General features: G+C 74.3%; 44 protein-coding genes, 1 tRNA gene and 1 pseudogene (1 of these 46 cut by a window edge). 26 read left to right on the forward strand and 20 right to left on the reverse strand.

Annotated elements, in window-relative coordinates; genetic code table 11:
- Nucleotides 1–432: 432 nt before the first annotated feature.
- A complete protein-coding gene (locus tag FH609_RS05560) occupies nt 433–1683 on the reverse strand; it encodes a M48 family metallopeptidase (protein WP_139666055.1) in 1251 nt (416 codons plus the stop codon).
- A gap of 137 nt (nt 1684–1820) precedes the next feature.
- On the opposite strand from FH609_RS05560, the gene FH609_RS30930 reads away from it, so the two are divergent.
- From FH609_RS30930 to FH609_RS05585, 6 genes are all read left to right on the forward strand, one after another.
- Nucleotides 1821–1994 carry a hypothetical protein gene (locus tag FH609_RS30930; protein ID WP_158621489.1) on the forward strand — a complete coding sequence of 58 codons (174 nt, stop codon included), beginning with the start codon at nt 1821–1823 and terminating at the stop codon, nt 1992–1994.
- Between the two features lie 10 nt (nt 1995–2004).
- Nucleotides 2005–2628, forward strand: coding sequence for a nicotinate-nucleotide adenylyltransferase (gene nadD, locus FH609_RS05565; protein ID WP_139666056.1), 624 nt, complete (start codon nt 2005–2007; stop codon nt 2626–2628).
- 21 nt (nt 2629–2649) lie between these two features.
- A complete protein-coding gene (locus FH609_RS05570) occupies nt 2650–4593 on the forward strand; it encodes an LCP family protein (RefSeq protein ID WP_226961423.1) in 1944 nt (647 codons plus the stop codon).
- Nucleotides 4594–4685: 92 nt separating this feature from the next.
- Nucleotides 4686–5147, forward strand: coding sequence for a ribosome silencing factor (rsfS, locus tag FH609_RS05575; RefSeq protein WP_139666058.1), 462 nt, complete (start codon nt 4686–4688; stop codon nt 5145–5147).
- Nucleotides 5148–5167: 20 nt separating this feature from the next.
- Entirely contained in the window at nt 5168–5788 is a 621-nt protein-coding gene (locus FH609_RS05580) for a histidine phosphatase family protein (protein ID WP_193317792.1), read from the forward strand.
- 214 nt (nt 5789–6002) lie between these two features.
- Complete coding sequence (locus tag FH609_RS05585; protein ID WP_139666060.1) at nt 6003–7118, forward strand: MerR family transcriptional regulator; 1116 nt, start codon at nt 6003–6005, stop codon at nt 7116–7118.
- A 7-nt stretch (nt 7119–7125) separates the two neighbouring features.
- Here FH609_RS05585 and FH609_RS05590 read toward each other — a convergent pair whose 3' ends face one another.
- Nucleotides 7126–8004 carry a helix-turn-helix transcriptional regulator gene (locus tag FH609_RS05590; RefSeq protein WP_139666061.1) on the reverse strand — a complete coding sequence of 293 codons (879 nt, stop codon included), beginning with the start codon at nt 8002–8004 and terminating at the stop codon, nt 7126–7128.
- Nucleotides 8005–8114: 110 nt separating this feature from the next.
- On the opposite strand from FH609_RS05590, the gene FH609_RS05595 reads away from it, so the two are divergent.
- From FH609_RS05595 to FH609_RS05610, 4 genes are all read left to right on the forward strand, one after another.
- Entirely contained in the window at nt 8115–9578 is a 1464-nt protein-coding gene (locus FH609_RS05595) for an MFS transporter (RefSeq protein ID WP_139666062.1), read from the forward strand.
- Between the two features lie 266 nt (nt 9579–9844).
- Nucleotides 9845–10078, forward strand: coding sequence for a hypothetical protein (locus tag FH609_RS05600; RefSeq protein ID WP_049575784.1), 234 nt, complete (start codon nt 9845–9847; stop codon nt 10076–10078).
- A 124-nt stretch (nt 10079–10202) separates the two neighbouring features.
- Nucleotides 10203–10275: transfer RNA gene (locus FH609_RS05605), tRNA-Ala, on the forward strand.
- A gap of 176 nt (nt 10276–10451) precedes the next feature.
- On the forward strand, nt 10452–11216 hold the full coding sequence (locus tag FH609_RS05610) for a MerR family transcriptional regulator (RefSeq protein ID WP_139666063.1): 765 nt from the start codon (nt 10452–10454) through the stop codon (nt 11214–11216).
- 250 nt (nt 11217–11466) lie between these two features.
- Here FH609_RS05610 and FH609_RS05620 read toward each other — a convergent pair whose 3' ends face one another.
- Nucleotides 11467–12393: an aldo/keto reductase gene (locus FH609_RS05620; protein WP_139666064.1), complete on the reverse strand. Its 927-nt coding sequence runs from the start codon at nt 12391–12393 to the stop codon at nt 11467–11469.
- The gene (locus FH609_RS05625) at nt 12390–13283 is read right to left on the reverse strand and encodes a MurR/RpiR family transcriptional regulator (RefSeq protein ID WP_139666065.1); all 894 of its coding nucleotides are present in this window, start codon (nt 13281–13283) and stop codon (nt 12390–12392) included. Before FH609_RS05625 ends, FH609_RS05620 begins: the two co-directional genes overlap by 4 nt.
- A gap of 162 nt (nt 13284–13445) precedes the next feature.
- On the opposite strand from FH609_RS05625, the gene FH609_RS05630 reads away from it, so the two are divergent.
- Nucleotides 13446–13778, forward strand: coding sequence for a hypothetical protein (locus FH609_RS05630; protein WP_139666066.1), 333 nt, complete (start codon nt 13446–13448; stop codon nt 13776–13778).
- A 76-nt stretch (nt 13779–13854) separates the two neighbouring features.
- Here the strand turns inward: FH609_RS05630 and FH609_RS05635 are convergent, their stop codons facing one another.
- Entirely contained in the window at nt 13855–14406 is a 552-nt protein-coding gene (locus tag FH609_RS05635; RefSeq protein WP_139666067.1) for a CGNR zinc finger domain-containing protein, read from the reverse strand.
- A gap of 252 nt (nt 14407–14658) precedes the next feature.
- Between FH609_RS05635 and FH609_RS05640 the strand changes: the two genes are divergently transcribed.
- Nucleotides 14659–15192, forward strand: coding sequence for a TIGR02611 family protein (locus tag FH609_RS05640; protein WP_139666262.1), 534 nt, complete (start codon nt 14659–14661; stop codon nt 15190–15192).
- A gap of 473 nt (nt 15193–15665) precedes the next feature.
- On the opposite strand, the gene FH609_RS05650 is transcribed toward FH609_RS05640, so the two are convergent.
- The 4 genes from FH609_RS05650 to FH609_RS05665 all read right to left on the reverse strand — a co-directional run bounded on the left by FH609_RS05650 (nt 15666) and on the right by FH609_RS05665 (nt 18752).
- On the reverse strand, nt 15666–16265 hold the full coding sequence (locus FH609_RS05650; RefSeq protein ID WP_139666068.1) for a dihydrofolate reductase family protein: 600 nt from the start codon (nt 16263–16265) through the stop codon (nt 15666–15668).
- On the reverse strand, nt 16262–17125 hold the full coding sequence (locus FH609_RS05655; RefSeq protein WP_139666069.1) for a metalloregulator ArsR/SmtB family transcription factor: 864 nt from the start codon (nt 17123–17125) through the stop codon (nt 16262–16264). Before FH609_RS05655 ends, FH609_RS05650 begins: the two co-directional genes overlap by 4 nt.
- Before the next feature lie 285 nt (nt 17126–17410).
- Nucleotides 17411–18073, reverse strand: coding sequence for a maleylpyruvate isomerase N-terminal domain-containing protein (locus FH609_RS05660; protein WP_139666263.1), 663 nt, complete (start codon nt 18071–18073; stop codon nt 17411–17413).
- A 106-nt stretch (nt 18074–18179) separates the two neighbouring features.
- Nucleotides 18180–18752 (reverse strand): TetR/AcrR family transcriptional regulator, encoded by a 573-nt coding sequence (locus FH609_RS05665; protein WP_226961424.1) that lies wholly within the window; start codon nt 18750–18752, stop codon nt 18180–18182.
- Between the two features lie 127 nt (nt 18753–18879).
- Between FH609_RS05665 and FH609_RS05670 the strand changes: the two genes are divergently transcribed.
- The 4 genes from FH609_RS05670 (at nt 18880) to FH609_RS05690 (ending at nt 22972) form a co-directional block, all read left to right on the forward strand.
- The gene (locus tag FH609_RS05670; protein WP_139666071.1) at nt 18880–19821 is read left to right on the forward strand and encodes a TIGR03620 family F420-dependent LLM class oxidoreductase; all 942 of its coding nucleotides are present in this window, start codon (nt 18880–18882) and stop codon (nt 19819–19821) included.
- A gap of 290 nt (nt 19822–20111) precedes the next feature.
- The gene (locus FH609_RS05680; RefSeq protein WP_139666072.1) at nt 20112–21017 is read left to right on the forward strand and encodes a lysozyme; all 906 of its coding nucleotides are present in this window, start codon (nt 20112–20114) and stop codon (nt 21015–21017) included.
- A gap of 118 nt (nt 21018–21135) precedes the next feature.
- Entirely contained in the window at nt 21136–21825 is a 690-nt protein-coding gene (locus FH609_RS05685) for a peptidoglycan recognition family protein (RefSeq protein ID WP_139666073.1), read from the forward strand.
- Nucleotides 21826–21877: 52 nt separating this feature from the next.
- Nucleotides 21878–22972, forward strand: a complete 1095-nt coding sequence (locus FH609_RS05690) for a P1 family peptidase (RefSeq protein ID WP_139666074.1) — start codon at nt 21878–21880, stop codon at nt 22970–22972.
- On the opposite strand, the gene FH609_RS05695 is transcribed toward FH609_RS05690, so the two are convergent.
- The 8 genes from FH609_RS05695 to FH609_RS05730 form a co-directional block, all read right to left on the reverse strand.
- A complete protein-coding gene (locus FH609_RS05695) occupies nt 22959–23834 on the reverse strand; it encodes a glycerophosphodiester phosphodiesterase (RefSeq protein WP_226961425.1) in 876 nt (291 codons plus the stop codon). The genes FH609_RS05690 and FH609_RS05695 overlap by 14 nt on opposite strands.
- A gap of 164 nt (nt 23835–23998) precedes the next feature.
- Complete coding sequence (locus FH609_RS05700; RefSeq protein ID WP_193317778.1) at nt 23999–24982, reverse strand: helix-turn-helix transcriptional regulator; 984 nt, start codon at nt 24980–24982, stop codon at nt 23999–24001.
- A 177-nt stretch (nt 24983–25159) separates the two neighbouring features.
- Nucleotides 25160–25996: a hypothetical protein gene (locus FH609_RS05705; protein ID WP_139666077.1), complete on the reverse strand. Its 837-nt coding sequence runs from the start codon at nt 25994–25996 to the stop codon at nt 25160–25162.
- 207 nt (nt 25997–26203) lie between these two features.
- Nucleotides 26204–27100 carry a 4'-phosphopantetheinyl transferase family protein gene (locus FH609_RS05710; protein ID WP_139666078.1) on the reverse strand — a complete coding sequence of 299 codons (897 nt, stop codon included), beginning with the start codon at nt 27098–27100 and terminating at the stop codon, nt 26204–26206.
- A complete protein-coding gene (locus tag FH609_RS05715; protein ID WP_139666079.1) occupies nt 27097–30309 on the reverse strand; it encodes a KR domain-containing protein in 3213 nt (1070 codons plus the stop codon). Before FH609_RS05715 ends, FH609_RS05710 begins: the two co-directional genes overlap by 4 nt.
- Entirely contained in the window at nt 30302–31708 is a 1407-nt protein-coding gene (locus tag FH609_RS05720; protein WP_139666080.1) for a cytochrome P450, read from the reverse strand. The genes FH609_RS05715 and FH609_RS05720 overlap by 8 nt, the downstream gene beginning before the upstream one ends.
- Complete coding sequence (locus FH609_RS05725; RefSeq protein WP_139666081.1) at nt 31705–37842, reverse strand: SDR family oxidoreductase; 6138 nt, start codon at nt 37840–37842, stop codon at nt 31705–31707. Before FH609_RS05725 ends, FH609_RS05720 begins: the two co-directional genes overlap by 4 nt.
- A gap of 43 nt (nt 37843–37885) precedes the next feature.
- Entirely contained in the window at nt 37886–39412 is a 1527-nt protein-coding gene (locus FH609_RS05730; protein WP_193317779.1) for an acyltransferase domain-containing protein, read from the reverse strand.
- Between the two features lie 603 nt (nt 39413–40015).
- Here FH609_RS05730 and FH609_RS05735 point away from each other — a divergent pair.
- From FH609_RS05735 to FH609_RS32370, 8 genes and pseudogenes are all read left to right on the forward strand, one after another.
- On the forward strand, nt 40016–41404 hold the full coding sequence (locus FH609_RS05735) for an NAD(P)/FAD-dependent oxidoreductase (protein ID WP_226961426.1): 1389 nt from the start codon (nt 40016–40018) through the stop codon (nt 41402–41404).
- A 98-nt stretch (nt 41405–41502) separates the two neighbouring features.
- Nucleotides 41503–42027, forward strand: a complete 525-nt coding sequence (locus FH609_RS05740; protein ID WP_139666083.1) for a nuclear transport factor 2 family protein — start codon at nt 41503–41505, stop codon at nt 42025–42027.
- A gap of 192 nt (nt 42028–42219) precedes the next feature.
- Nucleotides 42220–43170, forward strand: coding sequence for an SDR family NAD(P)-dependent oxidoreductase (locus FH609_RS05745; protein WP_139666084.1), 951 nt, complete (start codon nt 42220–42222; stop codon nt 43168–43170).
- A gap of 244 nt (nt 43171–43414) precedes the next feature.
- Nucleotides 43415–46261, forward strand: a complete 2847-nt coding sequence (gene leuS / locus FH609_RS05750) for a leucine--tRNA ligase (RefSeq protein ID WP_139666085.1) — start codon at nt 43415–43417, stop codon at nt 46259–46261.
- Nucleotides 46262–46843: 582 nt separating this feature from the next.
- Nucleotides 46844–47503 carry a hypothetical protein gene (locus FH609_RS05755; RefSeq protein ID WP_193317780.1) on the forward strand — a complete coding sequence of 220 codons (660 nt, stop codon included), beginning with the start codon at nt 46844–46846 and terminating at the stop codon, nt 47501–47503.
- Between the two features lie 648 nt (nt 47504–48151).
- Nucleotides 48152–48997, forward strand: a complete 846-nt coding sequence (locus FH609_RS05760) for a DegV family protein (RefSeq protein ID WP_139666086.1) — start codon at nt 48152–48154, stop codon at nt 48995–48997.
- A gap of 616 nt (nt 48998–49613) precedes the next feature.
- Nucleotides 49614–50570, forward strand: coding sequence for a ComEA family DNA-binding protein (locus FH609_RS05765; protein WP_226961427.1), 957 nt, complete (start codon nt 49614–49616; stop codon nt 50568–50570).
- 226 nt (nt 50571–50796) lie between these two features.
- Nucleotides 50797–53196, forward strand: a pseudogene (locus FH609_RS32370) (ComEC/Rec2 family competence protein); the annotation flags it as partial.
- A gap of 8 nt (nt 53197–53204) precedes the next feature.
- Here the strand turns inward: FH609_RS32370 and FH609_RS05775 are convergent.
- Nucleotides 53205–53663, reverse strand: a complete 459-nt coding sequence (locus FH609_RS05775) for a pyridoxamine 5'-phosphate oxidase family protein (protein ID WP_139666266.1) — start codon at nt 53661–53663, stop codon at nt 53205–53207.
- Nucleotides 53664–53745: 82 nt separating this feature from the next.
- Entirely contained in the window at nt 53746–53991 is a 246-nt protein-coding gene (locus FH609_RS31485; RefSeq protein ID WP_139666267.1) for a hypothetical protein, read from the reverse strand.
- A 196-nt stretch (nt 53992–54187) separates the two neighbouring features.
- Between FH609_RS31485 and holA the strand changes: the two genes are divergently transcribed.
- Complete coding sequence (holA, locus tag FH609_RS05785) at nt 54188–55168, forward strand: DNA polymerase III subunit delta (RefSeq protein WP_139666087.1); 981 nt, start codon at nt 54188–54190, stop codon at nt 55166–55168.
- Between the two features lie 829 nt (nt 55169–55997).
- On the opposite strand, the gene rpsT is transcribed toward holA, so the two are convergent.
- Nucleotides 55998–56264, reverse strand: coding sequence for a 30S ribosomal protein S20 (gene rpsT / locus FH609_RS05790; RefSeq protein ID WP_122183824.1), 267 nt, complete (start codon nt 56262–56264; stop codon nt 55998–56000).
- A gap of 396 nt (nt 56265–56660) precedes the next feature.
- Here rpsT and lepA point away from each other — a divergent pair, with 396 nt between their 5' ends.
- On the forward strand, nt 56661–57671 hold the 5' portion of the coding sequence (lepA, locus tag FH609_RS05795) for a translation elongation factor 4 (RefSeq protein WP_139666088.1). Its footprint extends 852 nt past the window's final position; the window shows 1011 of its 1863 coding nt (coding positions 1–1011); it begins with the start codon at nt 56661–56663; its stop codon lies beyond the right edge, outside the window.

Here is a 57671-nt window from a genome sequence, read left to right on the forward strand (position 1 = left end):
GAACACCCCACCCACCACAGCCCTCAACGACCAACCTGCACCGGCCCCGTGAGTCGCCCGACGATCGGTCACATCCGAGACGGGCGACATGCCGGGGCAGGCCGGCGAAGCCGGTGCGCGCTACGCACGCCCCCAGCCGCCGGCCGGCCCCCGAACTCGGCGCGGTCCCTGCGCCCGTGGGGCACGGTCGCCATTCTCGACCACCCCTGGCGGCAACGAACTCCACCTCCCGGAAGCCGCGCCCCCCTTCCCAGCCAGCCTCCTGCCGGTATTCGTTACGCCCGCACCCGGCCGATCGTGCGCCATCTAGGCCCGGCGTCGTGGCCCGCGCCAGAGCCCCAACCCCTCACAGCGCGTCTCGTCGAGGGACGGCGACCAGTCGGGCTGCCCCGCACCGGCCACCGGCCCGCAGACAAACCCCGCACCCATCCTCTAGCGGCCGCCGCTCCCGTTCCCGCCGCTCCCGTTCCCGCCGCTCCCGCCGCCGTTGCTCCCGCCGCCGGCTTCACCGTCGCCGGTGCCCGCGTCCTGGGGGCCGCCCGGCCTGCGGCCCGTCGCGAAGTCCCGCAGCCGGCCGCCGAGATCGCTGGCGCCGCCCGCGACATCGTTGACCAGCCGCATCAACGGGTCCTTGCTGGTGCGCACGGTCCGCGCGTAGTGGCCGGCCGACTCGCGCATCGACGCGCTGACCGAGGCGTTGCCATCCTCGTCCCGGCGCGGGTAGTGGCCGGTCATCAGCCGCTGGTAGTCCCTGGTCCGCGACCAGTCGTGCAGCTCGGCGGCGCGCACGGCGGCGAACGGGTGGGTGCGCGGCAGCACGTTGAGGATCTTCAGCACCGAGTCCCGCAGGTCGCCGCCCGCCTCGTACTCCCTGGCCTGCGCCAGGAACGCCTCGACGTTCATGTCGTGCAGGTGGTTGCCGCCGGCCAGCTTCATCAGGCCGCGCATCGACGCCTCGGGGTCCTGGCCGACCAGCAACCCGGCGCGGTCGGCGGAGAGTTCGGACTTGCGGAACCACTCGCGCAGCGCGGTGACGATCGCCATGATCGCCACGTTGCCCAGCGGAATCCAGGCCACCCGGACGGCCAGGTTGGTCAGGAAGAGCAGCAGCGTGCGGTAGACCGCGTGGCCGGAGAGCGCGTGGCCCACCTCGTGGCCTATGACGGCCCGCATCTCCCGCTCGTCGTCGAGGAGTTCGACCAGCCCGGTGGTCAGCACGATGATCGGCTGGTCGAGGCCGATGCACATCGCGTTGGGCTTGGGGTCCTGCGAGACATACAGCGGCGGGACGCGCTCCACGTCCAGGATGGCGCAGGCGTCCAGCAGCATCTCGTGGAGGTGCGCGAACTGCCGGTCGTCCACCCGCACCGAGTCGGAGAGGAACAGCAGCCGCAGGCTGCGCTCCGGAAGCATTCCGCTCAGCGCCTTGAACACCGTGTCAAAACCGGTCAGTTTGCGAAGCGCCACCAACGCCGAACGGTCGGCGGGGTGTTCGTAGGCCCGCGAGGAGATGCCGGGGAACCGGCGGCGCCCGTCGTCCGGCCGCTCCCGGAGCGCCTCGGTCGCCTCGACCCCCGACGCGTCCCGCTCCACCGCCTCGCCCTCGCCGTCCGGCCGGCGCGTCCCGTCCGCCCCGTCCGCCCCGTCCGTCCCGTCGGCGTTGTCAGCCGTGTTGTCCGACATGTCGACCCCCTCCGTCGTGATGCGGCCCTGAACCCCACCCTGAACCGCACGGACGGGTGGGGGCAAGAGGCTGCCGCCCCCGCCTCCGCTTACCATGACCCTACGTCCCAGCGTCCCGTTCCCGGATAGGCCGTCGCATGACCCAGTTCACCGCTCTGACCGCCGACAGCTCCGTCGTCGAGACCCTGCTGCCGCTCGCCTCCGAGGAGGGCGCGCACGACAGCCTGAACGCCTACGCCATCGGCGGAGGTGCCCTGGCCGGCCTGCTGTTGCTGCTCTGGATCACCACCCGGCTCAACCGCGACCGCTAGGGTTCGCTCCATGCGAGACCGGATAGCCGACGGCAAGCGGCGCCTGGGGGTGATGGGCGGCACCTTCGACCCCATCCACCACGGGCACCTCGTCGCGGCCAGCGAGGTGGCCGCGCGGTTCGACCTGGACGAGGTCGTCTTCGTCCCGACCGGGCAGCCGTGGCAGAAGGGGCACCGCTCGGTGTCGCCGCCCGAGGACCGCTACCTCATGACGGTCATCGCCACCGCGTCCAACCCGCAGTTCTCGGTCAGCAGGATCGACATCGACCGGGGCGGGAAGACGTACACCATCGACACGCTGCGCGAGTTGCGTGCCGAGTACGAGAACGCCGACCTCTTCTTCATCACCGGGGCCGACGCGCTCGCCCAGATCCTGGGCTGGCGCGACGCCGGCGAACTGTTCTCGCTCGCGCACTTCATCGGCGTGACCAGGCCCGGCCATGTGCTGGCCGACCCGGGCCTGCCGCAGGGCGGCGTCTCGCTGATCGAGGTGCCGGCCCTGGCCATCTCCTCAACGGACTGCCGGGCCCGGGTGGCCCGTGGCGATCCCGTCTGGTATCTGGTGCCGGACGGCGTGGTGCGCTACATCAACAAGCGCGCCCTCTACCGGGACCCGCCGCAACCCACCCGCTGAACGGACCGAAGGGCGGCACTGGTGAACGACCGACAGCAGCCGTACGGGCAGATCTACGGCTATGACGCGTACGGGCGCCCGCTCTACCAGCCCCCGCAGGACCCGAACGGCGCCCCGGCCGACCCCGTTGCCCCGCCCGCCCCGCCTGCCCCGCCCGCCCCCGAGCACCGGGACGGCTACGGCGGCTACGGCTACCCGGCGGAGGGGTACGGGAACGAGAACGCGGGCGGCGGATACGGCAACGTCGGATACCAGGACCAGAACCAGGGCCAGGGCTACCAGGGGCAGCCGTCGTACCCGGACCAGGGCTTTCCGCAGCAGGGCTACCAGGACCAGGGGTACGCCGGCGCCGACTACCGGGGGCAGGGCTACCCGGGGCAGGGCTATCCGGGACCGGAGACCTACGGCGGGCAGCAGCCGGCCGGCTACCAGGGCTGGGACCCGTACGGCACCGACACCGGCGGCCAGCCGCCCGTGCCCCCGACGCCGGGCCCCGCCGGCCGTCCGGTCCACCCCGACCCGTCCAGCCAGGGTTACGGCTACCCGCAGGACACCAGCCAGGACACCGGGCCCCAGCCGCCCGTCGTCGAGGACGCCGCCGGCTGGGACACCGGGCAGCAGGCCCCCGTCGCCGGCGCGCCGAGCGCCCCGCCGGCCGCCGCCGAGCCGCGCACGCCGACCGTTCCCGCGCAGCGCCGGCCCTCGCCCGATGAGGGCTACCAGACCGAGCAGTTCTCCTTCGTCGAGGAACAGGACGAGGAGTCCGAGGACGTCATCGACTGGCTGAAGTTCAGCGAGAGCCGGACCGAGCGCCGCGAGGAGGCGAAGCGACGCGGCCGCAACCGGCGTCGGCTGCTGGTCGTCACCCTCGTGCTGGCGCTGCTCGGCGGCGTGGGCTTCCTGTGGTCGACGGACCGGCTCCCGTTCCTGCCCGGCGGCGAGGACGACGCCGCCGCCGAGGCGGGTGCCGAGGCGCGGGACGTGATCGTGGTCCACCTGTGGCCGGTGGAGTCCGAGGAGACCACCACCGCGCTGCTGGTCGCCAACGAGTCCGCCGGCACCGGCACCACGCTGCTGCTGCCCAACGAGCTGTCCGTCACCCCGGACGGCGGCACCACCACGCTGGGACAGGCCGTCGCCGACGAGTCGGCCGGCTCGGTCCGGGAGGCGCTGGGCGCCCTGCTCGGCGCGGAGATCAAGGGCACCTGGCGGCTGAACACCCCCTCGTTGGCGAACCTGGTCGACCTGGTCAGCGGGATCACCGTCACCACCGACGTCGAGGTGCCAGGCGAGGGGGAGGACGAGGGGCCGCTCGTCGAGCTGGGCGAGAACGTGCCGCTCAACGGGCAGGCCGCCGTGGCGTACGCCACCCACCGGGCGGACGACGAGCCGCAGGCGGCGCAGCTGGCCCGCTTCGGCCAGGTGATGGAGGCGGTCCTGGACCGGCTGCCGGCCACCGAGTCCACGGCCGTCACCGCGATGGAGAACCTCCGTCAGATCCACGATCCGTCGCTCTCCGAGCAGGAGTTGGGCGCCAGCCTGGCCACCCTCGCCGGCTACGCGCAGTCCGACGAGTACACGACCACCCCGCTGCCCGTCGAGGAGGACGGCACGATCAGCGACGAGACCGCCGACGGCCTGGTCGACGAGGTGCTGGGCGGCTCCGTCAGCAACGCGTCGCCCGGCGGCGCGGTCCGCTTCGGGATCAGGGACGCCACCGGCACCGAGGGGCTGGGGGAGGCGGCCAGGATCACGCTGGTCAACGGCGGGATGACGGTGATCGACAACCGGGTCGTGGCCGAGCCGGCCGCCGAGTCCAGCGTGCTGTACTCGGTCCCCGACCACCGCGAGACCGCCCTCGACGCCGCCAGGACCCTGGGCCTGCCCGAGGAGGCGGTCACGGAGGGCGACGGCCCGGGCACCGCCGATGTGACCATCGTGCTGGGGCAGGACTATGGGCCGTGACTGTCAGTGCGGCATGAGACCCTGGGTTCGGTTCGGGTGGCGACGCTCGGGCCCGATGTGAACGAGCCGAATCCAAGGAGACTGCCGCAGCTGTGACCGCCACGGACCGCGCCACCGAGCTGGTCAGGGCCGCCGCCCAGGCCGCCGCCGACAAGCTGGCGCACGACATCATCGCCTATGACGTCAGCGACGTGCTGGCCATCACCGACGCCTTCCTGCTGGCGTCCGCGCCCAACGACCGGCAGGTCAGGGCCATCGTGGACGGCATCGAGGAGGGGCTGCGCGCGCTGGACGCCAAGCCGGTGCGCCGCGAGGGCGAGCGGGACGGCCGCTGGGTCCTCCTGGACTACGTGGACATCGTGGTGCATGTGCAGCACTCCGAGGAGCGGGTCTTCTACGCCCTGGAGCGGCTGTGGAAGGACTGCCCGGAGATCCCGCTGCCCGAGGACGCGGTGGCGACGCGCGGCCGGGCCGCCGAGGCCGGGGCCTCGGACGCGGACGCCGGGGAGCCCGAGGCGGGGGGAGCCGAGGCGGCGGGCGGTGAGTCCTTCTGAGCGCCCGGGGCGGCCGGCGGATCGTGCTGTGGCGGCACGGCCAGACGGCGTGGAACCTGGAGTCCCGCTTCCAGGGCACCACCGACATCGAGCTGACGGACGTCGGGGTCGCCCAGGCCAGGCGGGCGGCGAAGCTGCTGGCGCGGCTCGGTCCGGACGCGGTGCTCTCCTCCGACCTGAAGCGCACCACCGCCACCGCCGCCGAGCTGGCGGCCGTCACCGGACTGCCGGTCACGTATGACGCGGCGCTGCGGGAGTCGTTCGCCGGTGACTGGCAGGGGCTCACCCACGCGGAGATCGAGGCCAGGTTCGGCGACCAGTACGCGGCGTGGAAGCGCGGCGAGCCGGTGCGCCGGGGCGGCGGCGAGCTGGAGACGGAGGTCGCCGACCGGGCCGCCCCGGTCGTCGAGCGCGCGGTGGAGAAGCTCCCGCCCGACGGGCTGCTGGTCGTCGTCAGCCATGGCGGCACGATCCGCACCACCATCGGGCGGCTGCTGGGCCTGGCGCCCGGCAGCTGGGAGGCGCTCGGCAGCGTCTCCAACTGCTGCTGGTCCGTCCTCGGCCAGGGGGTGCGCGGCTGGCGGCTGTTGGAGCACAACGCGGGCTCCCTCCCGGAGCCCGTCATCGGCGACGACGTCTGAGGCGACGATGTCCGAGACGGCGACGTCCGAGACGGCGACGTCCGAGACGGCGACGTCCGAGACGGCGACGTCCGAGACGGCGACGTCCGAGACGACGTTCGCGTGCCCGCGACCGGACGTGCACGCCGCAGGACGGTTCACGTGGCCGGGCGCCGGCGCGCGTTGACGCCCCGCGCTTGACCCTCACGTCACGTGATGCCGCACCGTGGACGCCGTGAAGGAACACCTGACCGTGGGGCGCGTCGCCGAGTTGGCCGGCGTGAGCGTCCGCACCCTGCACCACTACGACGAGATCGGCCTCGCCCGCCCCTCCGCGCGGAGCGCGGCCGGGTACCGGGTCTACTCGGCCGCCGACGTGGAGCGCCTGCGGGAGGTGCTCGCCTACCGGCGGCTGGGCTTCGGCCTGCGCGAGATCGCCGACCTCGTCGACGACCCGGACACCGACGCCGTCGCCCACCTGCACCGGCTGCGCCGCCTGCTGCTGGAGCAGCGCGACCGCGCGGCCGCCACGGTGACGGCCATCGACGCCGAGCTGGCGGCACGGGCGAGGGGCATCCACACCACATCGGAGGAGCAACTGATGGTGTTCGGCGCGCGGTTGTACGAGTCCATCGGGTCCGCCTACCCGGCGACGCGGCGCACCGAGCCGCGCATCGCCGCCCAGGTCCTCGCGGCGCTGGGCGACGCGCGGACCGTGCTCAACGTCGGGGCCGGCACCGGCTCCTACGAGCCACGGGACCGCGACGTCATCGCCGTCGAGCCGTCGGCCGCGATGCGCGCCCAGCGCCCGCCGGACGCGGCGCCGTGCGTGGCGGCGAGCGCGGAGCGACTGCCGTTCGCCGACGGCTCGTTCGACCCCGCGATGGCGTTCAGCACCCTGCACCACTGGGACGACCCGGTGGCCGGGCTGCGCGAGATGCGGCGGGTGGCCCGGCGCGTGGTGGTGTTCACGCACGACACCAGCGAAGCCGGCTGGCGCCACCGGTTCTGGCTCAGCCGCGACTATCTGCCCGAGGTCGCCGGGCTCGTCGCCGGCCGGCCGCCGGTGGACGAGCTGGCCCGCGCGATCGGGGCGCGGATGGAGCCGGTGCTTGTCCCGTGGGACTGCGCTGACGGCTTCTTCGAGGCCTACTGGCGCCGGCCCGCGGCCTATCTGGAGGAGCCCGTCCGCCGCGCGGTGTCGGTGTGGAGCCGGGTCGGGCCCGAGGCCGAACGGCGGGCCGTCGACGCGCTCGACGCCGACCTCGCCTCGGGCCGGTGGGCCGAGCGCAACCGTGACCTCGTCGACCTGGAGGCGGCCGAACTCGGCCTGCGCCTGCTGATCGCCTGACGGCGCGTCAGGGCGTCGGCTCCCGGGTGTCGGGCGGCGCCGCCGGAATTCGGCCCTCGCCGGCCCGTCCGACCAGCAGGCGGGTCTCCTCGTCGTCCGGCAGATAGATCACCATCCGGGTGTCCGGCATCCCGTGGACGCTCAGCGACTCCGAGCGCATCCGCAGGGTGGCGCCCGAGAAGTGCCGGAAGTGCTTCACCCTCGGCCCGGGCGGCACCACGTCCCCGCTCGCCCACATCGCGGCGAACTCCGGGCTGACCGCCGCCAGTTCGCGAATGAACTCCTCCCAGAACGGCTCCCCAATGTGCGCCCCGTAGCCGGAGCGGAACGTCGCCACCATCGTCCGCAGCTCGTCCTCGCGCATCACCACCGGGCACAGCTCGGGCTGGACGGTGAACATCGTCGCCATCACGTTCCGCCCCGCCATGCGCGGCTCGCTGTCCACGCTGAACAGCTCCGCATAGCGGGCGTTGTGCCCCAGCACGTCGAAGCGCTGGTTGTAGACCACGGCGGGCAGCGGGTCCAGCGCGTCCAGGATCAGCTGCACGGAGCGGCCGACCACCTCGACGCCGGCCGCCGTTCCCACCTCGGGCTGGGGCGGCACCTCGGCCAGCCGGAACAGGTGTTCCCGCTCGGCCGCGTCCAGCCGCAGGGTCCGGGCGACCGCGCGCAGCACCTGCGGGCTGGCGTTGATCGGCCGGCCCTGCTCCAGCCACGTGTACCAGGTCACCCCGACCCCGGAGAGCTGCGCGACCTCCTCCCGGCGCAGGCCCGGCGTGCGCCGGCGCAGTCCTGGCGCCATGCCCACGTCCGCCGGGCTGATGCGGGCGCGCCTGGCCCGCAGGAAGGCCGCCAGTTCCGTTCTGCGCCGGGTCGTCGCCGTCATGGTCGCCACCCCTCCAGCCTCTCCCCGTCGGGCACCGGTTGCCAGGTGCTGCCGGTACCAGTATCGACGGGCTCTCGTTACCCGTAGCCGGGCGGGCGCAGGCTCGGGCCATGACCACCACAACCGTCCACGCCGATCGGGCCGCGCCGGCGCCGGGGGCGGGCGACGCCTCGGCCGGCCGGCCGGGCTGGCTGCTCGTCACCGTGCTCACCGGCCAGTTCATGGCCCTGCTCGACGTCTTCATCGTCAATGTCGCCGCCGCCACACTCCGGGAGGACCTCGGCACGTCCGACGCGCGGCTCCAGCTGATCGTCGCGGGCTACACCATCGCCTACGCCGTGCTGCTGGTGACCGGCGCCCGGCTCGGCGGCCGGTTCGGTCCCGGGCGCCTCTACCTGTCGGGGCTCGGGATCTTCACCGCCGCCTCGCTGGCCTGCGGACTGGCCGCGACGGACGGCCAGTTGCTCGCCTTCCGCGTCCTCCAGGGCGTGGGCGCGGCCGCGATGATGCCGCAGGTGCTGGCCCTGATCCAGCGCACCTTCACCGGCGCGGCCAAGGCCAGGGCGCTGACGCTCTTCGCCGCCGTGATCGCCACCGGCGCCGCCGCCGGGCAGATCCTCGGCGGGGTGCTGATCAACGCGGACCTCTTCGGCTGGGGTTGGCGGCCGGTGTTCCTGGTGAACGTGCCGATCGGGCTGCTGCTGTTGGGCGTCGGCCTGTGGGCGCTGCCGCTGGGCCGGTCGCGCGCGGCGGACCGCGCCCGGCCGCTGGACCTCGGCGGGCTGTTGCTGCTCGCGGTGGCGGTGCTGCTGTGCACCGTTCCGCTGGTGCTGGGCCAGGAACGCGGCTGGCCGGCCTGGTGCTGGCTGTGCATGGCGGGCAGCGGTCTCGTGGTGGCGGCCCTCGTCGGCTACGAGTCCCGGCTGGCCGCGCGCGGCGGGGCCCCGTTGATCGCGCCCCGGGTGCTGCGCGCCACCGGGACGCCGATGATCGCGATCTTCCTGGTGATGGCGCTCAACGGCGGGCTGCTCTTCTCGTTGGCGCTGCACCTCCAGGGGCCGGAGAGCCAGGGCGCGCTCGGCTACGGGGCGCTGCGCGCCGGGCTGACGTTCCTGCCGATGGCCATCGGCTTCGGCGCCACCTCGCTGGCCTGGCGCGCGCTGCCTGGCCGGCTGCTGCCTGCGCTGGTGCCGGCCGGGATGCTGCTGGTGGCCGGCGGGATGCTGAGCGTCGGGCTGCTGCTGAGGAACGGGGGCGACGGCGGGGCGGTGATCTTCGTCGGCTATGTGGTCACCGGGGTCGGGATGGCGCTGGCCTACGGGCCGCCGCTCGCCGAGGCGCTGGCCCGGGTCGCGCCGGCGGACGCGGCGGACGTCTCGGGGGTGACGGCGATGGTGACCCAGCTGGGCACCCTGGTCGGCGTCGCGGCCTTCGGCGCGCTCTACCTGGACCGGGCGGCGGCGCGGCTCTCCTCGGCCGACGGCGTGTGGACGCTGAGCCTCGCGCTGACCGCGACGGCCCTGGTCGGGGCGGTCGCCGGGCTGCGCGGCGCCCGGTCGGCGAGCGGCCGCTGACGGGGCGGCGAGCGGTCGTCGACGGGGCGGCGAGCGGTCGTCGACGGGGCGGCGACATCCCGGCCAACTCCGGGCGACGGCGGCGGTCTCCTGGTCTCGATCCCGTCTCCTCTTGGGGGAGGCGGGATCAAGCGGCTTATCGGAAAGCCCATGACATGGCAGAATCGTGGACACGCCGGGCAGCGGGCGCTCCGGCGAGTGACCCGGCGGCGACGGAGGGGTATGCCTCGTGTGCACGGCCCACAACCGAGGGTGGAGCTGACCGTATGGGTGCACACAGCAGGAAGTGCGACTGGTGCGGTGCCGGCACCCCCATCGTGCGCGATCTGCAACCGGTGAACGTCGCCTACCAGTACTGGTGCGTGGAGTGCGCCCGGGCGTTGATCATCAAGGGCGACCCGATCGAGGTCTACCGCGAGTTGGAGGGCGAGCCGATCTACGGCCGCCTCCTCGACGAACACTGCGCGCTCAAGCGGTTCTACTCCTTCGCGAGCGTCTGATCCGCCCGGCCCTGGCCCCCTGGTGGGTGGCCCTACGGATTTGGCAAAGCCCCGGGGTGAGTGTGTAAAGTAGGCACCGCCGCCAGGGAGATCCCCACCGGGGAGAAGCTGGCGGACCAGGCAAGGGGCTATAGCTCAGTTGGTAGAGCGCTTGCATGGCATGCAAGAGGTCAGGAGTTCAATTCTCCTTAGCTCCACAGCAACGCCGAGAGGCCGTCTCCCGCGAGGGAGGCGGCCTCTCGGCGTGGGGGCGTGGCTCGGTCGCGTGGCTGGGGCCTGTCCACCGGGGGTTCGTGCTTGCGCTTTCCGTTGCGGCAACTTCTACGGTCCTGTGGGTGGCCGGAGAGACCGGCCCGGCGAGGGAGGCACCGGCATGGCCTGGTCGATCGCGGAGGTGGCGCGGATGTCCGGGGTGACATCGCGGACGCTGCGGCACTACGACGAGATCGGCCTGCTGCCGCCCGCATGGATCGGAAGCAACGGGCACCGCTACTACGAGGAGACCGATCTGCTGCGGTTGCAGCAGATCCTGCTGATGCGGGAGCTGGACCTGGGGCTGCGCGAGATCCGGGCGGTCCTGGACAGCCAGCTCGACCAGGTGGCCGTGCTCCGTGAGCACCACCAACGGCTGCTCGCGGGACGGGACCGGCTGGAGACGTTGGCCCGTACGGTCGGCCGCACCATCGCCGAACTGGAAGAAGGTAGGGGCAACGGGAAGATGACCAGGATCAACAAGCCGGAGAACCTGTTCGAGGGGTTCCAGGCCCCCTCCGAGGCCGAGGCCGAGGTGCGCGAGCGGTGGCCGCAGGCATGGGAGCAGACCCGGCAGGCGGTCGACGCGATGACCCCCGAGGACACGGAGCGCTGGCAGCGTGAGGTCACGGCGCAGATGATCCGCATGGCGGAGTTCATGGTGGCCGGCAGGCCGGTTTCCGACCCCGCGGTACAGGCCGAGGTGGATGCCAACTACCGGCAGATCTGCCGGTTCTGGACCCCGAACGCGGCCGCGTACAAGGGGGTGGGCCAGACCTATGTCGACGACCCGCGGATGCGGGCCAACTTCGACAGGATCGCCGAGGGTCTCGCCGTCTACCAGCGCGATGCGATGACCGTGTACGCCGACGCCCGGCTGAGCTGACCGCACGCGCCTGAGGCCCGTGCGGAGCTCACCGGCCTCGACGTTCGCGCCGAAGTCCTCGGCGCCCGGCCGGAGTCGGATGCCCTGGTTGAGCGGCCCGGCGGGCCGGGCCTCGTCCCCCCGATCCGCGATCCACGCGTCGGTCGCTCACGCCCGAGCGGCTGGTCGCGGCCGGGGAGATCGCGCGCGCCCTCCGGTCCCGGCCGGACGGCGACTGAACGTCCCCCGGCCCCAGGGGTGCCGGGGACGGCTACGGGATGTGGTGGCCCGCCGCGCGGAACAGCTCGTACCACTCGGCGCGTTCGAGCGGGAGGTTCGATCCGGCGACGGCGTCGGCGACCCTGGTCGGCGTCGTGGTGCCGAGGACCACCTGCATGTTCGCCGGGTGGCGGGTGATCCAGGCGGTGGCGATCGCGGTCGGGGTGACGGCGTACCTGTCGGCGAGACGGTCGATGACCGCGTTCAGCTCCGGGTGTTCGGGCGAGCCGAGGAACACCCGGCCGTGGCCCTGGAACGAGCCCCAGGTCTGCACGGTGATCCCGTTGAGCCGGCAGTAGTCGAGGACGCCGCCGCCGTCGACCACGGTGGCCTGCTCGTGCCCCGCCATGTTGGCGGCGACGCCCTGGGCGACGATCGGGGCGTGGACGAGGGAGAGCCGCAGCTGGTTCGCGACCAGCGGCTGCCGGACCGCGGTGCGCAGCAGGTCGATCTGCCGGGGCGTGTGGTTGGAGACGCCGAAGGCCCGCACCTTGCCGCTCGACTCCAGGTGGTCGAAGGCGCGCGCGACCTCCTCCGGCTCGACGAGCGCGTCCGGCCGGTGCAGTAGGAGGACGTCGAGGTAGTCGGTGCGCAGCGCGCGCAGCGACCCCTCGACGGAGGACACCAGGTGCTCGTAGGAGAAGTCGTAGTGCGGGCCGCTCGGCACGATGCCCGCCTTGGTCTGGATCGTCACCTCCGCGCGCTCGCTCGGGGACAGCCGCAGCGCGTCGGCGAACCTGGCCTCGCAGTGGTGGGGCGCGCCGCCGTAGATGTCGGCGTGGTCGAAGAAGTCGACGCCGGCGTCGCGCGCCGCGCGCACCAGCGTCCGGATCTCGTCGTCGCTCTTCTCCCCGATCCGCATCAGGCCGAGGGCGACGTTCGGAACGGGCGTCCCGCCGCCGAGGTGGATCGACTTCATTCCGGTTCCCTTCGGGTTTGATCGTCGGTGAGGGTACGCCGGAGTTCGGTGAGGCGTCGATGGGCGTCCGCGCTTCGGGCGGGGTCGCCGGCGGCGACGACGACGGCGAGGAGTTCGGCGAGCTGGACGGCGGCGATCGTCCAGCGGGCGAGTTCGGAGGCGGTGCCGACGCAGCGCAGCGTGGCGGCGACCTCGTGCCGGTGGCGTTCGGCGAGTTGGGTGCCGGTGACCAGCACGACGGGGACGCCGGCGCGGCCGGCCCAGTCGATGACGTCGGTGAACTCGCGTGCCCGGCGCGCGGCGTGGAAGAGCACGATCGCGTCCTCGGGCCGGGCGGCGAGGAGTTCGTTGGCGAGGTCGAACCCGGTGGCGCGGGTCCATCGGGCCGGGTAGCCGGCGCGGGTGAGCTGGTCGGCGAGGTAGAGCGCGGCCGCCCCCGAGGTGCCGATCCCGACGGACCACACGGTCCGCGCGGACCGGATCACCGCCCGCGCCCGTTCGAGTTCGGGGCGGTCGATCAACTGCTCGTTGTCGTCGAGGAGTTCGCGCATCGCGCCGTGGAAGGCTTCGGTGACCGCCCGCGCGTCGTCGCCCAGTGCGGTCAGGTGCGCGTCCACCCGCTCGGCCCGCGAGGAACGGGAGCGGTGGGCGCGGGCGGCGACGCGCTTGAGTTCGGGAAGGCCCGTGAAGCCGAGGCTGCGCGCCGCCCGGATGACGCTCGCGTCGCTCGTGCCCGTCGCCTCTGCGATCTGGTTGGCGTTGAGGAACGGCAGTTCGTCGGGCGAGACGGTGACGAGGTACTCGGCGACCGTCCGCTCGGCGCGCGGGAGCTTCGCCCCGTGGGCGCGCAGGCGTTCGGCGAGCGGTTCGTTGGTGACGGTGTCGCTCATGTTCCTGCTCGCCTCCTTCCCGTCCTGCCCGGCCAGGGTATCCACCGGCCGAACGCGCTGCGGGGACGGTGGACAGGCCGGTGAGGTCGCCCTACGGTGAAGTGTCCGCAACAAAAACGACGTGGCTGCTTCGGTCTGCCGTCGACCCCTGAGGAGTGACGTATGCGTCGATCTCGTTTCCCGCTCGCCACGTTGGCCGCCGTGGCGCTCGCCGCCGGGCTGGCGTTCGGCGGTGCGGCGGCGGCCCACGCCGTGGAGTCCCCGGCCGCCGCGTCGAGCGCGGTGGCGCCCGTGGACGTGACCTTCTCGCTGCTCGTCCCGAACGCGCCCGTCACCTTCACCGTCGACGGGAACGTCGTCGGGACGGGCACGACGGACGCCACGGGCCAGGTCAGCTTCAGCTACCTGCCCGAGGGCCTCGCCCCCGGCTACTACCGGCTCGTCGCCACCACCAGCCACGGCATCTCGTCGAGCATCGGCTTCGGCGTGCGGTGAGCCGCGTCGCCGCGCGGCGGCAGCGCGACGCGGGGGGACTGCGCGGGAGCGCGTGGGACGCGTGGGAGTCGCGGGGTCAGGCCGTGGCGCGCGACTTCCGGCGTTCCCGGTACGCCTTCGCCTTGACGCGGCTGCCGCAGGTGGCCATCGAGCACCACTCGCGGCGGCGGCCACGGGAGTGGTCGAGGTAGACCTGGGTGCACTCGGGCCGTCCGCACTCGCGGAGCAGGCGCGCGCGTTCGCCGCCGACGATCTCGATCGCCTCGCGCGCGAGGTGCGAGAGCGCCTGGCGCGCGCTCCCGGCGCGCGACCAGCCCGCCGCCGTCAGGACGGGCCTCGGCGGCGGCTCGGCGGCCGTGGCGTTGACCGTCGCGATGGCGTCCGGTGGCAGCGCCCGCTCGTGCAGTCGCGCCCAGACGAGGGCGTAGATCGCCTCCCGCAGCTCGATCGCCGCCGCCAGGTCCCGTTCGTCGGGTGCGGCGCCGGCCGGCAGCAGGTCGGACTCGACGAACCAGGTGTCGAGGTCCGCCGGGGTGGTCAGCTTCTCCGTCGGCTCGTCGTTCCGGCGGGCGCGCAGGGTGCCGACGAAGTCGAGGGCCGGGGCGCCACACGGGAAGGCATGGATCACGTCACCACCCTGACAGGTAACCTGGCGGCGATCAACCTGGCGGCGATCAACCTGGCCGCCCGCTCGCCGGTGACGCCGCCCGGGAGGGCCCGGCTTCCGTCCGATGTGGCAACCTTCTGTGGCGGACGGGCGTCTGAGCGGGAGGGAGGGGGGCGTTGGTCTCCACCCGTGCGTCCGCCGTCACGGAGCGATGCCGTCGGGTGGACGGTGTCGCTGGTCGCTATCGAGGAGTTGCCCTACGCGATGACCCACATGGATACGCAGAGTCACGGTGAGGGGCCCCGGCCGGGTGGTGCCGTCCCGGGGGTGGCCGGGGGCGTCCCCGCCGGGGTTCCGGTCGACGCTCAGGGCGCGGTTCCGGCCGGGGCTCCGGCGGACGCACTGCCCGAACTGGAGAAGGTGGACGCGGGCGGGCGACCGTTGGGCTCCCGGGCGCCGGCGTTCGTCAGGAGTCGCCGCACCCTGCATGTCGGTTGGCAGGTCGGCGTGTTCGTCGTCGGCCTGGTGGTCGTGGTGACCGGCGTGATCCTGCTGCCGCTGCCGGGGCCCGGCTGGCTGGTGATATTCGCCGGGATGGCGATCTGGGGCACCGAGTTCGTCTGGGCTCAGCTGGTGCTGCGCTGGACCAGGCGGAAGGTCACCGAGGCGGCGCAGCGGGCCCTCGACCCACGGGTGCGCCGGCGCAACCTCGTGCTCACCACGATCGCCCTCGTCATCTGCGGCGTGCTGCTGTCGATCTACCTGTGGAAGTTCGGCATCGCGATGCCCTGGAGCATCGACGACTGACCCGCCGCGCCGGTGGGCCGCCCGGCCGAGGACGAGCACTCGGTCAGTTGGCCACACGAACTCAGGTCACGGCTCTACTCGGTGGCGGCGCGTCAGGAACATCCGGGCATGTCGTTGTCGCGTGAGTTCTCCCGTGGACATCGAGATCTGATGTACGGCCGTGTACGGCCGTCGAGGATCGGTGCGGTTGCTGCTGGCGCGTCGGTGTCGTTGTCGTCGCTGGTGGTGGATGGTGCGGGGCGTGAGGTCGAGCCGGTCAGCGGCTGTCTCCGGGGCCGTCTGCTGGGGGATGTGAGCCCGTTGACGTGTCGGAGTCACGCGCACGACCCGCTGCGCTGGTTCCGGGTGTTGTTGGACCGTGGATGTCGGCTGGGGACAGGCCACGGAGGCGGAGGCGGCCGCGAGGGTGGGCCGGTCTGGCGCACGCGCCGTGGGAGCCGCGTCCGCTGACCTCGATGCCTTGGGCGGCCGGCTCAGCGGACCCGGTCGTAGACCATGGCGATCTCGCCCAGCTCGCCGGTCTCCTGGTGGGTGAGCTTCCACTTCGAAGCCGGCAGGCCGTCGTCGAACAGCCGCTGCCCGTCCCCGGCGATCTCGGGGAAGATCATGAGGTACAGCCGGTCGAGCAGATCTGCCGCAAGGAGCGGCTTGATGACACTCGGGCAGCTGTTGACGAGGATGTCGCCCTCGCCGGTGGCCCTGAGTTCGGCAACGACGTCGGCCGCTGGGGCGTTCACCACGCGGGTGTGTTCCCACGGCGCTTCGGTCAGTGTGGTCGAGAAGACCACCTTTTCCGTGTCCACCAGCCACTTCGCGTATCCGCGGTCGCGCGGATCGGCGTTCTCGTCCTCGGCGACCGTCGGCCAGTAGCCCAGGAATCCCTCGGCGTTGATCCGGCCGAGCACCGCCGTCGTCGCGCCCTCCCAGATGCGGGTGAGTTGGCCCCGCGCGACCTCGGAGGTCACATACGGCGCGAACATGCTGAAGTCGCTGGGCCCGCCAGGACCGTGGTAACGCCCGTCGAGGGAGAGGCTCAGGTTCGCGGTCACCCTGCGTGCGGTCGGGTCAGTCATCGCGTGCTCCTTGTGTTGGTGCTGTCGGTGCTGTCGGTGTCGTGCGGGTCTGCGTCGAGGGTCGCTGCGAGCGTGTCGAGGCTCTGGCCGAAGCCGATCTCGATGCCTGCGATGAAGTCAGCGGAGTCGATGGTGCTGTCGGTGATCCGCCAGTGGACGTCGAGGTCCGTGCCGGTCCCGGTGGGCCGCAGATCCAGGGCGACGTGGGCGGTGAAGGCGAGGCCGCCGTCGGGAAGCTGCGGGGAGAGCCGGTAGGCGAGGTGCTCACCGGGGCGGACGTCGTCGATGACTCCCTCCGCGCGCCCGGCGACCAGGTCGGAGCCGTCGGCGTCCTCGACATCGCGGTACTCCTGGACGATCCGCCCGCCTTCTCGCGCCTCGAAGACGAGCTCGGATACGCGGAGGTCGTGGGGCGTCCACCATCGGGCGAGCAGGGAGGGCTCGGTCAGGTGGCGCCACACCAGCTCGGGGTGCCCCGTCAGCGACCGGCGGAAGCTGAACGAACGGCCGTCGGCCCACCCCGGCTCCTCCGCGGCGAGCCGCTCCGCGTGGAGGCTGGCCCCGTAGCGGTCGTAGGTCTCGCGCGGGCCCCCGGCCTGCTCCGCGGTGTCGGCGAGCCGGCCGAGCGCAGCCGCCAGGTCCCGCAGGGGGCCGGGCCGGAGCGCGTAGATGCGGCGCTGGCCGGTGCGCTGGGAGGTGACGACGCCCGTGCGCTCAAGGGTCTGCAGGTGCTTGGTCGTCTGCGGCTGGCGCGCCTCGGCGAGCTCGGCGAGGACACCGACCGGGCGGGGCCGCTCGGCGAGCAGGCTCACGAGCCGCCAGCGGGCCGGGTCGGCCAGTGCGGTGAGGAGTGCGTCCATGGCGACGAGTATTCCCCGCAGAGAATATTCGTGTCAAGGAATATATTGCTGTCTCGTCGGAGCGGCCCCAACCGGAAGGTCTCCCAGCCGTCACGGAACGGCACCACTGGGCCGCAGTGACCAGCGGGCCCCGACTCCGAGTCGCATCAACGAACGGCGTTTCAAGGGTGTTTACCTACGCGACCAGGAGATGAGCCTGCGCGACATCGCCAAACATCGGGCGCCCCCGGCAACCGAGTTGGTGCGGAGAAGGCCGAGGGGGAGCACTCCACCGAGGTGGAACGCTCAGCCGAGGACGAACGGGAGCCGGGCGGCGAGCGGTTCGCCGAGGGCGGCCCGTTCGCTCGCGGTCGGCGGGCGGCGGCCCGTGCCGACGGTCAGCGCTGCGGCGTCGGGGAGCGAGGCGGGGAACGTGGCGCCCGCGATCCGTTCCAGCGCGGCCCGCGCGGCGGCCAGGGCGTCGGCCGGGGGCGGGGCGGCGGCCGGCCGGTGGGCGGTCAGGTCGAGGTGGTGGAGGGTCCACTCCAGCACATAGGCGCCGAGGTAGTCGCCGACGGTCAGCACCATGTCCTGGGTGGCGACGCGGGCGGCCGGGTCGGCGAGCGCGGCGGCGCGGCCGGCGGCCGAGCCGACGTCGTCGAGGTGGAACCTGAGCAGGCCGGGGTCGCCGTAGGCGGCGGCCAGCCGGGGGATCAGGGCGTCGAGCGGGTCGTCGCCGGTGGGGGGTTCGACGAGTTTCCAGTAGCTGTCCGCGTCGGCGGTGGGCTCGCCGGCGGCCGGGGTGGCCAGGGTGATCAGGACGTCCTGGGCGTCGATCACCAGATGGCACACCAGGTCCCGCACCAGCCAGCCGGCGCAGCCCGAGGGCAGCGCGAAGTCCTCGTCCGGGGTCTCGGCCACGGCGGCGAGCAGCGCCGACCAGGAGCGGTCGAAGAGCGAGCGGTCCAGGGGCGCGCGGTCCAGGGGTGCGCGGTTCAGGGGTGCGCGGGGGTGATCGTCCACCGGTGCACGGTAGGCGGCTTGGCGGGCGGCGGACAAGCCGGTCGAGACGGCCTCAGCGGGCGAGGCCGGTGAAGAGGTGGTCCAGCAGCCGGGGCACGCGGTCGGCCGCGTCCGGCGGGCCCTGTTCGTGGGCCCAGCTGACGGCGGAGATCAGCAGGAAGAAGTCGGTGGGCGTCACCTCGGCCCGCACCGCCCCCGACTCCTGGGCGCGGCGCAGGAGTTCGACGCCGATCTCGCGCATCGCGGCGCAGGAGGCGTGGAGTCGGGAGGTCTCGTCGTGCAGCGGCTGGGAGACCTCGCCGGTCAGGCCGCGGAAGGTGGTGGTCGCGGTGACGAACGCGAGGGTCCACTCGGTGAGCGCCTCCCTCGGCGGGCGGTCGGCCAGCAGCGCCCGCCCGGTCGCCGCCAGGGTGTCGAAGCGTTCGCGGAGCAGCGCCTCCAACAGGTCCTGGCGGGTGGGGAAGTGGCGGTAGAGGGTGCCGATGCCCACGCCTGCGGCGGCGGCGATCTGTTCCAGCGAGGCGCCGGTGCCGTGGGCGGCGAACGTCGCGCGCGCCTCGGCGAGCAGCCGTTCGCGGTTGCGTTGGGCGTCCGCGCGGCGGGGGCGCGTCGTTCCCTGGCTCACTCCTCCACCTCCGTCCGCTCCCCGGTCTGGGCAGGGGAGGCTGCCGCTCGTAGGATAGGCCGTCGGTAAGCGGAGGCTGGCTCCGCTTACGGGTGCCGCCTCGGGCGGCGGGCGGAGGCGAACGGCCATGACGGGCACGCAGTTCGACGGCGCCGGCGACCGGTGGTGGACGGCGGAACGGACGCGGCTGCGGCTGGGCCCGTTCGGCGTGTGGATCGCGCCGGCCACCCTGTTGGCGACGCCGGTGGCCGTGCTCCGCGCGCAGCTGCGCCGGATCGAGGGGCTGGGCTACGGGTCGTTCTGGACCGGGGAGCCGCCGGCCGCCGACCCGCCGGCCGGGCGTGAGATCTTCAGCCTGCTCGCGGTCGCGCTGGCGGCCGGCGACCGGCTGGTGGTGGGCAGCGGGATCGCCAATGTGACGGCGCGGGGGCCGCAGGCGACCCAGACCGGCGCCGCCACCCTAGCCGAGGCGTACCCCGACCGGCTGGTGCTCGGCCTGGGCGGCGCGAGCGGGCCCCGGCCGCTGACCGAACTCCGGGCGTATCTCGACGCGTTGGACGAGACCGCCGCGCACGCGCTGCCCGGGACGCGTCTGCCCCGGGTGCTGGCCGCGCTCGGGCCCAGGGCGCACGAGCTGGCGGCGGAACGGGCCGACGGGGTGCACCCGTTCCTCCAGCCGGTCGCGCACACCGCGTTCGCGCGGCGGGCGTTGGGGCCGGGGCCGCTGGTGGTGCCGCACCAGGCGCTGACGCTGGAGCGCGAGCCCTCGGTGGCCAGGGAGTCGATCCGGGCCATCCGGCGGATGGGGGAGGCGCGGCGGTCGGGCGTTCTGAACGCCTACTCCCGCAGCTACCTCCGCCTGGGCTTCGGGGAGGCCGATCTGGCGGACGGCGGCAGCGATGCGCTGGTGGACGCGATCCTGGCGCACGGCGAACCGGCGGCCGTCGCCGCCCGGCTGAGGGAGCATCATGCGGCGGGGGCCGACCATGTGCTGCTGCACCCGTTGACCGCCGACCTGCCGTCGGCGGTGGACGCGCTGGAGCGGCTTGCGCCGGAGCTGTTGGGCTGATCTGCCGGACGGCGCAACGGAGTTGACGCGCGGTGGGTTCGGGGCGTGCACGGGGGCGGGCGCGGGGCGGATGGTAACGGTGGGGTGGCGCTCGGTGGCGGGGCGGTGAAAGTTCCCTGACTCGGGGGCGCGTTGGTGCAGGCACGCGCGTTTTTCACTGGATCAGACCGGTGGGATGCGCCGGAGGCTCTTCCTGTGGGCCGGGTCTACGTGCGTAAACTGGTATCTGACGTGCTCTCGTCAAGTGCAGCTGATCCGTACCATCCCCCTCGATGCCTCAGGAGTCAGTCATGCTCTTCTCACGATCCCTCACTCGCCGCGCGCGGTGGCGTCTGTCCACCGTGGGCGGCGTCTTCACCGCCGTGTTCGGACTGCTGCTGACCACGCCGTCGGCGGCCTCCGCCGCCGAGACCCCGGCCGGGCCGAGTGAGATCCCGGCGGCCGTCGGCACGTTGGCGGAGGGCGAGGCGTTCATGGGCGCGGGAACCGCGATCCACGAGGGCCGGGCGCTGGAGGACGCCGAGCTGTCGCTCGCGCCGATGGACACCACGGGCGTCCAGGGCATCGACGTCTCGCACTGGCAGGGCGCCATCAACTGGACCTCGGTGCGCGGCGCCGGCATCCAGTTCGCCTGGATGAAGGCCACCGAGGGCACCAGCTTCAAGGACTCCCGCTTCAACACCAACTACCCGGCCGCGCACGGCGCCGGCGTGATCAGGGGCGCCTACCACTTCGCCCGCCCCAACGTGTCCAACGGCGCCACCCAGGCCAACTACTTCGCCTCCAACGGCGGCGCCTGGTCACGCGACAACCTCACGCTCCCCGGCGTGCTGGACATCGAGCACAACCCCTACGGCGCGATGTGCTACGGCCTGAGCCAGAGCCAGATGCGCACCTGGATCAACGACTTCTACAACACCTACAAGTCGCGGACCACGCGCGACATCGTGATCTACACGACCGCGAGCTGGTGGAACACCTGCACCGGCAACTGGTCCGGGATGTCCGCCAAGGCTCCGCTGTGGGTGGCGCACTGGACGACGGGCAGCCCGACCATCCCGGCCGGCTTCCCCACCTGGACGGTCTGGCAGTACACCGCCACCGGGCGGGTCGGCGGCGTCTCAGGTGACGTCGACCGCAACAAGTTCAACGGGTCCAGGGAGCGGCTGCTGGCGCTGGCCAACAACACCGCCTGACGGGGTTGTTGGTCCGCTCCCTCCTGCGGCGGGGCCGGCATCGCCGCCGGCCCCGCCGCACATCACGGCCTCCCCTCACCCGCCCCCACGTCCCGCAGCAGAGCCAAGGAGTCCCCCCATGGCACGTGACTTCACCGTCGGACGTCGCACGCTCTTCACCGCCGCCGCCGGCATCGGCGCGGCCGCCGCCGTTCCCGGCGTCGCCCACGCCGCCCAGCGGTCCTCGTCCTCGTCCTCGGAACCATCCCGGGCCCAGGTGGCCGAACCGCCCATCGACTCCACCGCCACCTGGGGCGCCCGCTCGCCCGCCGGCTCGATCTCCACGCTCAACTACACGCCCAGCATGATCATCGTGCACCACACCGTGAGCGAGAACTCCACCGACTACTCCCGCGCCCAGGCGCACGCCCACAGCCAGTGGGTCCAGGACCTGCACATGGACGGCAACGGCTGGGTGGACACCGGCTACAACTTCCTGGTCAGCCGGGGCGGTTACATCACCGAGGGCCGGCACCGCAGCCTGGCCACGCTGCGCGGCGGCAGCAGCTTCGTGCTGGGCGCCCACACCTCGGGCCAGAACGACGCCGGCATCGGGATAGCCAACGAGGGCGCCTACCACGACGGGGCCACCCCGCCGGCCGCCCAGTGGAACGCGCTGGTCCAGCTCTGCGCGCACGCCGCCTACCAGTACGGCATCGACCCCTACGAGATCTACGGGCACATGGACTTCGGCAACACGCTGTGCCCCGGGATCTTCCACGACATGCTGCCCCAACTGCGGGACGAGGTCGCCGGGTTGCTGGGCTGAACGTCGCCGGGCTGAACGGTCACGCCCGCGCGGGGGCGTAGGCTCCGGGGCCATGGAACGCCGACCCGGGCCCCGGCCCCGCGCCCGTGACCTCGGGCTGGTCGTCGGGGGCCTCGACCCCGGGCCGCTCGACGCGATCACCGACGTACCGGGCGTGCGCGTCGGCCACACCACCGTGCGCCGGGAGCCCGACGTGCACACCGGGGTCACCGCCGTCGTCCCCGAGGGCGTCGGCCCGAACACGCCGCTGCCGGCGGGGGTCTTCACCGGCAACGGCTACGGCAAGCTCGTCGGCACCACCCAGCTCGCCGAACTCGGCACGCTGGAGACCCCGGTGCTGCTCACCTCGACGCTGTCCACGTTCCGCGTCGCCGACGCCCTGGTCGGCTGGATGCTGGAGCGCCCCGGCTGCGAGGACGTGCGCAGCCTCAACCCGGTGGTCGGCGAGTGCAACGACGGCCTGCTGTCCGACATCCGCGCCCGGCCGGTGCGCGAGGAGCATGTGCGGGCCGCGCTGGACGGCGCGGCCGGTGGGCCGGTGGCGGAGGGCTGCGTGGGCGCCGGGACCGGCACGGTCGCGTTGGGCTTCAAGGCCGGCATCGGCACCGCGTCCCGCCGGCCGGCGCTGGCTGGCCGGCCGGTCACGGTGGGCGTGCTGACCCAGGCCAACTTCGGCGGCACGCTGCGGGTGCTCGGCCGCGCCGTCACGCCGGGCTCGCTCGGCCTGGGCGGCGAGCCGGCGCGGGGCGCCTCCGCCGGGCCGGCGCCGGCCGCCGAGCACGGCTCCTGTGTGATCGTGGTCGCCACCGAAGCCCCGCTCGACGCCCGGCAGTTGACCCGGGTGGCGCGCCGCGCCGTGTACGCGCTGGCCCGGGTCGGCGCGGCCTACGGCCACGGCAGCGGCGACTACGCCGTGGCGTTCGGCACCCGCCCGGCCGGCGGCGCGCCGGTGCCGGACGCCGCGCTGGGCCCGCTCTTCGAGGCGGTCCTCGACGCGGTGGAGGAGTCCGTGCTCAACGCCCTGCTGGCCGCCGTGACCACCACCGGGTTCGGCGGCCACACCGCCCCGGCGCTGCCGGCCGACCGGCTGCTCGCCGCGCTCCGCGCGCCGGGCCCACCGCTGACCCCGCCCGCTACGGCTGGGTGAGCGACTGTGGGTAGTCGGTGATGATGCCGTCCACGCCGAGGTCGACCATCCGCCGCATGGCGCCCGGCTCGTCGACCGTCCACACGTTGACCTCGTAACCCAGGTCGTGGAGCCGGTCGACCAACGCCTGGTCGGTGACGGTGTACTGCGGGTTGACCTGGTCGGCCCAGCCGGCCAGGTCGGCCAGTTCGGCGCCGGTCGGCACCTCGGCGTCCAGGAAGCCGACGGGAACGTCGGGCAGCAGCGCGTGGAACTCCCGCAGGTCGTCGATCTCGAACGACTGCACCGCCAGGTCGTCCCGGGTCCTGGCCGCCGCCTCGCCCGGGTGGTCCAGCAGCGCCTCGGCCAGGTCGGCCGCCAGCCCCTCGTACTGCTCGCACGGGCTGATCTCGGCGAGCACGTTCGTCCTGCCGCTGGTCAGCGCGAACACCCGGTGCAGCGGAACGATCGGCTCGCCGGCGTAGGAGTCGTGGAACCAGGAGCCGGCGTCCAGTTGGCTCAGCTCGTCCCAGGTGAAGTCCGAGACGCGGTAGCTGTCCCGGCCGGGGAAGACCTCCTCGACGTCGGTGGTCCGCTCCAGGGTGCAGTCGTGGAAGTTCACCAGCCGCCCGTCGCTGGTGCGTTGGACGTCGATCTCCACATAGTCGGCGTTCTGCTCGATGGCCAGCTCGATCGCGGCCTCGGTGTTCTCCGGCGCCATCCCCGACGAGCCCCGATGGGCGATCACATCGGGCCCGCCCCGCTCGTGCGTCCCGGTGCCGCCGGTCGCGGGCTGGGCGGCCGCCGGCGTGCCGAGCAGCGCGGCACAGCCCGCCGCGGCGGCCAGGCCCACGACACACGCCCTCACGCTCCGTGCGCTCACGCGTCCCACCTGTCACCTCCTGGTGTTGGTTCGCCTGGGACGCTGCCGGTCCCGGGTGACCACAGGTTTGCCCTGAGCTGGCCCGCGCCTCACCCCAGGGTGACGAAAGGGACGAGAACCGGCCACCCGGGCGCGTTCGGCGGGGCGCCTTCGGCGGCGCGGGGTCAGCGGGGGGAGTGCGGGCCGAGCAGGCCCAGCTCGGCGGCCAGCACCCCGGCCTGGAACCGGGAACGCGCGCCGAGCCGCGCCATGATCTCGGCCACGTGGCGGCGGTAGGTCCGCACCGACATGCCCAGCTCGCGGGCGGCGGCCTCGTCCGTGACGCCCTCGTTCAACGCGCGCAGCACCGCGCGGGCCAGCCGCGAGCCGCCCCGGCCGTCGAACTCCAGCGAGGCCAGCGGCGAGGAGCGGTGCCACAGACCCTCGAAGAGCGACTGGAGGGTGCCCACCAGCGTGGGCTCGCTGACCTGCGCGGCGTGCTGGCCCAGCGGCGACTCCACCTGGATCAGCGCGGTGGCGCGGTCGACCAGCAGCAGCTGCATCGGCGGCACGGCGACCCGCCGCCAGGAGTCCGGGAGCGCGCGCTCGCGCGGCGCGCCGGCGCCGGCGTGCAACACCCGCACGCGGGGCGCGCCTTCGGGGCGTGACTGGACCCGGTGCAGGGCGTCCCCGATCAGCCCGCCAAGCTCCTCCTCGGGCGCGATCACCGCCGCGAGGCTGCGCCGCGCCGTCCCGCAGAGCCGGTCGATCCGGCCGGCCAGGCCCGCCTCGTCGGGGGCGAGGGGAACGATGGTGCCCTGGCCGGAGCGCAGGTCGCGGTGGCGGCTGACGATGGTGTCCAGCAGGGTTCTGACCTCGGCCAGCGCCGAGTCCAGGTCCTCGACCTCGTCCGCCTCGTCGGGCGCGTCGGCCCGCAGGGCCGCTTCGCGGCTTTCGCGGACTTCGAGGGCTCCTCGGGTTTCTTGGGCTCCTTGGGCTCCTTGGGTTTCGCGGGCTCCGTGCGCTCCGTGGGTTTCGGGTGCCCGGTCGGCCCCGTGGCCCGGGTCGGCGGCGGCCGGGTCGCCGCCGGGAACGGCCGGGCCGGCCCCGGGCCCGGCACCGGTCGAGCGGCCGGCGGCATGGGCGGTTGAGAGGTGGTTCGTTCGCATGGCAGTCCCCTTGGGTCGTCCCCCGGTGCGCCGAACGCTCCGAGTCCCTGGCGGTGTCGATCCCCTGCGGTGTCTGTCGTCCGTCGCGGCGTTGTCCCGCCCTGTGCGGCGTCGCGTCTCGCTGCGTCTCGCTGCGCCGAGCCGCGCCGAGCCGCGCCGCATCGCGCCTCGGCGGGGTCAGAGGTCGTCGACGGGCAGAACGCCCAACTCGGCCGCTCGGCGGCCGGCCTGGAAGCGTGAGGTGATGCCCAGCTCCTCCATGATCTGGGCGACCTTCCGGCGGTAGGTGCGCAGCGAAACCCGCATCCTGCGGGCCGCCGCCTCGTCGGTGAGGCCGTCCCGCAGGCAGCTCAGCACGCCCTGCGCTGGCTCGGCCCGCAGCCGGGCGACGGCGCCGTGGAACTCGCGGAGCGGGCGGGCGGTGTTCCAGGTGCCCTTCAGCAGTTGGCAGGTCACGCCGACCATCGACGGGTCACGCACCAGGGTGGGGCGCTGACCCGGGGCCTCGGCGGGGGGAACGATCAGGGCGAGCGCGCCGTCGATGAGCAGAATCTCCCGTGGTTCGCCGGCGTCGACGCGGATCTCGCAGCCGCCGGCGGACAGGCGCAGCAGGCGCGCGCGGGAGGCGCGCACCGCGTGCGGGCCTAACAGGACGCGCGCCGGTACCCCCCGGGCCCGGGCCGCCTCCAGCGCCCGCAGCCCGGGCGCGAACACGGCCGTCAACTCCGGGCGGCCGGCGGTGGTGACCACCACGAAGTGTTCCGCGTGATCGATCAACCGCCGTGCGGTGGCGGCCAGTTGGGAGGGGTACAGGTGGCGGACCGCGGTGGGCCTGGCGGGTTGGCGCCGCCGGGCCGAGGCGGCGGTGGCGATCAGCGCCGACGCCTGGAGCAGGGTGTGTTCCACGGAGCGGGCGTCGCGGGTGTCGCGGATGTCGCGTGCGTCGCGGCCGTCGATGGGCAGGGCGTCGTGCGGTGTGGTGCGTTCTCCGTTGGTGTTCCCCAGAACAGACACGTAAGGATTCCCCGTTCGCGTCAGGGCATCGCCGGCCCTGGGCGGCGCGCGCTGAGCCGCGCCCCAGGGGCACCCTGACAGGACGTGGGAGATCGCGAGAGCCCGACCGGAGGGTGTCCTGGGACCTGAGGTCCCCGGGAATGAGCTGGTCAGGCACGCTGTCAGGCCAACACGTTCCCCCGTGTGAAGTAAGCCTGGCGACTTGGGTCAGCAGCCTATGGGCGCATCCTGTGGAGAGTCAACGTCGCTCGGGTGAAGCCCGGGTGCCCGGTGCGTCGCTTGCGGGGGCCTGGCCGGATTCGTCCGGTCGACGGCGGCCAGCAACGCGCCCCCGTCGCGCGCCAGCACGCCGGCGGGCGGGTCCTGCCGCCGGTGCGCGAGGGCGCTCGCGCGCCCGGTGCCGGGGTGAGCCTCCGGCAGGTCTCGAAGCATCAACTCCCCTAGCTGTGCGTCCAGTTGGGGCGGTATCGAACGGATCTCCGCCGGTTCGTCGGCCGGCGCGACGACCAGTTGCCAGGGTGGCAGGGACAGGCCGACGCCCAACGCCTTGAGCACCGCCTCCTTGCGCGCCCACACCGTGGCGAACGCGCGGGGGCGCGCGCTCCGGGGCAGAGCGAGCAGGCGCTTCGCCTCAACCGGGGCGAGCGCCCGGCCGAGCAGGCCGCCGTCCGGCGAGAGGTCGAGACCCGGGTCCGGCTCCGCGACATCCAGGCCGAGCGGGCCGTCGCCGACGGCGATCCCGATCCGGTCGCCGGCGTGCGAGACGGAGGCGGTCAACGGGCCAGAGGCGGTCAACGGGCCAGTGGCGGTCAACGGGCCGAAGGCGGCGGGGAGTCGGGGCCGGCCGTGCGGGCCGCCGCAGTCCGGGCAGGTGGAGTCGAGCGGCACCCGGGCTGCCGGCAGGCCCAGCCGTCGGCCCAGCACCAGCCGCAGCAGGGCCCGCCCCGCCAGGTAGCGACGGGCCGGCTCGGGCCGCCGGTAGCGGTCGAGCCGGGCTAGTTCGTCGGGGGCGAGCAACGCGCGGGCGCCCGGCGGGGCGTCGCCGGGCGCGGCCCACCAGACCTCGATCGGGGCGGGGCCGCCCGGTGCGGGTGCGGCGTTCACGGGGTGGGCAACTCCCAGCGGAAGCCGACGAGTTCGGCTGCGGGTGCGTCGGTCTCCCGGCCGACGAACCGGGCCCGGTCGGGGGCGGGCAGCCACAGCGCGGTGGGTTCGTGGCCGCCGTCGCCGGCCAGCGTCAGCCGGTCGGCGCGCCACACCGGCGCGGGTTCGCCGCCGGGCGCGGGTTCGCCCCCGGGCACGGGTTCGCCCCCGGGCACGGTCGGGGAGAAGGCGACGGCGGCCTCGATCGCGGCGACCGGGAGGAGGGGCTGCGGCGGGTCGACCATCGCGAACCACTCGGACGCCCGCACCGGCGTCACCTCCGCCCGCCAGCCGCCTGCCCCGACGGCCTCCCACGGGTGGACGGCCAACAGCCGCCCCCACCAGGTGTATGTGGGGGCGGAGCCGGGCCCGCCGGTGGGTTGGCCGGGCCCAGAGGGCCCTCCGCGCTCGCCGGCCGTGCCGGGGTGCATGGTGGTGCGTGCCGCACCGGGGGCTCCGGCTGCGCCGGCCATGCCGGAGGCGTTCGGCTGCCCGGCTGCGCCGGGGCTTCCGGCCATGCCGGGACGCACGTTGGTGCCGGCCGGACGAGCCTCACCATGGGCTCCGGCCCTGTCGGCTACTCCCGCCGCGCCGCCCGCGCCGGGCCTTTCATCCGTGCCGGGGCGTACGTTGGTGCCGATCGTGCCGGCTGCGCCGGTCCCACTCGTCGCGCTGGCCGAGCCGGCTGCGCGGAGCTCACCGGCTGCGCCGGCCATGCTGGCGGCCTCCGGCCGCCCGGCCGCATCATGGGCTTCGCCCGCACCTGCCGCGCCAGCGGCACCCGCACCTGCCGCACCCGCGCCAGCGCCGCCCGCGCCCGCCGCACCCGCGCCGGGCCTTCCGGCCGTGCCGGGACGCACGTTGGTGCCGATCGCGCCGGCTGCGCCGGTCCCACTCGTCGCGCTGGCCGAGCCGGCTGCGCGGAGATCACCGGCTGCGCCGGCCATGCCGGCGGCCTCCGGCCGCCCGGCCGCACCCGCCGCGCCGGCAGCCTCCGGCCGTCCGCCCGCGCCCGCCGCGCCCGCGCCAGCGGCACCCGCCCCCGCCGCGCCGGCCGCACCCGCCGCACCCGCCGCACCCGCGCCAGCGCCGGCGGCACCCGCGCCCGCCGCACCCGCGCCAGCGCCGCCCGCGCCAGCGGCACCCGCACCCGCCGCACCCGCCGCACCCGCGCCAGCGGCACCCGCACCCGCACCCGCACCCGCAGGGCCGGTGGGCCCCCAGGGCCCGCCGGCCTCCGTCGCCAGAAGGACCGTCGCTTCGGCCGCCAGCTCGCCGGCGGCCACCAGCCGCACCCGCGCGGCGCGCAGCGTCGCGCCGGGGAACGCCGGGTCCTGGGCCGGGCCCGGCTCCAGCCGGGCCTCCCGGACGAGGTCCAGCGCCTCGCCGTTCAGCCGCAGCGCCGCCGGCCGCACCGCGATGTCCAACAGTGCGACGGGAACGGCCGGTTCGCCACCCGGCACCAGCCAGCCCGCGCCGTCCCGCAGAAACTCCAGCGCCAGCGACAGCGGCAGCGCCGGCGCGCCGTCCACGGCGACCTCGGAGAGGCATGTCGCCCACGCCGGGTCGAGGCGGTGTTCGGTGACCACGGTCGCGGTCGGCGCGTAGGTGACGACCTCGCCCAGGAAGAAGCGCCGGCTGAGCATCGCGGTGCGCCCGCGCCAGTCGGACGGCACCGCGATGCCCCGCAGGTGCTGCGGCGCGACCAGCCCGATCTCGCCCATGAAGCAGATCTCGCCGTCGCCGTCCCTGGTGATCTCGGTCAGCCAGGCGTCCACCCCGTCGGCCACGCTGATCGGCGTCATATAGCGGGCGGCGGCGTCCAGGTTGGTGATCAGCCCGACGCCGTCCCAGGTCGGCCACGCCAGGCACTTGACCGGGTAGGGGAGTTGGTGGCCCGCGCGCAGCGCCAGCCTGGCCAGGCCCTCGTTGGCCGCCGCGTAGTCGAGCTGCCCGGTCATGCCGCCGTAGCGGCCGGTGAGCGAGCCCACCGCGCAGAGCATCTTCAACGGCCGTTCGCCCAGCGCCTCGACGAGGTGCAGGAAGCCGTCGACCTTGACGCCGACGACCCGCCGCACCTGTTCGTCGGTCTTGCCGGGCAGCCGGGTCGGCAGGTCGATGCCGGCGTTGTGCACCACCACGGTCAGCCCGGGGCCGGCCCGTTCCACCAGTTCCCGCACCCGCACCGGGTCGGTGACCTCGCAGGGGTGGTAGGCGATGTCGGCGCCGGCGGCGCTGGCGCGCTCCAGGTTGGCTGCGATCTCGCGGAGTTGGGTCATCCGGCCGATGCGGCGGCGCACGGCGGGCAGCGGCTCGGCGGGGTCGCGTTCGGCCCAGGCGCGCCGTTCCACCTCCGCGAACTCCGCCTCGGTGGCCGTCAGCCAGGCGGGCCGCTCGGCGGGGAGCGCGGCGCGGCCGCTGACCAGCACCCGGCAGCCGGTGCGCAGCGCGGCGTGCAGCGCGAACTCGAAGCCGATGCCCCGGGCGCCGCCGGTCATCAACAGGGTGTCGTCGGGGCCGAGATCGATCGGCTTGCCGTCGATCTCGGTGGCGTGGGCCAGCAGCGCCACCCGCCCCTCGGCGGTGTGGCCGACCTCAAGGAGCCGCCCGCCGAGCAGTTCGGCGACGGCGGGCGGCCCCGGCGCGAGCTTCGGGTCGAGGTCGAGCACCCGGATGTCGCAGGCCGGGAACTCGCGGGGCAGCGTCTTGGCCAGCCCGGCCCACAGCCCGCCCAGCGGCTGGGCGGCGGCGGCCGGCCGCAGGCCCATGGAGCCGCCCATCCAGGTCACCGCGAGGTAGTGCAGCCGCCGGGCGTCGGTCTCCCGCGCCCAGTCGGCGTAGACGCCGCGCAGCGCGGTGACGGTGCGGGTGAGCGCCGCGTGCCAACTACCGGGCGCGACGGCCGTTTCGGGCGCCATGCCGCCGTCGATCACGGCGTCGATCGAGCCGGGCTCGGCGGGCGCCTCGGCGTTCCCGTCCCAGTCGACCGGCCGGCCGCCGTGCTCGGCGACGGCGGCCCGCACCGAGCCTCGGAACCTGGCGTCGCCGCCGAGCACCAGCACCCGCCGGCCGGCCAGCGCGTCGGCCGGCGGCGTGGGAACGGGCGGCAGCGGGGCGAGGCCCAGCAGGTGCCGCAGGATCGGCGCCTCGGCCACGGGGCCCTCAGCCATGGTCGGCGCCCTCGCGGGACCGCAGCCGCACCCACATCGCGCTCATCGGCCGCAGCGAGATCAACGAGTCGCCGTAGCGCAGCAGTTCGCCGGGGACCGGCTCCAGCCGGAACCGCTGGCAGACCATCGCCAGGATGATCTTCAGCTCCAGCGTCGCCATCAGGTTGCCGATGCACATCCGAGGGCCGCCGCCGAACGGGAAGTACGCCATCCTGGGCCGGCCCTTCACCGCCTCGGCCGTGAACCGCGACGGGTCGAACTCCTCCGGGTTCTCCCACACCTCCGGGTTGCGGTGCGAGACCAGCGGGGAGAGCAGCACCGAGCTGCCGCCCGGGATGTGGTAGCCGTCGAGCGTGTCGTCCTCGACCGCGTCCCTGGGGTAGAGCCAGATCGGCGGGTAGAGCCGGAGGCTCTCCTCGATCACCATGCGGGTGTAGTCCAGCGTCGCCAACTCCCCGACATCCGGCGTCGATCCGCCCAGCACGTTGGCCAGTTCGCCCTCCAGCTCCTCCCGCACCCAGCGGTGGGTGGCGACCGAGTGCAGGGTCCAGCAGGCGGCGGTGGCGGTGGTCTCGTGGCCGGCGAGGTAGATGGTGAGCAGCTCGTCGCGGATCTCGGTGTCGCTCCACGGCTCGCCGGTCTCCGGGTCGCGGGCCTCCTCGGCGAGCCGCACCAGCACGCCCTCGCCGGTCGCAGCGTGGTTGGCCCTGATGTCGGCGACCACCTCGTCGTAGATCCGGCGGTTCTTCCGGATCAGCCGGTTGCGGGAGGTCGGCAGCCAGCTGGGCAGCATCTCGGAGACATAGCCGTGCGGGAACATCACCTCGATGCTGTCGTCCACGACGTCCTTCATCAGCGCGGTGCGCGCGCTGATGTCGTAGCCGAACAGGGAACGGCTCAGCGTGATCAGGGTCAGCCGCATCATCTCGGCGACCAGGTCGACGGGTTCGCCGGCCCGTTCGGCCGCCTCCCAGCGGGCCAGCATCTCGCTGGTCGCCTCGACCACGTTGGGCACGATCGCCTCGATCGCGGTGCGGGCGAACGCCGGCTGCACCGCCCTGCGGTGGCCGCGCCAGGCGCGCCCGTCGGAGGTGAGCAGCCCGGTGCCCATCACCAGCCGGAACTGCTCGTAGAGCTTGCCCCGCACATAGTTGGCCTGGTTCTCCACCAGCACCCGCCGCACCGCGTCGGGCGAGGTGGCCAGGTGAACGGTGTAGGGGCCCATCCGCATCCGGCTGAGCTGGCCGTGGTCGCGCTGGAGCCGCAGCAGGAACTGCGCGGGGTCCCTGCGGTAGGGGACGAGCGAGCCGAAGCCGGGCGTCCCGCGCGGGCCCGGCGCGACGCGGGCCCCTTCGGCGGCGGTGGTGGCGTGCGACGGGGGCGTCGAGGTGGTGGTCACAGCGGCAGCGCTCCGATCCGGTGGGGTTCTGGCGTGGCGCCGGCGGCGTCCGCGGTGCTCGCGTTGGTTTCCGCGTTCTCGACGGTGGCCCGGTCCACATGGCGGCCGGTGTGGGAGTCGATGTAGCCGAGCGCGAAGCCGGAGACGTCCTGCATCTGGAGCAGCATCCGCCCGTCCGGCAGGGTCGCGGTGAACCGGCTGGCCAGGCCCGAGCCCTCCAGCAGCAGCCCGCGCGGCGTCGCCGACAGCTCGATGGGAACGCCGCGCTGCCCCAACTCCACGTCGTTGTCCGGGACATAGAGGTCGATCCGGCGGATGCCGCTGGGCGCGGCGACCGGGATGTAGCGGCCCTGGACCAGTTCGAGGACGGCCAGCCTGGCCATCCCGTCGAGCATCAGGCCCGGCACCAGGAACCGTTCGTAGGCCGTGCCGGGGCCGACCGGCGCGGTGTAGCGGGCGCGCTTGCCCAGCGGGTGGAGGCGGGTTTCGGCGGTGGTGACGAACGCGCCCCCGAGGTACACCGAGGCGCCCTCGGCGTGGTACGGGTCCATGATCGGCGTCTCCTCGGCCGCCGGCCAGGGCGACCAGGTGGGCGCCGGCGGGTGCGAGTCGGCGAGCACGACGGTCGCGCTGAAGTGCTGCTTGTCGCGGACCAGGACGACGCCCTGCGGGGAGAGCACGTCGCCGGTGACGCGCACGGCGACCACGGCCCGGCCCGCGTCGCGGCGCTGGAGCGTCGCGGTGATCCGGCGGGGGGCGCGGTCGGTCGCGCCGCCCAGCCGCAGGAAGTGGTCGAAGGTGACGTCGCGGAAGCCGACCACGGTCAGCTCCGGCACCAGCTCCAGGGCGGCCTCGGCGGCCAGTTCGGTCACGAAGCAGCCGGGGAGCGTCGGCACCCCGCGCACCGTGTGGTCGCGAAGGTAGCCGTCCCGCTCGTCGAACTGGCGCTCCACGGTCAGGGAACGGTCGCCCTCGCGCACGACCCGGTCGATATAGAACCGGCCGCGCGCGCCGCCGCCCTCCCGGGGACCGGCCGGCGCGCCCGGCGCATTCGCCGCGCCCGGCGCGGCCGGCGAACTTGGCGCGCCCGGCGCGCGCCGGGGCGCGAAGTAGCCCGGGATCATCTGCTCCATCGCGGCCCGCTCCACGTCGCCCAGGTGGTGGGTGACGGGCGCCCGTTCGCCGGCCGCCAGCTCGGCGAGGAAGTGCCGCACGCCCTCGGCCGTCGGCATCTGGGTCAGGACGTTGGCCATCTCGCCGTCGCTGAAGAACGACTGGTGCACCTCGCTCGACGCCATCCCGACCTCCTTCCACAGCGTCCAGCCGATGGCGAACTCGCCCTGCCCGACGACCGTGTTGTGCAGCGCGGCGGTGCCCAGGAAGTCGTTGCTCGCGGCGTAGTCGGTCTCGCCGAGCTGCCCGGTCAGGCCGATCAGCGAGGCGAAGCTGCACCAGGTGCGCGGCAGCCGGCCGCGCAGCGCGCGCCGCAGGTTGAGGTAGCCGCCGGCCTTGATGGCGCGCACCTCGCGGAAGTGCTCCAGCGGCTTGGTGGCCAGCGCCCCGGCCCGGTTGACGCCGGCGGCGTGGATCAGCAGGTCGATGGCGCCCCGTTCGCGCTCGATCCGGTCGAAGGCGGCGGTCAGCTGCCCCGGGTCGAGCACGTCGGCCCGCAGGTAGTGGACCCGGCCCGGCCCGCAGTGGCGCTCCATCGCGGCGAGGTTGCGCAGGATCTCGGCGGCGCCGGACAGCTGCTCGTACTCGCGGGAGATCTCCCGCACCGGGCGGCCCGGTTGGGCGGCCATCGCCTCGCGCAGGAACGTCACCCGGCTGGGCAGCGCCTCGGGCCCGCCGTAGCCGTTGATCCGCTCGGTCAACTCGGCCACCGGCTTGGTGCCCAGGGCGTAGATCACCGGCCGGTAGCGCTCGGCGACCGCCTTCAGCAGCTCGGAGGTGATGCCCCGGCCACCGCCGGTGGCCACCACCACGCTGTCGGCGGTCAGCGGCGGCAGCGGTCCGGCTCCTGGCGCCGGCGCCTCCTCGGTGACCAGGGTGTGCCGCACCCCGCCGGCCCGCACGGTCACCGGAAGCAGCTGGGTGGCCCGCGACTCGTCGACCAACTCGTCCAGCAGCTGCGGCAGTTGGTCACCCGTGCTGAGCACGCCCGCGACCACCAGGCCGGACAGTTCGAGCGAGGCGCTCTTCAGCAGCCCGGTGAACAGGCCGGCGAACGGGTGCGCCACCCAGCGCCGCTCGTCGAAGGCGCGGGCGAACGAGGCCAGCACCGTGCCGCGCCGGGCGCGCAGCGCCGGCTCGCACACCTGGAGGGTGAGGAAGAGCGCGTCCTGGAGCCGGAAGTAGGGCTCGGGGTCGGCGTCCAGCGCGGCGTCGGCCTCGGCCGGCCCGGACAGGTCGGTCAACAGCCGCACCTGGCTGATGTCGTCCGCCGCGTCGCCGAGCGCCGCGCGCACCGAGGCGCGGGTGATCTCGCCCAGCACGCGCCGGCGCACGCCCTCGGTCGGCACGGTCGAGAGCACCAGCGGGTCGTCGGGCCTGGTGCCCAACGCGCCCAGCAGCTCCGGGGTTCCGGTGAGCACCACGGCGTCGGCCGGCAGCGCCTCGGCCGCCGGGCGGACGCGGTCGTTGACGGTCGGCGCCCAGTGCGAGACATGGCGCCGCACCAGGTCGACCTCGCCGCCCGCCGTCCGCGCCGGCTCCTCGTCCCGTGCCGGGAGCGCGGCCGGCTCCTCGGCGAAGCGCAGTTCGAGCGACAGCTCGGGCTCGCCCGGCGCGTCGCCGGCGACGACCCGGGCCCGGGCGTCGCCGGCTGTCTCGGCGCGGCGCAGCGCGCGGAGCAGCGCCACGGCGGAGTCCGCGCCCAGATAGCGCGGCGCGTCCTGGCGCGGGTGGGCGGCGCCGGCCGGGAACGTGCCCGGGCCGCCGTGGGTGGCGTCCCTGGTCAGCCGGCCGAGCGTGGCCAGCACCGGCAGCCCGGCGGCCTCGGCGGTGGCGCGCCGCATCAGCGCGAACATGAAGGCGCCCTCGGCGAGTTGGACCCCGGGCGCGCCCAGCAGCTCGGCGGCGAGCCGGGTCATCACCCCGGTCGAGTTGCCGTTGACGCCGCCGACCAGCGCCACGTCCACGTCGTGGGCGCGGAGATAGCGGGCGCCCACCTCGAAGGAGCCGAGCGCGGAGCCGAAGCCCAGGTCGACGGTGAGGTTGGGCCCGTTGAGGTTGAAGTAGTTGGCGACCCGGGCCGGGATGACGTTGGGCATGATCCCGGGGAACGAGTCCTCGTTCGACGGCTGGACGCCCTCGCGGACCGCCTCCCCGAGCGCGGCGGTCAGCCGTTCGTCGAGCGCCACGTCGGCCGGCAGCCGGCCCAGCGCGGTCAGCGCGTTGTCGAGGTGGCAGCGCTTGCCGTAGAGCACGGCGTGCCGGGTCGGGCCCATGTGCCCGAGGAAGACGCCGGTGTTGGCGCGGTGTTGGTCCCACAGCGCCTCGCCGAAGAGTTCCTTCAGCTCCTGGGCGCAGCGCAGCACCATCAGCTGGCAGCGGTCCAGGGTGCGCAGCACCTTCGGGGGCATCCGCAGGCCCATCCCGGCGTAGTCGTAGGCGGCGCCGAAGGTGGTCGCCGGCGCGGGGCCCGTTCCGTCGAGCCAGGCGCGGATCGCGTCCGTGCCGTCGAGGCCCGGCACGTGTGCGGACCAGGCGGTGACGACGATCTCCTCGTCGCGCGCCCGGGCGCCTGAGGCGTCGGCCGAGGGCGGCAGCGGCTGGGCGGCCGGCCGGTCCTGCACCATCAGATGGGCGTTGGTGCCGCCGAAGCCGAACCCGGAGACCGAGGCGACCCTGGCCCGTTCCGGGTCGGCCGGCCAGGCGACCGGCTCGGTCGGCACCCGCAGCCCGGCCTCGTCCAGGCCGTACGCCTCGGGGCTGCGCGCGAAGTGGTGCTGCGGCAGGATGGTGTTCTTCTCGAAGCTCTGGAGCACCTGGATCAGCGAGACCACGCCGGCGGCCCAACCGGTGTGCCCGATCAGGGACTTGTTGGAGGTCACATAGGTCGGCGTGGTGCCGGCCATGGTCTGCCGGATGCTGGTGATCTCGCACAGGTCGCCGGCCGGCGTGCCGGTGGCGTGCGCGACCACCCAGTCGGGCCGGCGCTCCGGGTCGGGCGCCTTGGCCAGGGCCCGCTCGATGGCGAGCTTCTGGCCGGCGGTGTTGGGGGCGTAGATGGCCTTGCCCTTGCCGTCGGACGAGGTGCCGATGGCGGAGACATAGCCCAGCACGCGGTCGCCGTCGCGGCGCGCCAGGTCCAGGCGCTTGAGGGTGACGGCCGCGGCGCCGTCGGAGAACAGCACGCCGTCCGCGTCCCGGTCCAGCGGGCGCAGCCGGCCGCTGACCGACAGGCCGTGCAGCTTGGCGAAGAGCACCGCGTTGCGCGGCCCGACGGCGAAGCTGCCGCCGCAGACCGCCGCGTCGTGCCGGCCCTCCAGGATGCCCTTGATCGCGATGTCCACGGCGTAGAGCGCGGAGGAGCAGGCGGTGTCCACCATCAGCGTCTCGGTGCCGTCGGGCAGCAGGCCGGCGATGGAACGGTTGCCCACCTGGTAGGGGAGCAGGGTGGTCAACGGGGCGCGGTGCAGCGGGTAGTGGTCCTCCAGCGCGCTCCTGGCCTCGCCGAGCAGCCGGGCGCGGCGGGCCGCGTCCCAGCCGGCGGCGACGCCGGCCCGGTCCAGGTCCTCCAGCAGGCTGTCGGTGACCAGGACCTCCTCCAGGTGCTGGTTGCCGTCGGCGGTGTAGCCGATGACGCAGGACAGCCGGTCGCCGGCCGGCAGCCGCACCCCGTCGAGGGCCTCGTAGACGGCGTGCCGGAACCACTGGGTGGTGTAGTCGGTGGTCCTGCGGTCCGCGCCCAGCTCGGCGGCGAGGCGCGGGTGCGGGACATAGTCGTCCACATAGCCGGAGCGCACCTGGTACGTCTTGTCCTCGGCGTCGCTGTCGGCCGAGTAGAACGCCTCGCTGCGGAACCGGTCGGGCCGGTCGCCGTCGAGGAGTTCGGGCCCGTCGGCGAGCAGCCGCCAGAACTCGTCCGGGTTGTTGGCGCCCGGCACCACCAGGCCCATGCCGACGACGGCGATGGTGGCGCGCTCGGCGGCCAGCACGTCGTCGGAGGGCGCGACGGTCCCGGCTGGCGCGGCTATCGGGGGCGCGGGCGCCTGGGGCGCGGGCGCCGGCTCGTTGACGCGCAGCGCGGCGCGCGGTGCGGTCTCGCGCGCCTGCGGCCTGGTCTCGCGCGCCGGCTCGTACCCGTTCCCTGGCTCCTCGTTGCCCGGCTCCTCGTTCCTGGGGTGCCAGTGGCTGGGCGGGGTGAGCATCGCCCCGCCCAGCGAGAGGCCGCCGTCGGCGACGATGGTCTGGCCGGTGATCCAACTCGCCTGCTCCGACAGCAGGAAGAGCACCACGTCGGCCAACTCCTCGGGCCGCCCCAGCCGCCCCAGCGGGGTGTTCCGCCTGACCTGCCGGTCCATCTCCTCCGGGCTGGGGAAGAGGCTGGCGACCTCGCCCTCGATCAGCCCGCCCGAGGCGGTGTTGACCCGGATGTTGCCCGCCGCGAACTCCACGGCGAGATAGCGGGTGAGCGACTCCACGGCGGCCTTGGCCGTGCCGACCGTGACGTAGTTGCCGACGGCCAGGCCGGCGCCGAGCGAGGACAGGTTGACGATCGCCCCGCCGCCGGCCGCCCGCATCAGCGGCTCGGCCCGCTGGGCGCACCACAGCGCGCCCTTGAGGTTGACGTCGAGGGAACGGTCGAACGCCTCGTCCGTCGTGTCAGCGACCCGGCTGAAGCTGCCGGTGGCGGCGTTGTTCACCAGGAAGTCCAGCCGGTCGTGGCGCTGCCCGATCTCGTCGAACATCCGCGCCACCTGCTCCCGGCGGCCCACCGAGGCCCGGACGATCTCGATCGACAGGCCGCGCTCGGCGAGTTCGGAGCGGAACGCCTTGGCCGCCGCGTAGGAGTGGAAGCAGTTGACGATGACATGGGCGCCGAGTTCGGCCAGTCGGGTCGTGATGATCCGGCCGATGCCTCGGGCCCCTCCGGTGACCAGGGCGGTCCTGCCACTGAATCGCTGCATGATGCCTGTCTCGCTCGTCGGGAGTCTCGATGGGGGCGATGCCTCAGGCGGCTGCCGGGGCGCTCGCGTCGCGCCCGGCCTGGAGCACCATGTCGGCGACGCGGCCGAAGGTGGCGTAGTCGGAGATGTTGAACTCGGCCGGCTGGGGCGGAAGCTGGTACTGCTTGGCGACGCGGCCCAGCAGGTCGGTCTGCTTGACCGAGTCCACGCCGAGGTCGGCCTCCAGCAGCACGTCCTCCGTGAACACCTCGCTCGGGTACTCCAGCGCGGTGCCGTACAGCTCCGCCAGCTCGGCCAACACCGTGGCCCGGTCCAGCTGCCGCGCGGGCGCGGCGGCCGGGGCCGGCGTGGCAGGGGCCGGGACGGCGGCCAGCGCGGGGAGCGGGGCCGGCTCGGCGACCGGCTCGGCCGGTGCCTCCGGCACGATCGGCTCGGCGGGCTCGGTCACCTCGGCGACGACCTCCTTGCCGGTGAACCGGTCGTAGGACTGCCGGATGGCGCGCAGCGTGGCGATGCCCTCCGAGCGCCAGAAGCGGTCGAACTCGGTCGCGTCGTCGCCCAGCAGATGGCGCACGGCCGAACGCAGCCGCTCGTTCCCGCCGTTGGCCAGCCGCACGATGTCGTCCAGCGTGGTGCCGCGCCGGCCGCTCTCGTCCACGGCCACCGCCGTCCACCCCGACTCCTCGGCGAGCACCGTGCCCACCAGGTCCGTCAGCACCTGCCGCCCGCCGCACTCGACGAACAGTTCGGTGCCCTCCTCGCGGGCCCGCCGCAGCGCCTCGGGGAAGTCGAACGGGGTGACCAGGTGGCTCGCCAGCAGCGCGGCGAAGTCATCGTCCTCCGCGTAGCGGCGGCCCAGGATGGGGGAGTGGACCGGCACGTCGGGCGTGGTCCAGCGGATGTCGGCGAGCGCGGCGGCGAAGCCGTCGACGGCGTCCGCCAACACCGGGCTGTGGAAGGGGTGCGGGGAGTCGAGCCGCGTCGCCGGCACGCCGGCCCGGCGCAGCAGCTCCTGCGTCACCAGCATCGGCTCGGTCGCGCCCGAGATCACCACCTGGCGCTCGGCGTTGACGCCGGCCACCGCGACCGAATCCTCGCCCAGGAAGGTCAACAGGCCCTCGGCGCGCTCCCGGTTGGTGCGCACCGCCAGCATCACACCGTCCGCGCCCTCCAACGCGGCCAGCGCGCGGACCCGGTGCGCCACGATCCGGGTGCCGTCCTCGACCGAGCAGGCGCCGGCGGCGGTCAGCGCGGCGATCTCGCCGAAGCTGTGGCCGATGTGCAGGGCGGCGGTCACCCCGTCCTTGCGCAGCGCCTGCGCGGCGGCCACCGAGCCGGCGAAGATCGCCACCTGGAGCAGCTCGGGCGAGGTGCGCAGCAGCGTCGGGAGGTCGGTCGTCCGGTCGGTCAGCAACGCCCCCAGGTCGACGCCCAGTTCCTCGCCGGCGACGGTGGCGACCGTCTCGACGACCTCCTCGACGACGGCGGAACGGTCCGCCAGCCGGGCCAGCACGCCCGGCGCCCAGCCGCCCTGACCGGGAAACAACAGAGTGGTCCGTGCGAGAGACATAAAACCCCCAAGGTGTTCCGGACGCCCTCTCGGCGACCGGTGACCGGTGACGGCGGGTGGAATCCCGCGCCCGTTCGGCGCTGATTCAGACGGGAACTCACCCGGAAACGACGGAAGGGCACCCGCGCGCGGAACGGGCGGATACCGGCCGGAATCGGCGCGCCCCCGTGCCGTACTCCACCGAAGAATCCACCGCATCGTGGGCGCCGCCGCCGAGCGCTGTCAATCAAAGTGGCAACTCCCTGTCAGCCCGTCGCCGCAGGGAACTTCAACGCCCTTGCTCGCGCTGGGTGTTCGCCCGGACGCATACTGTCGTGTAGCCGGCGGTGCTGGTCTCCTTGAGGTAAGCGCAAGGTTTCTTTTATCGCGGTTCTGTCATAAACCGGGACCCGATATTCAACAAGGGGAAAGCGGAACGCCGCTCTCCGCCGTCGCCCGGCCGGGTTTCCGAACAGTCCCCTGACAGCAAGTGGTCAACACCATGGCTTTGACAGTTCCGCGTTGCGTAGCCTCCGACGAAATCCTTCGGGAGAGGCCGGGGGAGACGCCGTGGGGGACAGCGCGGGGAACAGCGTTGGCGAACAGCGCTGGGGAAGAGGCGCGATGTATGACGTGATCGTGGTGGGCGCTCGCTGCGCCGGTTCGCCGACGGCGATGCTCCTGGCCCGCCGTGGCCACCGGGTGCTGCTCCTGGACCGCGCCACCTTCCCCAGCGACAGCCCGCTCTCCACCCACCTGGTGCACCCGCCGGCCATCATGCGGCTCAAGCGCTGGGGCCTGCTGGACGAACTGCGCGCCACCGGCTGCCCGCCGATCCACGAGTACGGCCTGGAGTGCGGCCCCGTCGACCTGATGGCGCCGCTGCCGCCAGCCGACGACGTGGACGTCGCCTACGCGCCGCGCCGCCGGGTCCTCGACGACATCCTGGTCCGCGCCGCCGTCGCCGCCGGCGCCGAGCTGCGGGAGGGCGTCTCCGTCCAGGAGCTGCTCACCGAGCCCGACGGCACCGTGGTCGGCGTCCGGGGCCGCACCAAGGAGGGCACCGTCGTCGAGGAGCGCGCCACCGTGGTGGTGGGCGCCGACGGCACCAGGTCCCGCGTCGCCCAACTCGTCGGCGCCACCGAGTACCACGCCCGCCCGCCGCTGCTGACCAGCTACTGGAGCTACTTCGCCGGGCTCGCCGTCAAGGACGTGCCGACGTTCCGCGCGAACCACAAGTACGCCTTCGCCTGGCCCACCAACGACAACCTGGTGCTGGTCGGCATGGCCTGGCGGGCCGCCGACTTCAAGCGGCTGCCCGGCGGCGCCGACGAGGTGTTCCTACCGGCCTTCGACGAGATCGCGCCCGCCTTCGCCGCGCGGCTGCGCGACGCCGAGCGCGCCGAACGCTGGATGAGCGGCTCGGTGCCCAACTTCTTCCGCACCGCCCACGGCCCCGGCTGGGCCCTGGTCGGCGACGCCGGCTACAGCCGCGACCCCTGCACCGCCTCCGGCATCACCGAGGCCACCCGCGCCGCCGACTTCCTCGCCGAGGCGCTGCACGACGGCCTCAGCGGCGCCCGCCCGATGGCCGAGGCGCTCGCCGACTACCAGCGCCGCCGCGACGCGGCCAGCCGCCCGTTCTACGAGTACACCTGCGACTTCGCCACCCTCGACGACTACCCGGCCGACGTCCTCCAACTGCTGGACGCGGCAACGCGCAGCGAGTGGCACGCCGCCGGGCTCTCCGGGCTCTTCGCGCAGACCACATCGCCGCAGGAGTTCTTCTCGATCGACTCCATGGCGCGGCTGCTGACCGGACCGCAGGGCGCCGAGCTGACACACTGGCGGCTGCGCGCGCTGCGCGCCCTGGTCGGTGGCCCGGCCGGGCGCACCCGTCTCGCGCGTGGCCTCGGCCAACGCCTCGTCAACGGCCGTCTGGGGCCGCTCGGTTCCTACCTGACCACCGCGCCACCCGCCCCACCCGTCGTGACCGCCCCCACCCCGTCGTGACCGCCCCCACCCCGTCGTGACCGCCCCCACCTCGTCGTGAGCCCCGCCGGGCCCACGCCCCGCACCCGGCGCCCGACAGCGAAGCGAAGGAAGCACCCGTGTACCACACCGTCGTCGCGGCCAAGGTCCGCGCCACCTTCCGCCGGATCAACGAGGGCGACTACCAGCCCGTGCTGGACTCGTTGGCCCCCACCTTCCGGTACCACTTCCACGGCGAGCACGCGCTCGGCGGGACGCGGACCACGCTGCCGGCGATGAGGCTGTGGTGGGAACGGGTCTTCCGGCTGATCCCCGGCGGCACCTTCGACGTGCGGGACGTCCTGGTGCGCGGCTGGCCCTGGCGCACCACGGTGGCGCTGCACGCGGTGATCACCGCGCCGCTGCCGGACGGCGGGACCTACCGCAACGACATCCACCAGTTCCTGCGGATGCGCTGGGGCAGGATCACCGAGGTCAGCACCATGGAGGACCTTCAGCGACTGCAACGCGCGCTGGACGTGGTCGCCGCGCACGGCACGGCGGAGGCGCACGCGGCGCCGATCACCGACGCGGACGCCGAGGCGGGCGCCGGCGCGGGCTCGGGTGCCGGCGCGGATGCGGGCGCGGGCTCGGGCGACCGCTGACCGGGCGGCGGCGCGCCAACCGACGGGCGGCGGCAGCCGGTTGCCGCCACCGTCGACCGGGACAGGTCGGGCCGGGGACCGGGGGCCCGGCCCGGCCGCCCCCCGACGCTCGCGCGCCGCGCCGCCCAACGGGCCCCCGCCGCCAGCTCGTTCACCCACCAGCCCAGCACCGCCCGACGACGGGAGCGCCACGTGCCGACCGACCAGCGGCCCAACGCCGCACTCGTCACCGGCTGTTCGTCCGGCATCGGCCGGGCCACCGCCCTCGCCCTGCACCGCGCCGGCCACACGGTCTACGCCACCGCACGCCGCCCCGAGACCCTGGCCGACCTCGCCGCGCGGGGCCCGCGCCCGCTGGCCCTCGACGTCACCGACGAGGACTCGATGGCCGCCGCCATCGCCGAGGTCACCGCCGCCGAGGGCGCCGTGACCACCCTGGTCAACTGCGCCGGCTACGGCCTGACCGGGCCCGTCGAGGAGGAGAGCGTCCAGGCGGCGCGCGAACAGTTCGAGACCAACCTCTTCGGCGCCGCCCGGCTGACCCAGCTCGCGCTGCCCGGGATGCGCGCCAGGGGCCGGGGCACCGTGGTCAACATCTCGTCGATCTTCGGCCGTTACGCGGTGCCCGGCGGCGCGTTCTACCACGCCTCCAAGCACGCCCTGGAGGCGTTCAGCGACGCGCTGCGCCTGGAGGTCGCCCGGTTCGGGGTGCGGGTCGTCGTGATCGAACCCGGCCCGGTGCGCACCCGCTTCGGCGAACGCTTCGTCGCCGGCTTCCAGGACTCCGGCGGCCCCCGGCCGGGCGAGGGCGACGGGGCGGCCGGCGACGGGCCCGCCGGTGGCGGGGCGGCCGGCGAGGGGACCGCCGGCGGTGCGGGCCCCTACGACGACTTCCGCCGCCGCAGCGCCGCCTACTACGCGACGGTCTTCGCCGGCGGCCGGGACGGGCGGCGCACGCTGGCCGGCTCCCTGCTGGTCGAGCCCGAGGACGTGGCGCGGGCCGTCGTCCGGGCGGCCGAAGCCCGCCGGCCCCGCGCCCGCTACCGCGTCGGGCTGCTGGCCCGCACCACGATCCAGCTGCGCCGGGTGCTGCCCGACCGGGCGTTCGACGCGTTCGTCCGCCGCCAGTTCCCGGTGCCGTGAGCGCGCCCGGGGGCGGGCGGGGCGGTCGACGGGCCGGGCCGGCCGGGGCGCGGAACGCCACCGTGGGCGGCGGCCGAGTGCGCTACCCTGTCTGCCATGCGTGCCGTACGCCTCCTTCTTCTCCGGCCGCGCTGAGCGACAACGACACGACGCCGGCGCGGCCAGCCCCTCCTGTGCGAGGGGCTTTTTCGTGGGCGGGTACCGCCAGCACAGCACCGACGAGGCTTTGAGGACTTCGAGGACGATGAGCGAGACACACAGGTACGACGCCGCGCTGGCAGCGAGGATCGAGGCACGCTGGCAGGACTTCTGGGCGGAGCACGGCACCTTCGAGGCGCCCAACCCCTCGGGCGACCTGGCGGACGACCCCGAGGTGGCCGCCCGGCCCAAGAAGTTCGTGATGGACATGTTCCCCTACCCCTCGGGCGCCGGGCTGCACGTGGGCCATCCGCTGGGCTATATCGCCACCGACGTCTACGCCCGCTACCAGCGGATGACCGGCCACAACGTGCTGCACGCGCTGGGCTACGACGCGTTCGGGCTGCCCGCCGAGCAGTACGCCGTGCAGACCGGCACCCACCCCCGGGTCTCCACCGAGGCCAACATCGAGACCTACCGCCGCCAGGTGCGCCGGCTGGGCCTGGGCTACGACGAGCGGCGCTCGTTCGCCACCATCGACCCGGAGTACTACCGCTGGACGCAGTGGATCTTCCTGCGGATCTTCAACTCCTGGTACGACACCGAGCAGGGCCGCGCCCGGCCGATCGACGAGCTGATCGCCGCGTTCGCCTCCGGGGAGCGCAAGACGCCCGACGGGCGCCCCTGGAGTGAGCTGTCCGCCGTCGAACGCGCCGAGCTGCTGGGCGAGTACCGGCTGGCCTACGCCTCCGAGGCGCCCGTCAACTGGTGCCCCGGGCTGGGCACCGTGCTGGCCAACGAGGAGGTCACGGCCGACGGCCGCTCCGAGCGCGGCAACTTCCCGGTCTTCAAGTCCACGCTGCGGCAGTGGAACATGCGGATCACCGCCTATGCCGAGCGGCTGCTGAGCGGCCTGGACACGGTGGACTGGCCCGAGGCCATCAAGACCCAGCAGCGGAACTGGATCGGCCGCTCCGAGGGCGCCCGGATCACGTTCGGCATCGGCGACCCCGAACAGGGGCGCGCGGTCTCCGTGTTCACCACCCGGCAGGACACCGTGTTCGGCGCGACCTATCTGGTGCTGGCGCCGGAACACCCGCTGGTCGACGACGTGGTGCCGGCCGCCTGGCCCGAGGGCACCCGCCCGGAGTGGACCGGCGGGCACGCCACCCCGGCCGAGGCCGTGGCCGCCTACCGGCGGCAGGCCGGCGCCAAGTCCGACGTGGAGCGGCAGTCCGACGCCCGGGAGAAGACCGGCGTCTTCACCGGCGCCTTCGCCACCAACCCGGCCAACGGCGAGCGCGTCCCCGTCTTCGTCGCCGACTATGTGCTGGTCGGCTACGGCACCGGCGCGATCATGGCCGTCCCGGCGCACGACGCCCGCGACTTCGCGTTCGCCCGCGCCTTCCACCTGCCGATCCGCTGCGTCGTCGCGCCCACCGACGGCCGCGACCCCGACCCCGACACCTGGGCCGACTCGTTCACCTCCTACGAGGCCACGCTGGTCAACTCGGCCAACGACTCGCTGTCGCTGAACGAGCTGAGCGTCCCGGAGGCCAAGGCCCGCACCACCGCCTGGCTGGAGTCCACCGGGCTGGGCGAGGGCACCGTCACCTACCGGCTGCGCGACTGGCTGTTCAGCCGGCAGCGGTACTGGGGCGAGCCGTTCCCCATCGTCTACGACGAGGACGGCGTCGCCCACGCGCTGCCGGACTCCATGCTGCCGCTGGAACTGCCCGAGGTGGAGAACTACTCCCCGCGCACCTTCGACCCCGAGGACTCCGACACCCGGCCGGAGACCCCGCTGTCCAGGAACGAGGAGTGGACCCACGTCACCCTGGACCTGGGCGACGGGCCCAAGCGGTACCGCAGGGAGACCAACACCATGCCCAACTGGGCGGGTTCCTGCTGGTACCACCTGCGCTACCTGGACCCGCGCAACACCGGGAAGCTGGTCGACCCCGAGGTCGACTCCTACTGGATGGCGCCCCGCGAGGGCCTGGAGTCAGGCGGCGTCGACCTGTACATCGGCGGCTCCGAGCACGCGGTGCTGCACCTGCTGTACGCGCGCTTCTGGCAGATGGTGCTGTTCGACCTGGGGCACGTCTCCTCGCCCGAGCCGTACCACAAGCTGTTCAACCAGGGCATGATCCAGGCGTACGTCTACCGCGACGCCCGGGGCTTCCCGGTGCCCGCGGCCGAGGTGGAGGAGCGCGACGGCGCGTTCTACCACGGCGGCGAGCGGGTCAGCCGGGAGATCGGCAAGATCGGCAAGTCCCTGAAGAACGTCGTCTCCCCGGACGAGATCTTCGTCGCCTACGGGGCCGACACGCTGCGGCTGTACGAGATGGCGATGGGGCCGCTGGACGTGTCGCGGCCGTGGGAGACGCGCGCCGTGGTCGGCCAGTACCGGCTGTTGCAGCGGATCTGGCGGAACGTGCTGGACGAGGAGACCGGCGAGGTCAGCGTTGTGGACGCCGAGCCGGACGAGGAGACCCTGCGGATCACCCACAAGACGATCCACAGCGTCGCCCAGGACCTGGACCAGCTGCGCTTCAACACGGCGATCGCCCGGATCACCGAGCTGAACAACCACGTCACCAAGCTGCGCGAGGTGCCCAGGAGCACGGCGGAGACGCTGGTGCTGCTGATCGCGCCGCTGGCGCCGCACGTCGCGGAGGAGCTGTGGCAGCGGCTGGGGCACGAGCCGAGCGTGGCCCACGAGCGCTTCCCGCTGGCCAACCCGGCGTATCTGGCGGACCCGACCGTGACGTGCGTGGTCCAGGTGCGCGGCAAGGTGCGGGCGCGGCTGGAGGTCGCGCCGAGCGTCGGCGAGTCCGAACTGGAGGAACTGGCGCTGGCCGAACCGGCCGTGGTCGCGGCGCTGGCCGGCGCGGACATCCGCAAGGTGATCGTCCGCGCGCCCAAGCTGGTCAACATCGTCCCCGCGTGAGGTAGGCGGCCGGCGGGCTGGCGGTCGGCGCTGGCCGGCGGCCGGCGGGCTGGCAGGTCGGCGGCGCCGGCGCGGCTGGGGCCGGTGGCGGCGGGCCGCGCCGGGCCGGCTGGGGCCGGTGGGCCGGCGGCTGGGGCGCGCCGGGCTGGGGCCGGGGTCGGTGGGCCGCGCCGGGCCGGCGGTCGGCGCTGGCCGGCGGCCGGCGGGCTGGCAGGTCGGCGGCGCCGGCGCGGCCGGGGTCGGTGGTGGCGGGCCGCGCCGGGCTGGGGTCGGTGGTGGCGGGCCGCGCCGGGCTGGGGTCGGTGGTGGCGGGCCGAGGTCGGGCCGGCTGGGGCCGGTGGGCCGGCGGCTGGGGCGCCGCCGGCCCCGATGTTGGAACTCCCGCGCTCCCACAGGACGGGCCAGCCGCGCCCCGCTCGGCGGACGTGATCCGGCCTGCTCCTGCCGGGGCTCGCCGCGCGGCAGTTGGCGGCGGGCCGGGCGGTTCGACGAGCCCCACCGCATGGCGGCGAGAACCACCTCCGCCGACCAGTGCTCGCCTCGCGACACGGGGGCCGCTCCGGGAGCGCATACTCTGGAGGCATGGAGTGGGTCCTCGTGCTGTTCGTGCTGTTCGCGATGAGCGTGGCGGCGGCGGTGGTCGTGGTGCGGCGTGTGGTGCGGGAGATCCGCTACCGCGCGGGCCAGGCGCACCAGGAGTTGCGCCGGCGCGCGGTGGGCGCGGCGCTCGCGGCGCGCGCCGCGCAACCCGGGGCCGTCGGTGAAGTGGCCCGAGTGCGCAAGGAGTTGCGCACCAGCGTGACCAACGCCCGGGCAACGCTGCTCGCCGGGGTGGCCCAGGACGCCTCCCTGCGGGAGGCGCTCGGGCTCTGCGAGCAACTCGTCGAGCACGCCGAACGGCTCGACGGCGAGCTGAACGCGCTGGTCGCCGGCGGCGAACGGGACCGAGCGCGCATCGGCGCCGCCCTGCCCGAGTTGAAGAAGCGCGCGGAACGCATCCGTTCCTCGGCCGACTCCCTGCGGGACGCGGCCAGGGACCGCGCCCAGCACGACGAGGGTTCCGACCTCGACTCCCTTCAGCAGCAGATCGAACTGGAAGCCAGGGCGCTGCGCCACTGGTCGCCCACCGAGCCGGCCCCGAAGCGGCCCGAGGTCCCCGCCCCGGGCGACGGCCGCAACCGCGGCCTCGACGCCCCCGGCCTCGACGGCAAGAGCGACCGGCCGGAGGAACGACGCGGCTGACCCCCGCACCCCCGCACACAGGCACGCCTCAGCCGCCCACCGACCACACCCCCACCGGCAGCACCGTCCCACCACCGGGACGCAGCCGGCCGTTGGCGGTTTGCGGCCAGGCGTTGGCGGCAGCCCGGAGAGCCTGCCGTGGCACGACCGCTCGCTGGCGGTGCGCGCCGGCTGGTCGGCGGCAGCCTCGACTGCCGTCGGTGCGCGGCGACCCGCCCCGGCGCCGGCCGGCCTGGCGCGGCCGGCCTGGCGCCGGACGTTTCGCCGGTCGCCCGACACTCGCGGCGGCTGGCGTTTGCCGTCCCCGGCCGCCGCTCGTCGCCCGCCGTGTTCGCGTGGCGCAGCCATGCGTCAGCGCGATGCGCGGCCAGCCGGTCGGCGGCAGCCCTGACCGGCACCCGCCGGCGAGCCGGTGGCCGCGCGCCGCCCGGCGCGAAGCCGCCAGCGCAACGGCCGGACACCTGCCACGCCTTGGCCACGGGCCAGCGCCGCGCCAGCTCCCTGCCGGGCCACCGACTCGCCGGCTCGCCGGCCAGGCGCCCGCGCTTCGCCGGCCAGGCGACCCGTGGTGTCGGCGCGGTCGCCGGGGGGACCGGGCCCGTGAGACCCGGCGGAGCGTGGGCTCCGCGCTCCGCTAGTCTCCGGTCTATGCCCTGCTCTGTCGCCATCGTCACCGACTCCACGGCCTACCTGCCGCGATCGACGGTCGCGCGACGGGAGGTGCGGGTCGTGCCGCTGACCGTGGTGCTCGGCGACGAGGCGCTGGAGGACGGCACGGAGCACGCCGTGCGCCGGCTCGCACAGGCCCTCGGTCAGAAGCAGTCGGTGACCACATCCCGGCCGAGTCCGGCCGAGTTCGCCGAGGCCTATCGGCGTGCGGCGGCTGAGGGCGCCAAGAGCATCGTCTCCCTTCATCTTTCGTCCGAAATCTCGGGCACCTACGACGCGGCCGTGCTGGCGGCGCGCGAGGCAACCGTTCCGGTGCGGGTGGTGGACAGCGGCATGATCGCCATGGCGCTGGGCTTCTGCGTGCTGGCCGCGGCCGAGGTCGCCGACGCGGGTGGTTCCGTGGACGACGCGGTCGCCGCCGCTGTGAAGCGTGCCGAGGCGACCCGGGCGGTCTTCTATGTGGACACCCTGGAACACCTGCGGCGTGGCGGCCGAATCGGCACGGCCCAGGCCCTGTTGGGCTCGGCACTCGCAGTGAAGCCGTTGTTGGAGTTGGCGGACGGGCGGATCGAGCCGCTGGAGAAGGTGCGCACCGCGTCTCGGGCCATCGCCCGCCTTGAGGAGTTGGCGGTGGAGCACGCGGGTGGTGGACCCGTCGACGTGGCGGTGCACCATCTGGCGGCGGAGGAGCGTGCGGTCCAACTCGCGGACCGGTTGCGGGGGCGTCTGTCTGGCTTGGTCGACCTCCATGTCAGTGAGGTGGGTGCGGTGTTGGGCGCTCACACCGGGCCGGGGCTGCTCGGTGCGGTGGTGGCGCCTCGTTGAACGGGGGTGTTCCCACGAGGGTTCCCGGTTCCGAGCTGCGGGTCATCATTCACCCCGAAGGGTGACGAAGTTATCCACAGGCGCCGAGTTATCCACAGATTTGTGGTCGCGTGGTCACGGTATGTGAATTCGGGCTAGGTTCCTCGGCATGGAAACTCAGCTGTTTGAAGGGCGCCCGGGGCGCCGCAGGTGCGTTGCGCTTCGAGGGCCGGGAGATGGCCGGGCGAGCGGTCGTGGTCCGGGCCGGGGCGGCCCCCGTCATGCCGCCAACCGCCGTCCCTGGGGCGGCCGTTCCCAGGCGCCGCCCACGGCGGGCGTGGAGCAGCGGGCCGCCGTGCTGTTCCCGGAGTGGGGTGGAGCGCGGTCCGAGGCGACGGAGGTCCCGGCTCCGCCGGTGAAGTCCGGGGAGGCGCAGGCCATTTCGCCGTCGGTCCTTCCGCCCCCAGCTGCCCCTCCGCCGCCGCGCGCCGCCTCGTCGCCGATGGCCTCGGCGCCCCCGCCGACGGACTCGTCGACGGAGCGCGCGAGTTCGCGGCAGCCGGCTGCTCCTGACTCGTCCCGGCCTCCCGCTCCGGGGACGCCAACTCCGGCCAGGTTCACGCGCATTCTTCCGGCCGTGCCGGTGCCCGTTCCCAACTCGGCGTCCACGCCGGTGGCTCCGGCTCCGATCCCGGCTCCGACCGAGTCCACGCGGGTCGTCCGGCGGCGCGGCGTGGGCAAGGCGGCGGAGCCATCCACCGCCGTCGGGGCTTCCGCCTCCCCCGGGGCTTCCGCCGCTCCCGGCGTCTCCGCCGACACCGGCGTCGCGGAGGGGAGTTCGGGTTCGTTGCCCTGGCGGCAGCGGATGCGGCTCGGGCTGGTCGAGCGGGTGCCGGCCTGGCTGCGTGGCCGCTGTGGGCTCGAACCGCGTTCGTGGCTGGCCGTGTTGCTGGTGCTGGTGGTCGCCGTCGGGTTCGCCGTTCACCACTTCTGGTCGGAGCGGGCGCGGGTCGTGCCCGTCGCCGAGCCGTCCGCCGCCGCCGAGGCGGAGCCGGCCGGGGAGGCGGCCGACGAGGAGCCGATGAACGCGGCCGGTGGCCCCACCGGCGACGGGACGACCAGCGACGGGACGACCGGCGGAGGAGGCGCCGTGGTGGTGGTCGATGTCGCCGGCGACGTGCGTGATCCCGGGCTCTATCGACTGCCGACCGGCTCCCGGGTGGCGGACGCCCTGGAGGCGGCCGGCGGGCCTGTGGACGCGGACGACGCCCAAGGACTCAACCAGGCCCGGCTGTTGATCGACGGCGAACAGTTGCTCGTGGGCGAGGAGCCGCCGGTCCCTGCCGCAGTCCCGTCGCCCGAGGGCGACCTGCCGGGCAGTGGTCCAAGTGGCCAGCCGGCTGCGCCGGTCAGCATCAACTCGGCCACCTCCGAGCAGCTTCAGGAGCTTCCCGGCATCGGTCCGGTACTGGCGGGCGAGATCGTCGCCTACCGGCAGCAGCGGGGCGGCTTCACCGCCGTCGACCAGTTGGGCGAGGTCTCGGGCATCGGCGACCGCCGCCTCGCGGAACTGCGCGACCGTGTCACGCTCTGAGCACCCCCGCTCCCGCCCACGCCCAGCCGCCGCGCCACACCACACCCCTCCCGCATCCCGCGTTGGCGGCACGGTCATCCCGGCGAGCGACGCCGGCGGCGTCGTGCCCGCCGCCGGCGGACCGGCCGATGCCCGGCCGGGGACCGGCCCGCCCGACGACCTGCCCCCGCCCCGCCGCAGGCTCGCCCGCCGAGGGCGGTCGTCGACGGCACCCGCCGAGGAGCGCATGTCCGCTGCGGCGGCCGAGCAACGCCCCCTCGATCTGCGGCTGTTGCCCGGGGCAGCGGCGGCCTGGGGATCGGCCGCGCTGGCCTGGGAGCTGTCGCCGCCGATCACCGTCTGGTGGACGGCGGGCTGCTGCCTGGCCGGGGGACTGCTCCTGATGGTGGCGCTGCGGCGGCGCCCGTGCCCGGTGGTCACCGCGCTCAGTCTCGCCCTGCTCTGCGCGGCGGCCGGCGCCATGGTCACCGCAGGCCACCTGGCGACGGTGCGCTCCGGCCCCTGGCCGGAGTTGACCGGCCGACAGGTGACGGTCGAGCTGAGTCTCACCGGCGACCCGCGCCAGGCGCGGGCCCGCGCCGACCGGCCGCTTCGGCCGGTCCTGCTGGCCGCCGAGGTGCACGAGGTGGCGGCCGGACCGGGAGCGGCCTGGTCCAAGGCGGGGCCGGTGCTGGTCGTAGTCGAGGCCGAAGACCCCGCGCCCTGGCTGGCGTTGCTGCCCTCCACCGGGCTGCGCGTCACCGCCGAGGTCGGCGAGCCGATGGCGCACCGGGAGGGTGAGTGGGGCGCCGTGCTGCGCGTCTCCGAGGCAGGCCCGCCCGAGGTCAGGGCGCCGCCCGACACCCTCCAGCGGTTCGCCGGGCTGCTCCGCGCCGAGCTGCGCGAGTCCGTGGCCGAACTGCCGCCGGATGCCCGGGCGTTGCTGCCCGCCCTGATCGTCGGCGACGACTCCGGCGTGCCGGCCGAACTGGACGAGGCGGTCCTGACCACCGGCCTCAGCCACCTGATCGTGGTCAGCGGGGGACATCTCGCGGTGCTCTTCGCGGTGCTGATCGGGACCCCGACCGGCGTCTCCCGGGGCGAACGCGGAGGTCTGGCCGCGCGGTTGGGGCTTCCGCTGCGCACCACGGCGCTGCTCGGTGGCCTGCTGCTGCTGGGATTCCTGCTGGTCTGCCGCCCTGGCCCCAGCGTGCTGCGCGCGGCGCTCTGCGGCGGCATCGCGCTGCTGGCGGTGGTCACCGGTCGGCACCGGGCACTGTTCCCCGCGCTGGCGGCGGCAGCCTTGCTGCTGGTGCTCCACGACCCCACGCTAGCGAGGTCGTTCGGCTTTCTGCTCTCCGTGCTGGCGACGGGCGCACTGCTGCTGCTCGCCCCTCGCTGGAGTCTGGCGCTGCGAAAACGTGGGGTGCCGGGGCGGCTGGCCGACGGCCTCGCGGTCGCGGCGGCGGCACACCTGGTCTGTGCGCCCGTGGTGACGGTCTTCGCCGGCCGGGTGAGCCTGGTCGCCATCCCCTGCAACCTGCTGGTTGAGCCCGTGGTGGCGCCCCTGTTGGTGGTGGGCTGGGCGCTGCTGGTGACGGCGCCGCTGTTGCCGCCGCTGGCCGAGGCGTTGGCCTGGCTGGCCGCCTGGCCGGCGCGTTGGATCGCGGTCGTGGCGCGCGGCGGAGCCGCGCTGCCGGGCGCCGAGCTGGGTTGGCCGAGCGGTTGGTCGGGCGCCGCGCTGCTGGCCGTGGTGAGCGTCGCCCTGGTGGTGGTGGCCCGCCGGATGCCCGGGCGGCGGGTGTGGGCGCTGCTCGCGGTGGCGGTCCTGCTGCTCGCCGTCGTGCGCCCCGCGCCGCTGTCCAGGCTGTTGACGGGCTGGCCACCGAACGGTTGGCGCCTGGTGGCCTGCGATGTGGGGCAGGGCGACGCCCTGGTGCTGGCCGCCGGCCCCGGGACGGCGTTGGTGGTCGACGCCGGCCCCGACCCGGCCTCGGTGGACCGCTGCCTCACCGGGCTTGGCGTGCGCCGGGTGCCGCTGCTGGTCCTGACTCACTTCCATGCCGACCATGTGGCCGGCCTTCCCGGGGTGTTGCGGGGACGCGAGGTGGCCGCCATCCAGACCGGTCCGGTGGAGGAGTCCGTGGTGGAGGCGGCCCGCGTCGCGCGGACGGCCGCCGACGCCGACGTGCCCGTCCTGCGGGCCGTTCCCGGCGAACGGCGACGGATCGGCGAGACATTGAGCTGGCAGGTTCTGTGGCCACCCGCCGAGGCGGCGGGGCTGGGTGACAACGACGCCAGCGTCACGCTGTTGCTGCGCTCGGGCGGGCTGACGATCCTGCTCCCGGGTGATCTCGAACCAACCGGCCAGGAGCGGCTGTTGGCCGCCCACCCCGACCTTGGGCCGGTCGATGTGCTCAAGGTTCCGCACCACGGCTCCGGTCGGCAGCATCCGCCGCTGCTTCACGCCCTCCGTCCCCGGCTGGCGTTGATCTCCGCCGGCGCCGACAACCGCTACGGCCACCCGGCACCGCGCACCGTCGCCGCCCTCGCCGAAGGCGGCGCCGTGGTGCTGCGCACCGATGCCGAGGGAGCGCTGGCCGTGGTGGAGTCCACGGCGGGCTTCCCCGGCGGGGTGGTGCGCGGGGGCAGGGCTCAGACCAGCCAGTGGCCGTCGCGCATCAGGTGCCGGCCGTCCATCTCGTTCACCTCACGCCAGGCGCGGATGCCGCGGGGGCGGAGGCGCATGAACACCCAGGCGCCCCGGCCCCTCGGGTCCCACCCGGCCTTGGCCACGAACGCCTCGCCGACGGCCTCCGGCAACGCGCCATCGGGCAGCACCTCGCCGGTCGCGTCGATCAACACCACATCCCTGGTGTGCCCGAGGCTGACCACCGCCCGTCCGTCCCGCGCGACATTGCGCGCGGTGGGATTGGCCCGCCGGGTATTGATCAACAGCGTGTCGTCCCACCAGAGAAAGGAGAGTGGCACCAGACAGGGCTCACCGTCCGGTGCGGCCGTTGCCACCCAGGCGTCCTCGTCCTCCGACAGCCGGGTGAGGACATCTCGCTTGCGCTGGGCGCCGGTTCGGGGCGCCTCCGGGGTCCTGGCCATGCCCGGCACGCTAGCCCGCCCCGGCGGCGGCCGGATCGGTCGGCCGGCCGAGACGCGGGCGGAGCGCCATCGGTCGCCGGTCCTACACCTCGTCCCGTTCCAGCCAGCCCTCGTGTTCCTCGGCCAGGGCCGCCAGCCGCCCGGGATCGGGGACCGGCTCCTCCAGGACGACCAGCCACTGGGCGTCCTCGGCGTCGTCCTCCCCGGCCAGCGCGTCCCGCACCGGCTCGGGCTCCTCCGGGAGGTCCAACAGCGCGGCCACCCGCTCGGCCACCTCCTCGGCGGCCTCGCGGTCCGGCAGCACCAGGATCAGTCGCGCGTCAGTCACCGGAGCATTCTCCCGCGCCCACCCGGCGCCTGCGCCTGCCCGCACCCCTTCGCGCGCGCTCGCACCTCTTCGCGCGCGCTCGCACCTCTTCGCGCGCGCTCGCACCTCTTCGCGCGTGCCCGCGTTGCCCGCGCGGCGGGGGCGGGGCGGACGAGGACCGCCGCCGCTGTCGGTGGCGCGTGGGATGCTGGGCGGCATGGCTGGCAGGGGTAGTAGAAGCGTTGGGCAGCCGGCGGCGGTGACGCTGGCCGTGGGGCAGGAGGAGTTGCTGCTGGACCGTGCGGTGCGGGAGGTGGTCCAGGCGGCCAAGGCCGCCGATCCGGACACCGACGTGCGGGAGTTGGCCGCCGCCGAGCTGCGGCCCGGCACGCTCGCGGAGCTGACCAGCCCCTCGCTCTTCGCCGAGCGCAAGGTGGTGGTGGTCCGCCAGGCGCAGGACCTGGCCGCCGACACGGTCAAGGACGTCAAGGACTATCTGGCCGCCCCCGCCGAGGAGATCAGCCTGGTGCTGGTGCACGCCGGCGGCGCCAAGGGCAAGGGCCTGCTGGACGCCGCCCGCAAGGCCGGCGCCGCCGAGATCGCCTGCCCGAAGATGACCAAGCCGGCTGATCGGGTCGCCTTCGCCCGGGGCGAGTTCCGGGCCCTGGGCCGCTCGGCCACGCCGGCGGCCTGCCAGGCCCTGGTCGATGCCATCGGCGCCGACCTGCGGGAGCTTGCCTCCGCCTGCGCCCAGCTGGCCGCCGACATCGAGGGCGCCATCGACGAGGAGGTGGTGGCCCGTTACTACACGGGCCGCGCCGAGGCCTCCAGCTTCACCGTCGCCGACCGGGCCGTGGAGGGCCGCACGGCCGACGCGTTGGAGGCGTTGCGTTGGGCGCTGGCCACCGGCGTCGCGCCGGTGCTGGTCACCAGCGCGCTGGCCCAGGGAGTCCGCGCCATCGGCAAGGTGGCCTCCGCACCCGGCGGGCTGCGCCCCGGGGACCTCGCCCGCGAGTTGAGGATGCCGCCGTGGAAGGTGGACCGGGTCAGGCAGCAGGCGCGTGGCTGGTCGGCGGACGGCGTCGCCACGGCCCTGCGCGCCGTGGCCGAGGCCGACGCGGCGGTCAAGGGCGGCGGCTATGACCCCGCCTACGCGCTGGAGCGCGCCGTGATCACCATCGCCCACGCCCACCGCTGAGCCCTTGCCGGGCGGGCCTCGGGGGCGGCCGGCCGCCGCCGGACCGCCGGCGGCCCGGCGGATGGCGCCGACCCGCCGCCGCTCGCCCGGGCGGCGGCCTGGCCTGTGCCGCCCGCGCGTGCGGTGCTGCCGCCTCCAGCCAGCGCCGGCGCTGCACCCGAACACGGTCGCTCGCCAACTCCGTCGATCCGCGCGGGGTGCCGCTCCGCCTCAGCGCACCGCGTCCGCCTGCCCTGCCGGTGCGCTCGCCCACTCCGTCGGGGCCGAGGCGCGCCCCACCGTCGGGCGTTCCATGGAACACCGCTCTCGACAACTCCCCCGATCCGCACCGGACACCGTCGCACGCCCTCGGCGGAGAACGACGCGCCGCCCCGGTCCGCCGGGCGCGGCCCCGCCACCCGGGTCCGCCCGCGCGCCCGGCCGCCGGCGGCCTCGCCGAACGCGCCCCGCCGCGCGCTCGCCTCACCCCCCAACCCCGCCCCGACGGGCCGGGCACGACGAAGGGGCCCCGGGTGCCTGGTGGCGTTCGGGGCCCCTTCGGGTGTCGCGTTCGTCGTGGGCGGCGGGCACCGCACCCGCGTGGCGAACTTGGGATCAGCGCGGTGCCGCGTGGGCGTTCGGTCGGCGCGGAGAGAGGGGCCGCTGAAGCCGGACCGATGCCGTGTTCCCGCCCGGGCTCGGGCCCGGTCCGGGGCAGGCCGGCGGCCTGCCCGGTCGGACCGTTGGGAATCGTCGAGGATCGAGGCGTCAGCCGTGGACCGTGAGTCCTGAGCCGTCAGCCTTCGACCGACGAGAGGTCGGTCCGGGACCGGAGAGGAAGGAGGAGGATTCAGCCCTGGAGTTCGTTGACCCGAGCGGCCAGCGAGGACTTCTTGTTGGCCGCGTTGTTGGGGTGCAGCACACCCTTGCTGACGGCCTTGTCCAGCTTGCGGGCGGCGACCCGGCGAGCGGCCTCGGCCTGCTCGTAGTCACCGCTGGCCGCGGCCTCGCGGGCCCGACGGATCGCGGTCTTGACCTCGGACTTGATCGACTGGTTGCGCAGCCGCGCCTTCTCGTTGGTCTTGATCCGCTTGATCTGGGACTTGATGTTCGCCACGAATAAGAGCCTTTGCAGGTTCGAGAAAATTCGGAACGCCTCGGCGAGAGGGCCCGAACGTTTCGGATGTTCGGTCGAGCGTGGACGGGCGGGTCGAGCGCCGGGCGATGAAACACGGCGCCGCCCCCGGCGGTCCGTCCCACACCAGAGGCAGTGGGCCAGCCTACCAGCGCCCGCCGAGCGCTTCCCAATCGGCCTCGGTCGCTTCCCCGCCGGCCACGGCCAGGCCCCCCGCCGGCCTTGACCGGGCCCGCCCCGCCGAGCCGGCGACCCGCTCTCCGCCGAGCGGCGACCCGCCCCGCGTCGAGCCGGCGACCCGCGCATCGGGGGCGGCGCCCGGCGCATGGGACCATGGGAGCGACCAGCGATCCACCGCCATCACCGACAGGACCCCGCGTGCCCGCGATCCCTTCGAACGCGCCGGAGCCCAGCCGTACCGCCCCGGCCATCATCCGCAACTTCTGCATCATCGCGCACATCGACCACGGCAAGTCCACCCTCGCCGACCGGATGCTCCAGTTGACCGGGGTGGTCGAGCAGCGGCAGATGCGCGCCCAGTATCTCGACCGGATGGACATCGAGCGCGAGCGCGGCATCACGATCAAGTCCCAGGCGGTCCGGATGCCCTGGGGCGCCGAGGACGGCACGGCCCATGTGTTGAACATGATCGACACCCCGGGTCACGTGGACTTCACCTACGAGGTCTCCCGTTCGCTGGCCGCCTGCGAGGGCTGCATCCTGCTGGTGGACGCCGCGCAGGGCATCGAGGCGCAGACCCTGGCCAACCTCTACCTGGCCATGGAGAACGACCTCACCATCATCCCGGTGCTCAACAAGATCGACCTGCCGGCCGCCCAACCGGAGAAGTTCGCCGGCGAGTTGGCGCACCTGATCGGCTGCGACCCGTCCGATGTGCTGCGCGTCTCGGCCAAGACCGGCGAGGGCGTCGCCGAGCTGCTCGACGAGGTGATCCGCCAGGTGCCCGCCCCTGTCGGGGAGGGCGAGGCCCCGGCCCGCGCGATGATCTTCGACTCGGTCTACGACGCCTACCGGGGCGTGGTGACCTACGTGAAGATGGTCGACGGCCGGCTGGGCAAGCGCGAGCGCATCCAGATGATGTCCACCGGCGCGACCCACGAGTTGCTGGAGATCGGCGTCAACTCCCCGGAGATGACCCCGGCCGACGGCCTGGCCGTGGGCGAGGTGGGCTATCTGATCACCGGTGTGAAGGACGTCCGCCAGTCCAAGGTCGGCGACACGGTCACCTTCCAACGCCACGGCGCGACCGAGGCGTTGAGCGGCTACAAGGACCCCAAGCCCATGGTGTTCTCCGGGCTCTATCCGATCGACGGCTCCGACTACCCGGCGCTGCGCGACGCCCTGGAGAAGCTCCAGCTCAACGATGCC

The organism is Streptomyces sp. 3MP-14, assembly GCF_006334905.2.
Taxonomy (GTDB): domain Bacteria; phylum Actinomycetota; class Actinomycetes; order Streptomycetales; family Streptomycetaceae; genus Streptomyces; species Streptomyces triticirhizae.

Coding starts and splice junctions, on each gene's coding strand:
- FH609_RS05700 (WP_193317778.1), bottom strand. CDS start 24,982: ATGCGAACGAACCACCTCTCAACCGCCCATGCCGCCGGCCGCTCGACC.
- FH609_RS05690 (WP_139666074.1), top strand. CDS start 21,878: ATGGAACGCCGACCCGGGCCCCGGCCCCGCGCCCGTGACCTCGGGCTG.
- FH609_RS05670 (WP_139666071.1), top strand. CDS start 18,880: ATGACGGGCACGCAGTTCGACGGCGCCGGCGACCGGTGGTGGACGGCG.
- FH609_RS05625 (WP_139666065.1), bottom strand. CDS start 13,283: ATGAGCGACACCGTCACCAACGAACCGCTCGCCGAACGCCTGCGCGCC.
- holA (WP_139666087.1), top strand. CDS start 54,188: ATGGCTGGCAGGGGTAGTAGAAGCGTTGGGCAGCCGGCGGCGGTGACG.
- FH609_RS05760 (WP_139666086.1), top strand. CDS start 48,152: ATGCCCTGCTCTGTCGCCATCGTCACCGACTCCACGGCCTACCTGCCG.
- FH609_RS05730 (WP_193317779.1), bottom strand. CDS start 39,412: ATGTCTCTCGCACGGACCACTCTGTTGTTTCCCGGTCAGGGCGGCTGG.
- FH609_RS05590 (WP_139666061.1), bottom strand. CDS start 8,004: ATGACGGCGACGACCCGGCGCAGAACGGAACTGGCGGCCTTCCTGCGG.
- FH609_RS30930 (WP_158621489.1), top strand. CDS start 1,821: ATGACCCAGTTCACCGCTCTGACCGCCGACAGCTCCGTCGTCGAGACC.
- leuS (WP_139666085.1), top strand. CDS start 43,415: ATGAGCGAGACACACAGGTACGACGCCGCGCTGGCAGCGAGGATCGAG.
- FH609_RS05595 (WP_139666062.1), top strand. CDS start 8,115: ATGACCACCACAACCGTCCACGCCGATCGGGCCGCGCCGGCGCCGGGG.
- FH609_RS05735 (WP_226961426.1), top strand. CDS start 40,016: ATGTATGACGTGATCGTGGTGGGCGCTCGCTGCGCCGGTTCGCCGACG.
- FH609_RS05755 (WP_193317780.1), top strand. CDS start 46,844: ATGGAGTGGGTCCTCGTGCTGTTCGTGCTGTTCGCGATGAGCGTGGCG.
- FH609_RS05725 (WP_139666081.1), bottom strand. CDS start 37,842: ATGCAGCGATTCAGTGGCAGGACCGCCCTGGTCACCGGAGGGGCCCGA.
- FH609_RS05640 (WP_139666262.1), top strand. CDS start 14,659: ATGGATACGCAGAGTCACGGTGAGGGGCCCCGGCCGGGTGGTGCCGTC.
- nadD (WP_139666056.1), top strand. CDS start 2,005: ATGCGAGACCGGATAGCCGACGGCAAGCGGCGCCTGGGGGTGATGGGC.
- FH609_RS05620 (WP_139666064.1), bottom strand. CDS start 12,393: ATGAAGTCGATCCACCTCGGCGGCGGGACGCCCGTTCCGAACGTCGCC.
- FH609_RS05560 (WP_139666055.1), bottom strand. CDS start 1,683: ATGTCGGACAACACGGCTGACAACGCCGACGGGACGGACGGGGCGGAC.
- FH609_RS05655 (WP_139666069.1), bottom strand. CDS start 17,125: ATGGACGCACTCCTCACCGCACTGGCCGACCCGGCCCGCTGGCGGCTC.
- FH609_RS05685 (WP_139666073.1), top strand. CDS start 21,136: ATGGCACGTGACTTCACCGTCGGACGTCGCACGCTCTTCACCGCCGCC.
- FH609_RS05680 (WP_139666072.1), top strand. CDS start 20,112: ATGCTCTTCTCACGATCCCTCACTCGCCGCGCGCGGTGGCGTCTGTCC.
- FH609_RS05610 (WP_139666063.1), top strand. CDS start 10,452: ATGGCCTGGTCGATCGCGGAGGTGGCGCGGATGTCCGGGGTGACATCG.
- FH609_RS05600 (WP_049575784.1), top strand. CDS start 9,845: ATGGGTGCACACAGCAGGAAGTGCGACTGGTGCGGTGCCGGCACCCCC.
- FH609_RS05630 (WP_139666066.1), top strand. CDS start 13,446: ATGCGTCGATCTCGTTTCCCGCTCGCCACGTTGGCCGCCGTGGCGCTC.
- FH609_RS05650 (WP_139666068.1), bottom strand. CDS start 16,265: ATGACTGACCCGACCGCACGCAGGGTGACCGCGAACCTGAGCCTCTCC.
- FH609_RS05715 (WP_139666079.1), bottom strand. CDS start 30,309: ATGGCTGAGGGCCCCGTGGCCGAGGCGCCGATCCTGCGGCACCTGCTG.
- FH609_RS05775 (WP_139666266.1), bottom strand. CDS start 53,663: ATGGCCAGGACCCCGGAGGCGCCCCGAACCGGCGCCCAGCGCAAGCGA.